This is a genomic window from Dyella sp. OK004, assembly GCF_900114495.1.
GTDB lineage: Bacteria > Pseudomonadota > Gammaproteobacteria > Xanthomonadales > Rhodanobacteraceae > Dyella_D.
The window spans coordinates 547,168-604,838 of record NZ_FOZI01000001.1 but is presented as its reverse complement, the minus strand read 5'-3'; the positions used below and the strand labels follow the sequence as shown (position 1 = coordinate 604,838).

Genomic DNA, 57,671 nt, shown 5'->3' with positions numbered 1-57,671 from the left:
CGTCCGCTTACCAGACTGCCGACCAGTATGTGGTCGAAGTCGCGCCGAAGAAGAAGGATCCCAACGTGGGTCCCAACGGCAAGCCGCTGCGCGGACAAGATCCGGTTTATAACGGCAATCGCGTCACCTTCAATTTCCAGGACATCCCGGTCCGTTCGGTGCTGCAGCTGATCGCCGACATGTCCGGTCAGAACCTGGTGGCCTCCGATACCGTGGGCGGTGCTATCACCCTGCGCCTTATCAATGTGCCGTGGGATCAGGCGCTGGACGTGGTGCTGCGCGCTAAGGGTCTGGACAAGCGCCGCAACGGCAACGTGATCTGGATCGCGCCGCAGGAAGAGCTGGCGAAGTACGAACAGAACGTGGCCGACGCGCGTATCAAGGCTGAAGACAGCGCGGAACTGGTCACTGATTACGTGCCGATCAGCTATGGCAAGGCGCAGGACATCGCCAAATTGCTGACCCAGGGCAGCATGGCAAGTGGTGGTGGCGGCGCTGGCGGTGGCACTCATGGCTTCCTGTCTGCGCGTGGCAGCGTCTCGTTCGACGAGCGCACCAACACCTTATTGATCAATGACAACCCGCAGAAAATCCGCGAATTGCGCGATTTGATCGCGGTGCTGGACAAGCCCGTGCAGCAGGTGCTGATCGAGTCGCGCATTGTGGTCGCCACCGACAGCTTTACTCGTGAATTGGGTGCCAAGTTTGGCCTGCAGGGTCGCGCCAACAACACACAGTTTCAGAACGCAGCCGCCGCTACTCCTAACCTGCAAGCGGGTCTTGGTGGCGGCAATGTCACCTCGATAGGCGGCACGGCCAACGGCAATGGTACGGCCAGCGGTATGAACGTGAATCTCCCCACCACTACGAAGGGTGGAAGTTTTGGCTTGGCCATTCTCGGTGCGAATTACGCGATCGATCTCGAACTGTCTGCAGCGCAAACCGAAGGTCGTGGTGAGGTGGTGTCCAGTCCGCGTGTGATTACAGCGAATCAGCAGGAAGCCGTGATTCGCCAGGGCCAGCAAATCGGCTATGTGACCTATCAGAACGGCGGTGCAACCGGCGGTGCTGCGCCAACCGCCTCGGTGCAGTTCAAGGACGCCGTGCTGGAACTGAAGGTAACGCCAACGATCACGGCTGATAACCGCGTCTATCTCGCGATCAACGTAAAGAAGGATGCCCTGGCCCAGTTCGTCGACACGCCGAATGGCAAGGTGCCGCAGATCGATACGCGTGAGATCAATACCTCGGTGCTGGTGGACAACGGCCAGACCGTAGTGCTCGGCGGCATCTATGAAATCACCAAGGCCAATTCCACCACCAAGGTTCCGGGTTTGGGTGACATCCCTGGAGTGGGAATACTCTTCCGCAAGACATCTCGCCAGAACGACAAGGCGGAGCTGCTGATCTTCGTGACACCGCGCATTTTGAGTGAAAGCCTGCGCTGATCGTCATGCAGGGCAAGATGAAAAGGGCGGCCTAGGCCGCCCTTTTTCTTTGCGCGGGAAAGGCTGTATGCCATCAGTTACGCGGCGCCAATGGCTGCAATGAGTAAACTTCCATGGAAAGTTGCGGTCTGTAGCCGCACGAAATACACCGGAAAACTCGATGGACATGCCCCAGCCTCATCCCGCCTCCCATCTGCAACAGGCATTCACCAAGCTGCGTGAGGAATTGCAGCGAAGCATCATCGGTCAGCCGCACCTGATCGACTGCCTGCTGGTGGCGCTGCTGGCCGATGGGCATCTGCTGGTCGAGGGCGCGCCGGGGCTGGCCAAGACGACCGCGGTGAAGGCGCTGGCCGCTTGCATCGAGGCGGATTTCCATCGCGTGCAGTTCACCCCAGATTTGCTGCCAGCCGATCTCACCGGTACCGATATCTTCCGTCCGCAATCCGGCAGTTTCGAGTTTGAGCGCGGTCCGCTGTTCCATAACATCGTGCTGGCCGACGAGATCAACCGCGCGCCGGCCAAGGTGCAGTCGGCACTGCTGGAGGCGATGGCGGAGCGGCAGATCACCGTCGGCCGCAGCACTTGGCGCCTGCCGGAACTGTTCATGGTGATGGCGACGCAGAATCCGATTGAGCAGGAGGGCACCTTCGCCCTGCCCGAAGCGCAGCTGGACCGCTTCGTCATGCACGTTACCATCGGCTATCCGGACGCATCGTCCGAACTGGCCATCCTGCAACTGGCACGAGAGCAGGCGCGCCGCAGCTTGCATCCGCAGCCGCCGGAACGCGCCACGCTGAGTCAGGCGGATGTATTCGCCGCGCGCGAGGCGGCGCTTTCGGTGCATATGGCGCCGGCGCTGGAGTCGTATCTCGCACAGATAGTGCTGGCGAGCCGCGACGCCGGCGCCTATGGCCCCGAACTGAAGCGCTGGATCGCCTGGGGTGCCAGCCCGCGCGGCACCATTGCGCTGGATCGCTGTTCGCGCGCGCATGCCTGGCTGACTGGGCGTGACTATGTGTTGCCGGAAGACGTCCATGCGATAGCGCACGAGGTGCTACGCCACCGCGTCCTGCTCAGCTACGAAGCGGAAGCGGAAGGTATACGCAGCGACCAAGTGGTCTCTCGCCTCCTGGATCTCGTGCCGCTGCCGTGAATGCCGTGTTGTCACCCCATGGCGATGGCGATGGCGACGGGCGCGTCAGCATCTCCTTGTCCGAGTTGCTAGCGCTGCGTGCGCGAGTGGCGCGCATCGCTTTGCCGAAACGCGAAAGCAGAGTGACGCCGGCCGGGCAGCAATCCAGCCGGCTCCACGGCCGCGGCATGGATTACGCGGAGTCTCGTGCTTATCAGCCCGGTGACGATGTGCGCCGGCTCGACTGGCGGCTTACTGCGCGCAGCGGCAAGCTGCATACCAAGTTATTCCAGGAAGAACGCGAAGGTCGCGTATTGGTGCTGCTGGATACGCACGCCAGCATGCGCTTTGGCACCCGCGCTCGCTTCAAATCGGTGCAGGCGGCGCGCGCCGCGGCGATGGCCGCCTGGCTGGCGGTGCGCGCAGGTGAACGCGTCGGTGCCATGGCCTTCGGTGAGCGCACGCACATGCTGCGGCCTCAAGGTGGCACACGCGGTGCCCTGGCGTTCTGCGGCGCGCTTGCCAATGGGGGCGCTGACGTTGAAGGGCGTAACGAGTCCTTGTCGGAGGCATTGTTGCGCGCCGGTCGATTGGTACGCAGCTCAAGCCGCGTACTGCTGATCAGCGACGGTCTCAGTTGCGACGAACTTGCACGCGGCCGCCTGCTCGATCTGCGCCGGCATGCCGATATCGGCGTGCTGATTGTCGGCGACGTACTCGAATTGGCCACCGCGCCAGCGGGGCGCTACCCGCTTGAACATGACGGTGTGCGCCGTGAAGTGGTGCTACAGGCAGAGCGTCAGCGCCGTGAATTTCAGCAGGCGCTGGGTGTTGGTCAGGCAAAGCTTGCGGCATTGGCGCAGGCGCTCGGCCTGCGTCAGCGCACCATTGATACGGTGGTCGATCCGCTCGATGCTGTAATCGGTTTGCTAGCTGGCGTAGGGCAGGGACGATGATGCCTGCCGCTCAGCTTCCCACACCGGCCGATGGCCCAGTGCTGCGCGATATCCACCTGCCGCCCGATCCGTCCTGGTGGCCGTTGGCACCCGGCTGGTGGGCCATTGCAGTGCTGATCGTGCTCGTCTTGTGTGTAGTTGCATGGATGAGCTGGCGCCGCCGACGCTGGCGCCGTCGCATCGATACCGTGATGGCGGACATCGATGCTTTGGAGCAACGCCACGCCCGGCAACCCGAGGCACTGGCCGCCGCTCTGCATCAATGGCTACGCCGCGCCGCGCGCACCTACGATACGCAGGCGATCCACCATCGCGGCGACAGCTGGCGCGATTGTCTGGCGCGAGTTCCGGTCGACGCTTCCACGCTGGATCGGCTGATGGCGCTGGAAACGGCGATGTACCGTCCAGCTGCCGATGCAGAGATGGACGGCGTTGCCGATGCCGTGCGTCGCTGGCTTTCGCTGGCATTGAAGCCTCGGGGAGTGCGCGCCCATGCCTGAGTTCGCCTGGCCCTGGATCGCGCTGGTTTTGCCGCTGCCCTGGCTGTTGCGTCGCTGGCTGCGTCCGGCTGCACCGGAGCAGGCATTGCACCTGCCACATCCCGGCCTGCACCTCGCTAGCGTGGCGGAGCAGACATCAACTGGTATACGCACCTGGCTACTGGTGCTTGCATGGTTGTGCCTAGTGGCTGCGGTGGCGCGGCCGCAATGGGTGGGGCCGCCGCAGGCGCAGCAGCGCAGCGGTCGCGCGATGATGCTGGCGGTGGATCTCTCCGGCAGCATGCGCACGGACGATATGGAGCTCGCCGGACAGCCGGTCAGCCGGTTCGGTGCCGTCGAGGCGATTGCCGGCGATTTCATTACCCGTCGCGCTGGCGACGAACTGGGGCTGATTTTGTTCGGTAGCCGCGCCTTCCTCGTGACGCCACTTACCTACGATCTGTCCGCGGTGAGTGCCCAGCTGCAGAGCGCAACTGTTGGCCTGGCCGGTACCGAAACCGCCATCGGCGATGCGGTGGCGGTAGCGGTGAAACGTCTCTCCGCGTTGCCGGAGCCGGCGCGTGTGCTGGTACTGCTTACTGACGGTGTGAACAACGCAGGCAGTATCGTGCCGCTGGATGCGGCGCGTGCGGCCAAGGCCGCCGGTGTGCGTGTTTACACCATCGGCATCGGTGCGACGGAAATGCGTGTGCCTGATCTATTTGGCACACGTACCGTCAATCCGTCCGCCGATCTGGACGAAGGCATGTTGCGCACCATGGCGACAGAAACCGGCGGCCGCTATTTCCGCGCTACCGATACGAATGAGCTGGCCTCGGCCTATCGCGCCATCGACGCGCTGGAACCGATGCCGCAGCAAGGGCCGGAGTTGCGGCCACGACACGAACTATTCCGCTGGCCCTTGCTGGCAGGTGCGTTGTGTCTCCTGCTTGCCATGCTTCCGCAAGCGCGTCGCCGCACGCAGGCGGCGAATGCATGAGTGAGTTCTGGAACCAGTTTCATTTCTTGCGGCCCTGGTGGCTGCTCGCCCTGCTGGCTGTTCCTGTGTTGTGGGCATTGGCAGCGCGCGGCAGTCAAGCGCAGCGCGAGTTGTCGCGACTGGTCGATCCCGAGTTGTTGCCGCATTTGCTGCAAGGAAGGGCCGGACATCGTCGTCTGCCGCCGCTGTTGCTCGCGTTGGGGTGGGCTCTATGCGCGCTGGCGCTGGCGGGTCCGACCTGGAGCCGCGTCGCGTCGCCGCTCTACGCCAATCGCGCAGCTCAGGTCATCGCCATCTCGTTGTCGCAGCACATGCTGTCGAAGGATGTCGCGCCGTCGCGCCTGGATCGCGCACGCTACAAGGCGCGCGATCTGCTGGCAGCCAATCGCGATGGCCTGAACGGACTTATTGCCTATGCGGGTGAGGCGTTCGTGGTTGCGCCGCTGACTTCCGATGCCAGCAGCCTTGACGATCTGCTCGATGCACTTTCGCCCGACACCATGCCCACCGACGGCAACGATGCGGCACAGGCCATTCAACGCGGCGTCGCGTTGATTCGCGACGCGAAGGCCGGTGGCGGTTCGGTGGTCCTGATGACCGATAGCGCTGATGCGGCTGCGGCGGCCGCAGCGCGCAAGGCGCGCGCCGAAGGTGTCAATGTGTCCGTACTCGCGGTAGGTACGACGCAAGGCGGGCCAGTGCCCATGGGCGACGGCGGACTGCTGCGTGGCGAGCACGGCGATGTAGTGCTCGCGCAACGCGATGACGCATCGCTTCAGGCGGTAGCCGAAGCCGGTGGCGGGCGCTTCGTGCCAATGAGCGACAACAACACCGACATCGAGGCGTTGCGTCCATCGGCGCGGGCGGCCGGTCAGGGTGCGCTGGCGAGCGGCCTTGTCAGCGACCAGTGGCAGGATCGCGGCCCCTGGTTGTTGTTGCCCTTGTTGCCCATCGTGGCACTGGCATTTCGTCGTGGCTGGTTGCTGTTGTTGGCGTTGATCCTGTTGCCGGCGTTGCCGGATACGGCGCAGGCCAGTACCTGGAGTGATCTGTGGCGACGTCCGGATCAGCAGGCGGCGCAGGCGTTGCGGCAAGGGCAGGCGAAACAGGCACAGCAATTGGCACACGATCCAGCGCTGCGCGGGGTGGCCGCCTATCGTGCTGGCGATTACAGCGCTGCCGCACAGGCGCTGCAGGATGCAGCGGGGCCAGATGCTGCCTACAACCTCGGCAATGCGCTGGCCAAGCAGGGCCACTATCAGGATGCACTGGCTGCCTACGATCGCGCATTGAAATCGAGCCCTGCGAACGAAGACGCCAAGGCCAACCGCAAGGCAGTGGAGGACTGGATGCGCAAACAGCCGCCACAGCCGCCAGAGAACAAGCAGGGCGGTAAAGACAAGTCGGCTAAGGACAAGTCAGACAAGGGCGACGATCAATCTTCGTCACAGCCCAAGAACGGCGAGCAGGGACAAAAGCCATCCTCGGGCGAGCAGGGTGAGGGACAGTCCGGTAAGCAGGGGCAGCCGTCCGATCAGTCGCATGATCCTTCCGGCAAGGGCAAGGATGAAGCGCAGCCGGCGGGCGCCTCGTCATCCGGCGCGGCCAAACCGATGTCGGCACAGGAGCAGGCGGAACAACAGGCACGCACCGAGCAGGCAAAACAAGCCTTGCAGCAGCAGATGGATCGCGCACTTCAGGCGCAAGGCAAAGCAGCAGACAAGAAGGACAGCAGTCACGAACTGGGTGCCGTCGCCGCCGACGGTCCGCAGGCCAAGCTGCCTGCCGATGTCCGTCGCGCCTTGCAGCGCGTACCTGACGATCCGGGTGCGCTGCTACGGCGCAAGTTCGAACTGGAATACCGGCAGCGCCATGGCGCCAGCGCCGGAGAGGGTGATTGATCGTGCTTGCTCGCCGCGTGTGCCGTTATGTGCTTCTTCTCCTGTGCTGCCTGCCTTGGTGGGTCTCGGCTGCTGAGGTGCAGGCAACACTGGATCGCAACAAGGTGGAACTCGGTGAAACGGTGACCTTGAATCTGCGCGTGGCTGGCGGCGGTGCCTTAAACGCGCCGGATCTGAGCGCGCTGTCCAACGACTTCGCCGTACTCGGCACCTCGAACAACACCAGCCTGAGCATCGTCAACGGCCGGCGCAGTGCGGAGCTCACCTTTGGCATTGCGCTGCGCCCGAAACACATCGGTCACCTGACCATTCCTGCGCTGAATTTCGCCGGTGGTACGACAGCGCCGTTGCCGCTGGAAGTCGTGGCGCCAGACAGCCAGGCCGCCGCTGCCGGGAACAAGGATGTGTTCGTCGACGCTTCGGCCGAACCGCAGCGTGCCTATGTCGGTGAGCAGATGACGTATGTGGTGCGCTTGTACTTCGCCACCAGCCTCAGCAATGGCGGGATGGACGAGCCGCAGGCGAACGGTGTGGAGCTGAGCAAGCTTGGTGACGACCTGAATTACCAGGCCGAGCGTGGTGGCCGCCGCTTCAACGTGATCGAGCGGCGCTATGCGCTGATTCCGCAACATGCCGGCCATATCGAAATCGCGCCCGTGTCGTTCCAGGGCGAGCTGATCGATATGGCCGATCCCAACAGCTTTTTCGGCAGCACACGGCCGGTATCCGCGGTCTCGCCGGCCGTCTCGATCGACGTGCGTCCGGTGCCCGACAACGCAGGCAAGACAGCGTGGCTGCCTGCGCGCGAACTCCAGCTCAACATGGAAGGTGGTCCGGCGCAGAACGACGTGCGTGTTGGTCAGTCGATCAACCTCACCATGAATCTGCAGGCCACTGGCCTTCCGTACGAGGCGCTGCCGGCACTCAGCCTGCCGTCGCTCGATGGCGCCACGGTTTATCCGGACAAGCCGGTCACCGGCACTCACGTCAGTGGCCCCTGGCTGATCGGGCGACGCCAGCAGTCGTTTGCCGTCGTGCCCAATCGGGCCGGCGAGCTGACCATTCCCGAGACCACCTTGACCTGGTGGAACGTGCAGACCGACAAGCCGGAAGTCGCGCGCATTCCGGCCCGCCACTACACCGTGCTGCCTGCGGTGGGCACAGCCTCGACGCAGGCGAACGCCGCATCGGTAACCAAGCCCGCCGACGAACCGTCGGCTGCGGCACCTGCCACACAGCACACGGTGCCGTGGCGCTGGATAGCTTTGGGCAGCGGCGGCTTGTGGCTTGTCAGTGTGTTTGGGTGGCTCAGCTGGCGCCGCCGCAAGCCTGTGCTCAAAGTGGCGCCGATAGCCGCCGCCGCACCGACGACCTTACGCGAGTTTCGTGCAGCCTTCCTGCTTGCGGCGCGTGGCGATGATGCCCCCGCCCAGGCGCATGCCTTGCTGGCCTGGGCGCGTGCGGAGCGACCAGGATTGGCGAATCTCGGCGCCCTGGCGGCGGCACTGTCGTCGGCATCGCAGCGCGAAGTGATCGATGCGCTGCAACGCAGGCTCTATGCCGGCGATGCAGAGCGTGCGCTAGGTGAGCGTCTGGCCGCCTCATTCCGCGATGGCTTCCAATGGCATGCATCGGGGAGTGAGCGGGCATCGTCTGTGTTGCCGCCGCTGTATCCGTTCAAGCTGGATTGAGCGCATGCCGCCAGATCGCGGCCATGCGCGTATCGAAACAGCACAGCTGCACTCGCATGTCGGTGTGTTCCTGCAGGGTTTCGCGTAGTGCGGCCAGCGCCACCGGGGCCGCGCGTTCGGGCGGATAGCCGTAAATACCGCAACTGATCGCCGGGAATGCCACGGTGCGCAAACCATGCGCAGCGGCCAGTTGCAGGCTTTGCCGGTAGCAGCTCGACAGCAAGGCGGGCTCACCGCGATCGCCGCCATGCCACACCGGCCCCACCGTATGGATGACATAGCGCGCTGGCAGCGCAAAGCCCCCGGTCATGCGCGCCTCGCCCACGGGGCAACGTATGCCCGGGCTGCTCTCCGGCAGCTGGCGGCAGGCCTCAAGCAAGCCCGGGCCGGCAGCGCGATGGATGGCGCCATCGACCCCGCCACCGCCCAGCAGGGTGGGGTTGGCGGCGTTCACAACGGCGTCCACGGCCAGTCGGGTAATGTCGGCGGTGATGATCTCGATAGGCATGGCGTGGTGTCGCGGTTTCTTGCGGCTTATGCTTGCCGATGGGGCGCTAGAGGGTTCAAAGGGTCATGACCAAAACAGAAGACATCTCGTTCGGCTATTTGCTCAACGACGTGACCCTGCTGTTCCGCAAGCATTTCGATCGGCGGGCCGTGAAGTTCGGCCTGACCCGCGCGCAATGGCGCGCGACCAAGGTGTTGTACCACCGCGAAGGGCTGCGCCAAACCGAGCTGGCCGAATTTCTGGAAATGGAGCCGATCGCGGTAGGGCGGGTGATCGATCGCCTGCAGTCCGCCGGCTTCGTCGAGCGACGTCCCGACCCGCGCGACCGCCGTGCCTGGCGCCTTTATGTCACCGAGCAGGCCCGCGACGTGATCGCCGACATGGAGCTGATCGGACGCGGCCTGCGTAAGGATGCCACCAAGGGCATCGAGTTGGCCGAAATGCAGCAGGCCATGGACGTGCTCAATCGCATCAAGGAAAACCTGCAGGCGCTGGACCAGCCGACGGACGGCGACGTGGTCTGATTGCGGCGGTGCGGTCTCGCCGGGGACCGACCAGTGCCATTAGTCCCTGTCATGGCCGTGAATTCTCGCGGCATAGTAGGGTCCATTTGTCCTGTGCGAAGGTGCGCGGACGGGGTCGCCGGGCGTTTGGAGAAGGAATGCGGGCATCCTTGCACCTCCTCGCGCCCCATGCCGGTGTTGCCGGCCGAATAGCCTGAAAGCGGAACCCCATGTCCTGGAAGAAATTGCTCCTGATCGTGCTGGTGTTGGCGCTGCTTGCGGCGGCAATGCTGGTATTCCGCAGCGGCCACGATGCCGCGTCGACGCCGAAGGCTGCTTCGTCGGCCAATGCCGAAGTGCCGGTGCAGGCCGCCACCGCGACCCGCGGCGACGTGGATCTCAGTCTGAAACTAGTAGGGCGTGCCGAAGCCTGGTCCACCGTCACCCTGCGTTCGCGCGTGTCGGGCCAGCTCGAATCGCTGGGGTTCACTCCCGGCGCGCAGGTGAAGAAGGGCGATCTGCTGGTGCAGATCGACACGCGCCTGCTCAAAGCCCAGCTGGATCAGGCGCGCGGCACCGTGGCGCGAGACCAGGCGCAATTACTGAAGGCGCAGGCGGATCAGCAGCGCTATAGCGACATGCTGGCCAAAGGCTTCGTCTCCAAGGCCGACTACGACACCTATCAGGCCAATCTCGGCGTAGCGAAGGCGGTGCTGCAAAGTGATATCGCCGCACAGGAGCTGGCCCAGACCCAGCTGGAATACGCGCGTATCGTGGCCCCGTTCGACGGCGTCATCGGTTCGCCGCTGGTGTGGCCCGGCGCGCAGGTCACCGCGGACAGCACCGACCTGCTGGTGCTCAACCAGATCCATCCGATCCGCGTGGCGTTCAATATTCCAGAGGACAGCCTCGCCGCCGTGCGCGCCTCGCGGGCGCGTGGCGATGTACCGGTGACAGCCACGATTCCCGGTGACAAGGGCAAACCGCTCAGTGGCGCTTTGGAATTCATCGACAACGCTGTGGATGCCACTACCGGCACCATCGTGCTGAAGGGCCGCTTCGACAACGCCGATGCGCGCCTCACGCCGGGCCAGTTCGTGCAGGTGATCCTGCCCACTGCGCGCATCGCCAACGCGGTCAGTGTGCCAGTGGAGGCACTGCAGAGTTCGTCCAGGGGTAGCTTCGTATTCGTGCTGGGTCACGACGGCAAGGTGGAACAGCGCTACATCACGCCCGGCCCAACGGCAGCCGGGCGAGCGGTAATCGACAAGGGCCTGGAAGCGGGCGAGCAGGTGGTGACGGAAGGCCAGATGCTGCTGATCGATGGCAGCCGCGCGCGCGTGAAGACGGGCGGCTGACGCAATGAATCTGCCCGAACTTTGTATCCGACGGCCGGTGATGACCACGCTGCTGATGGCGGCGTTGCTGGTATTCGGTATCGCGGCTTACCCGCGCCTGCCGGTGAACGAGCTACCGAACGTCGATTTCCCCACCATCAACATCAGCGCCAGTCTGCCCGGCGCCTCGCCGGAAACCATGGCGTCGGCGGTAGCGACACCGCTGGAAGCGCAGCTGTCGACCATCGCCGGCATCAGCTCGATGAGTTCGACCAGTGCGCTGGGCTCCACCAACATCACGCTGACCTTCGAGCTGGAGCGCAACATCGACGGCGCCGCGCAGGATGTGCAGTCCGCGATTTCCGCTGCGCTGCGTCAGCTGCCGAAAGAGATGACTACGCCGCCCACCTTTCGCAAGGTGAATCCGGCGGATGCTCCAATTCTGTTCCTCACCATGACCTCATCTACCCTGCCGCTATCGCAGGTAGACGAGTACGCCGAGACCGAACTCGCGCAGCGCCTGTCGATGGTGGACGGTGTGGCGCAGGTGAACGTGTACGGCTCGCAGAAATACGCGGTGCGCGTAAGCGTGAATCCGGAGCGGCTGGTCGGCAGCGGTGTCGGTATCGATGAGGTGCAGAGCGCCATCGCCAATGCCAACGTCAACCAGGCCACCGGTTCGCTGTACGGCAGCCGCCAGCAGTTGCCGATCCGTAGCGAAGGCCAGTTGATGCGCGCGGATGCGTACAACGACGTGGTGGTGGCCTATCGCAACGGTGCGCCGGTGCGTATTGCCGATCTCGGTCGGGCGTTTGACAGCGTGCAGAACGATCAGGCGGCCAGCTGGTACAACGGCGAGCGCGCGATCGTGCTGGCCATCCAGCGTCAGCCCGGTGCCAATACCGTGGAAACGGTCAACCGCATCAAGGCGCTGCTGCCGGGCTTTACGGCGGGGCTGCCTCCCTCAGTAAAGCTCAACACGTTGTACGACCGCTCGCTGTCCATTCGTGCCTCGGTGGACGACGTGCAGTTCACCCTGTTGTTGGCTGGCGTGCTAGTGGTGGCGGTGATCTATCTGTTCCTGGGCAATCTGTCGGCCACGCTGATTCCCGCGGTAGCCCTGCCGATCTCGGTGATCGGCACCTTCGGCGTGATGTTTGCGCTGGGTTACAGCCTGGACAATCTTTCGCTGCTGGCGTTGACACTCGCGGTGGGCTTCGTGGTGGACGACGCCATCGTGATGCTGGAAAACATCGTGCGGCATATGGAGGCAGGATTGCCTCCATATGAAGCGGCGTTGAAAGGCGCCAGCGAAATCGGCTTCACCATTTTCTCCATGACCTTGTCGCTGATCGCCGTGTTTATCCCGGTGATGTTCATGGGCGGTATTGTCGGACGCCTGTTCCACGAATTTGCGGTAACCATCAGCGTCTCCATCCTGATCTCCGGCATCGTGGCGATCACGCTCACGCCGATGCTGTGCAGCCGCTTCATCAAGGCTCACGACCATGAGAAAAAGAACTGGTTGATTGCCGGCTTCGATCGCGGCTTCGGCGCCGTGCAGCACGGCTATGCTACGAGTCTGCGCTGGTGCATGGATCGTCCGCGGGTGGTGCTGTTCGGTTTCGCGCTGAGCCTTGCGGCCACGGTGCTGCTGTTCTACATCGCGCCAAAGGATTTCATTCCCGCCGGCGATACCGGCCAGCTGCGCGTCACCACGGAAGGCCCGCAGGATGTTTCCTTCGACAGCATGGCGGCACGCCAGCAGAAGCTGGCGGAGATCGTCGCCACCGATCCGAATATCGCCGCCTATATGTCCAGCGTCGGCGCCGGTGGTCCGCGCAGCACGGTCAACAACGGCTCGCTGCTGCTACTGCTGAAGCCGGCGAGTGATCGCAAGCTCGATCCGGACGGCATCATCCAGGAGCTGCGCAAGAAGTTTGCGCAGGTACCGGGCATCCGCACCTATATCCAGAATCCGCCGTCGATCCAGATCGGTGGCCGCCAATCGAAGGCGCAGTACCAGTACACGCTGCAATCGATCGATCTGTCGCTGCTATACGACTGGAGCGGCCGGGTGACCCAGGCCTTCCAGCAGATTCCGGGTTTCCAGGACGTCACCAACGACCTTGACCTCAACAGTCCGGCGATCATGGTGGAGGTCAATCGCGAAAAGCTCGCGCCACTGGGCCTGACCATGGCGCAGGTGCAGTCCGCGCTGGGCTCGGCCTTCGGGCAGAACCAGATCTCCACTATCTACGGTGCGGCCACGCAGTACTGGGTGATCCTGCAGGTATCGCGTTCACTGCAGAGCGACCCCAATGTGCTTTCGCAGCTTTACGTCACCTCCAACAATGGCAAGCTGATACCGCTGGATACCGTGGCGACCTTCAAGCGCAAGCCGCAGGTGCTCACGGTGAATCATCAGGGCCAGCTGCCCGCAGTCACGGTCTCGTTCAATCTCGCGCCGGGCGTGAGCCTGAGCGAAGCGGTGACGCGCATTGATGCGGCCATGAGCAAGATGGGTCTGCCGGCCACCATCACCGGCAGCGTGCAGGGCACCGCGCAGGCGTTTCAGGATTCCATGCAGGGCATGGGGTTGCTGTTGCTGCTGGCGGTGTTCGTGATCTATCTGGTGCTCGGCATTCTGTACGAGAGCTTCATTCACCCACTCACGATTCTTTCCGGTCTGCCTGCCGCGGCGGTGGGCGCGTTGCTGACGCTGGTGTTGTTCCATGCATCGCTGGATCTGTTCGCTTTCGTCGGCATCGTGATGCTGATCGGTATTGTGAAGAAGAACGCGATCATGATGATCGACTTTGCGTTGGAGCGGCAGCGTGATGAGGGGATGGCGCCGGCAGTGGCGATCTATGAAGCGTGCCGTGTGCGTTTTCGGCCGATCATGATGACGACGATGGCGGCGTTTGCGGGTACGTTGCCGATTGCGTTGGGGATTGGTGCGGGTGCGGAGACGCGGCGGCCGTTGGGTCTGGCGGTGGTGGGTGGGTTGGCGGTGTCGCAGGTGTTGACGTTGTATTTGACGCCGGTGATTTATCTTTATTTGGATCGGTTGCAGCAGCGGTTTTCTAAGGGTGGGAAGGGGGCTTCTGCGGAGGCTCACGCAAGCTGACGCCTTTGCTCCCTCTCCCTTCGGGAGAGGGTTCGGTCTCGCGCCATTCCCTCCTACTTCGTCATTCCGGCGAAGGCCGGAATCCAGTGGCGTTGTCGCCTGGTTTTAGCGTCTGCGTGCTCTGGCTCGCCTGCCGCGGGCTTCCGAACCGCTGCCGCGGCTCGGGTCACTTTCTCTTTGCTGGCCCAAAGAGAAAGTAACCAAAGAGAAATGGCCTGAAGAGCAGGCGGTGTGCTCTGTAGCTGCGCTTTTTCCAGTGTCAGACGTCGGGATGGTTTTCTTTGGGCCTGATCGTTCAGCCCTCACCATCGCGCGGAGCTTCTGCCCCCTCCCCTGCTTGCGACGCGAAGCTAGTCCCGTGGGACAGGGGAGGGTTGGGGTGAGTGCTTGAGATAGCGCTTCAATCACTCGCAACAAAAAAGGCGGCCCATGGCCGCCTTTTTTGTTGGTGAGGTAAAACCGATCAGTCGCTCGCGCCGTCCTTCGCAAACGCGCCCGGTGCCGAACCGAAATCACCGTCGGCCTGTGCGGCCATGTACGAGAACGCTGCATAGACGGCTACGTTCTGCGCCAGTTCCTTCGGGTCGATTTTGTCGAGGGTGTCGTTGGCGGTGTGGTGGTAGTCGAAGTAGTCGGTGCCGTCCTGGGTAAGCGTCAACGCGGCCATGCCTTTGCCGTGCATCTGCGAGAGGTCGGAGCCGCCGCCACCCGGACGCTTGGCGTCGTAGGCGACGCCGATGGGTTCGATCACTTTGGCGATCTGTTCGATGGCGCCGACGGCGCTCGGCTTGACGCTGGCGGTCATGCGCCAGATTTTGCGGGCGCCGAAGTCGGATTCGGTGCCGAGCTGGTGCTTGCCGACGTCTGCCGCATGTTTGTCGGCGTAGGCACGGCCGCCCCACAGGCCCATTTCTTCGTTGGCGAAGGCGATGACGCGGATGGTGCGGTCGGGGCGCTGTGGCAGGTCGCGGATCATTTTGCCGGCGGCCATGGCGATGGCGACGCCTGCGCCATCGTCGATGGCACCGGTGCCCGGATCCCACGAGTCAAGGTGGCCGCCGATGGCGACGACCTGGTCGGGATGCTTCTTGCCGGTGATTTCGCCGATGACGTTGGCGCCGGTGTAGCTGCCGTTGAAGCCGACGTCGAGGTCGAGCTTCACCTTGACCGGCTTGCCATAGGCCAGCACGCGGTCGAGCTGGTCGGCGTCAGGGTTGGAGAGCGCGGCGGCGGGGATCGCATCCTTCGGATCGCGGAAGCCGGTGACGCCGGTGTGCGGTGTGCGGCTATGCGCGTCGGTGCCGGCGGAGCGCAGCAGGAAGCCGGCCGCGCCCATCTTGGCAGCGATCACCGGGCCGCCCACGCGCACGCCCGAACCGATGCCGTAATCGTGGCCGTCCTTGTGGCGCTCCATGTGCACGGTGACGTAGACGATCTTGCCCTTCACGCTGGCCGGGTCGGCTTTCTTCAACGCGTCGAGGCTGTCGAACTTCACCACTTCGGCGGTGAGGCCGTCCTTGGGCGTGCCGGCGGAGTAGCCCAGTGCGATCAGCGACAGCGACTGCGGGAACGGCGCGACGATTTCCGCGTGCTCGCTGCGGCGTTCCCACAGCGGGTAGGTCACGGTCTCGGTGTAGACCTTGTCGTAGCCCAGCTCCTTGAACTTGGCCACCGCCCAGTCGCGGGCGCGCTGGTCATTGGGGCCGCCGGCGATGCGGGCGCCGATTTCGGTGGTGAGCGATTCGACGATTTTATAGCCCGTGTTGTCGTCCATGGCTTTGTCGCGCAGCTGCTCGGCGGTCTTCACCGCGGCCTGCGGAATCACGGTGGCCTTGTCGGCGGCGCTGGCGAGGCCAGTAGCGAGAGCGAGACTGGCGGCAAGCAAAGTAAGAGGCAGACGGCGCATCGGGGACTCCTCGGGGGAAACCACGATTATGGCGCCGGGCCGTTCAGGCGCTTAGGCCAGAAGTCATGTTTATGTTTATGAGCAACAAAAAGGCCGGGCATCTGAGCATGCCCGGCCTTCTTGGCTGACGACTGCCTTACTTCTTCAGCAGATCGCGGATCTCGGTGAGCAGCACCTCGGTCGGCGGCGGCGCGGCGGGCGCGGCCTCCTGCTTGCGGGTGAGCCGGTTGATGGCCTTGACCACCATGAAGATGGCGAAGGTGATGATGATGAACTGGATCAGCACGTTGATGAAGGAGCCGTACTGAATCGCCACCTCGGCGATCTTGTGCTTCGGATCGCTGTCATCGCCGGGCTTGAGCACCCACTTCATGGCGGAGAAATCAATGCCGCCGGTGAGCATGCCGATAGGCGGCATGATGATCTGGTCGACCAAGGAGGTGACGATCTTGCCGAAGGCACCACCAATGACCACACCGACCGCCAGGTCGATGACGTTGCCGCGCATGGCGAATTCTTTGAACTCTTTAATCATGCTCATGCTGCTCTCCCTTTGTTTGCCCCGTATGGCGGGGCGACTGTAACGCAGCGCTCGCGCATACGAATAGCGCGCAAGCGCTGATCTAGACGGGGGGATTCAGGCAACCCGGCCATCCAGCGTGGCGATGCCTTCCAGCTCGGCATGAAAGCGGTCGCCGCGTTGCAGCGCGGCCACACCGGCGGGCGTGCCGGTAAAGATCAGGTCGCCGGCTTTCAGCTCGAACAGGGTAGAGAGGATGGCGATGATCTCCGCCACGCTATGCACCATGTCACCGAGCCGGGTCTGCTGGCGCACGCTGCCGTTGATGCTCAGGCTGAGCAAGGTGTTGGCGTTCGGCTGCGCTTCTGTCGCTGAGCGCAGGGCCGAGACCGGGGCGGAGTGATCGAAAGCTTTTGCGACGTCCCAGGGATGGCTCTTGGCTTTGGCTATCGCCTGCAGGTCGCGGCGGGTCAGGTCCAGGCCAACGCCGTAGCCCCAGATCAGCGAGGATGCGTGCTTGACCGGCACGTCGCGGCCGCCGGCACCCAACGCCACCACCATTTCCACTTCGTGATGCAGGTCGGCGGTGGCTTGCGGATAGGGCACATCGGCACCATCGGTTACCACGGCGTCGGCCGGCTTGCAGAAGAACAGCGGCGTGTCCTTGTCCACGGTGGAGCCCATTTCGCGGGCGTGCTCGGCGTAATTGCGGCCGATGCAGAACACGCGGCGCAGCGGAAAGCGTTGGTCGCTGCCGATGATCGGCAGGCTCGGAACGGCAGGGGTGGGGATCACATATGACATGGCGCGCAAGGTTAGCAGCAGGGTGAGTCGATAGGATGTCGTGGCAGGTATCGCCTGTGTGCTTTATCGATGTCGATTCCGGGGGTACAAGTTCGACGATAAGGAGACAGCTGCTATTCGAGTGGGCGTCCTGCCGCTCGTGTGACACCTGTCATCGCTAACGGTTGATGCGGTGCTCTGGCTGCCATGCTGCCCGTCCATCATCGTGTCGACCATCGTGCAACTGGCTGGAGCCAGGCGGGGAGTGGGTGTGAAGAACGCGGATCTTTTAAAGGAACTACGCATTGAACGCCACCAGCGCGAGGACCACGCGCAGGGACCGGGCCGTTGGCCCTGGATAGTGGCGGCGGTGCTGGTACTGCTGGTTTTACTCGGCGGCGGTGCCTGGCTGCTGCTCGGCCGCGCCAGCGCGGTCGAAGTGCAGACGGCCACGGCGATCGCGCCCAGTGCGAATACCGGTGCCGGCGCAGTGTTGCAGGCTACCGGCTATATCACGGCGCGCCGCCAGGCCACCGTCTCGGCACAGATCACCGGCACGCTGACCGAGGTGCTGATCGAGGAGGGCGATCACGTGGAGAAAGGGCAGGTACTGGCCCGCCTCGACGACAACGGTTATCGCGCCGGGCTGGATTCGGCCAAGGCCAATGCCCTGGCAGCGCATGCACAGATCCTGCAGCTGCAGGCGCAGCTGGACCAAGCACAGCACGACGCGGCGCGCCTGCGCACGCTGGTGGCCAGCGGCTTGGTGAGCAAGCAACAGGAAGAGCAGGCGCGCACGCTGGTGGCGAGCACCGCGGCGCAGCTCAATTCGCAGCGCAAGCTGGCGGCTGCGGCTGATGCGCAGACCACGCAGGCGCAGGTGAACTTCGACTACACCGTGGTGCACGCGCCGTTCACCGGCGTGATTACGCAGAAGGCGGCGCAGGTCGGCGAGATCATCTCGCCGCTGTCCGCTGGCGGCGGCTTCACCCGCACCGGCGTGGGCACCATCGTCGATATGGATTCGCTGGAAATCGACGTGGACGTCAACGAGGCTTACATCGGCCGCGTAAAAGCCAGCATGCCGGCCGAGGCCGTGCTCGACGCCTACCCTGATTGGAAGATCCCCGCCCACGTCATCGCCATCGTGCCGGCTGCCGACCGCGGCAAGGCCACGGTGAAAGTGCGCGTGGCGCTGGATCAGAAAGACCCGCGCATCGTGCCCGACATGGGTGTGCGCGTGTCATTCCTGGAGCAGGCCGCCAAGCAGGCAAGCGCGCAGCTGCCGAAAGGCGTGCTGGTGCCGGCCAATGCCATCGCGCAGCGCGATGGGCATGCGGCGGTGTTTGTGGTGAGCGACGAACGCGCGCATCAACGCGCAGTGGAGCCGTCGGCGCAGGCATTCGGCGATCTGCGTTTGCTACCCACGGCGGTACAGGCTGGCGAAACCGTGGTGGTCTCGCCCCCTGCAGCATTGAAAGACGGCACGCCTGTGAAGCAGGCCGGCAAGCCGTAAACATCAACGCACGACATTGACGGTCAACAAAGCATCAGGAGAGCAGGCATGGGTATGGGCACGCTGATTGAAGTCCGCGATCTTTCCAAGGTGTACGAGCGCGGCAAGCAGAAAGTGGAAGTACTGCATCACATCAACCTCGACATCGCCGAGGGCGATTTCCTCGCGCTGATGGGGCCGTCGGGTTCGGGCAAGACCACCTTGCTCAACCTGATCGGCGGGCTGGATTCGCCGAGCGGCGGCAGCATCACCGTCGGCGGCCAGCGCATCGACCAGCTTGGCGCGGGCGCGCTCGCCAAATGGCGTGCGTCCAACGTGGGCTTCGTGTTCCAGTTCTACAACCTGATGCCGATGCTGTCGGCGCAGCGCAATGTGGAACTGCCGCTTTTGCTGACCAAGCTTTCCGCCACGCAGCGCCGCAAGAATGCCAGCATCGCGCTGCAGCTGGTGGGCCTGGACGAACGCGGCACACACAAGCCGTCCGAACTCTCCGGCGGTCAGCAGCAGCGTGTAGCCATCGCGCGCGCCATCGTCTCCGACCCGACCTTGCTGGTCTGCGACGAGCCCACTGGCGACCTGGACCGTCAGTCGGCGGAAGACGTGCTCGGTTTGCTGCGCACGCTCAACCGCGAGCATGGCAAGACCATCGTGATGGTTACCCACGATCCCAAGGCGGCCGAGTACGCCAACCACACCCTGCATCTCGACAAGGGCACGCTGGTCGAGCAGGTCACGGCGTGAGGATGCAGCGATGAAATATCTTCATCTCATCTGGGCGGCGCTGTTCCGGCGCAAGACCCGTACCATTCTTACGCTGGTGTCGATCATTGCGGCGTTCCTGCTGTTCGGCTTGCTCGACGCAGTGCGCGTCTCGTTTGCCGAAGCCGGCCAATCGGCGAATGGCGCCGAACGTCTGCAGACCGGTGCACGGCTGTCCTTTATCCAGCCGTTGCCGCAGGGACTCGGTGCGCAGATCGCCGCCATCAACGGCGTCAAGGACGTGGCCTACGTCAACTGGTTCGGCGGCGCCTACCAGGATCCGCACAACCAGGTTTTTACCTTCGCGACGAGTCCGAACTATCTGGATCTCTACCCGGAGGTCGAGGTCGCGCCGGATCAGCGTCAGGCATACGACAAGAACCTCAACGGCATCCTGGCGGGTGAGGTCATTGTCAAGAAATACGGTTGGAAGGTCGGCGACAAGATTCCGCTGCAGTCGCAGATTTTCCCCAACAAGGACGGCAGCAAGAACTGGAACTTCGAGCTGGTCGGCGTGATGCATTCCAAGAATCAAAGCGCCTTCCAGAGTCAGATGATCCTGATGCACTGGAAGAACTTCGACGAGTCCACGCCTTACAACCGCGGCATGGTCGGTTGGTACGTCAGTCGTGTGACTGACATCAATCAAGCCGATCGCGTAGCCAAGAGCATCGATGCGCTGTCTGCCAATTCCGATCATGAGACAAAGACGCAGACCGAGCAGGCCGCGACCAGGAACTGGATCAAGCAGATGGCTGACGTCGGCCTGATCGTGACGTCGATCATGGGTGCGGTGTTCTTCACCCTGGTGCTGTTGACCGGCAATACGATGATGCAGGCTGTGCGCGAGCGCACCTCGGAACTGGCCGTGCTCAAGACCATTGGTTTTTCCAGCCATAGCGTGCTGGCCATGGTGTTGGCGGAATCCGTGCTGCTGCTCTTGCTCGGCGGGGTGATTGGCCTGGGGCTGGTGAGTTTGCTTGCGCCTATCCTGACATCGTCGAGCGGCGGCATGATCACTCACGCCGAAGTCGGTCCCAAGAGCTGGGCACTGGGCATCGGGCTGGCCATCGCGATCGGATTGATTATCGGCGGCCTCCCCGCGTGGCGTGCGATGCGCCTGAATATCGTCGACGCATTGGCCGGGCGCTGAGGAGCGATGCCATGAAATTTTTGATCGGTCTTTTTACCTTCCTGGTCGTTGTCGCGGGCGTGGCTTTGTTCCTCTGGCTGCCCTGGCAGGGTCTGCTGGTGTTGCTGGTGGCGCTGGCCCTGTGGCTGTTGCTGAGCCGGCGCGGCCGGCAGACGGCGTCGATCACCGCCGTTGGCGTCAGCACCATGGCGCAGCGTCTGGGATCTTCCGCGGTCATCGTCATCGGCATCGCCGGTGTGGTCGGGGTCCTGGTGGCGATGTTCGCGATGGCCGAGGGCTATCGCGAAACCCTGCGCCGTACCGGCTCCGAAGACACCGCGATCGTGATGCGCGGCGCTTCCTCGGCAGAGGTCTCCTCCGTACTGGATCACGACAACACCGTAGTTATTGCGCAGGCACCCGGCATCGCCAAGGACGATAAAGGCAAGCCGATTGCCTCGCCGGAGCTGGTCGTCGCCGCCAATCTGCCGATGAAGGGCGGCAATCCGGAAGAGGATTTCGGTAGCGTGCAATTGCGCGGCATCGGCGACGAGGCCTGGCAGCTTCGTCCCAACGCGAAGATCATCGCCGGGCGCAAGTTCGAACCGGGCAAGTACGAGCTGGTCGCCGGCAAGGGCGCGCAGCGTCAGTTTGCCGGGCTGGAGCCGGGGAAAGAGATCAAGCTGGGCAACCAGAAGTGGACTGTTACGGGCATCTTCGCTTCCAACGACGCCATGGATTCCGAGTTGTGGGGCGACGCTGGCGTGATCGGCCCAGCCTATCGGCGCGGCTCCAGCGTGACGACGGTGTTCGCACGCCTCACCGGACCTGCTGCTTTCGATCAGTTCAAGGCAGCGCTGACGTCGGATCCGCGTCTGCAGGTTGATGTAACGACCACGCTGGACTACTTCAGCAAACAGTCCGAAGGCACCTCCAAGGCGATCACCGTCATCGGCATCGTGGTTGGCGCGATCATGGCCATCGGTGCGGTGTTCGGCGCGCTCAATACGATGTTCGCGGCGATCGCTGCACGGGCACGCGAAATCGCCACCTTGCGGGCGATTGGCTTCCGCGGGCTGCCGGTGGTTATGGCGGTCATGCTGGAGACCATGCTGCTTGCTCTGATCGGTGGTGCGCTTGGCGGTGCGATAGCCTGGTTGATCTTCAACGGCTATACCGCGTCGACACTGGCGGCTGGCACGACGGGCCAGCTGACGTTCGAGTTCAGGGTGACGCCGGCGCTGCTTTGGGTCGGTCTTAAGTGGGCATTGGCTATCGGCTTTATTGGTGGCATATACCCAGCGCTGCGCGCTGCGCGATTGCCGGTGACCACGGCATTGCGCGAGTTGTGATCGAGAAAGGGGCTGCTGCAAAGCGGCCCCTTTTTTTTGTAGGAGCGCACCCTGTGCGCGATGCACACCGATGAACACATCGCTTCGTCCGGTTATCGCGCACAGGGTGCGCTCCTACGTTCAATGCATCACTGATGTGCTGTTGCTATGGATGCGGTTGCTTCTGTTTTTGCTCGGCCAAGCGCCAGCGATAGCAGCGTATTGAGCACCAGGGCCGCGATGTTGCAGCCAAGCCCCAACGCAAAGGCGTGCGCATAGGCGTCCACGCCAGTGTGTTCGCCCAGCGCGCTGTAGAAGACGCCGCCGATGATCGCCACGCCGAGTGCGGCGCTGATCTGCAGCGAGGTGATCACCATGCCGGAGGCGAGGCCCGCATGATGGGTATCCACGCCGCTGATCACTACCTTCATCAAGGATGGCAGTCCGATGCCGAAACCCAGTCCGGCAATCACCAGCCCCGGGATCAACAGAGCATCGGGAAGCGCATGCGTTACTGAGGCCACTACGATGCCGAAGCCCCATGCCTGAGCCGCGCAGGAAAGCGGCAGGGCGCGATGACCCAGCCGGTCCATCAGCGGTGCGGCGCTCATCGAGCCCACGAAATAGCCGAGCGTGAAGGGCAGGGTGGCAAGTCCGGTTTGCAGCGCGTTCCGCTGCAGGCCGCTCTGCATATACACCGCGTAAGTCAGAAAGAACGCGGACGTCAGGTAGAAGCCCAGAGTGATGAGGATGCCGAGGGAGAAGTCGCCATGGCGAAACAGCTGTACGTCGATCAGTGGTGTGCCGCCACGTCGTGCGACTCGCGCTTCGAAGCGGAAGAAGATGGCAAACGTCAGCAAGGATGCCGCCAGCATCAGGTAGGTCCACACCGGCCAATGTTGTTCGCGCCCTTCCACCAACGGATACACCAGCAGACCCAACGCGAGCGAAAGCAGGCCGACGCCGCCGAGATCCAGGCGCATCGCCTGCGTGGCACGTGATTCGCGCAACAGCAAGGCGCCACCGATCAGCGCCGCGATACCCACTGGCAGATTGACCAGGAAGATTAATTGCCAGCTCAAGCCCCACCAGTGCGTCGAGATCAGTACGCCGCCCAGCAGCTGGCCGAGCGTGGCGGCCAGGCCAAAGGTGGCGGCATACAGGGCTAGTGCGCGTGGTTGCTCGGCGGAGGGAAACATGACGCGGATCGAAGCCAGCACCTGCGGTGCGAGCGCCGCAGCCGTCACGCCCTGCAACATGCGGCCGGCGAGCAAGGCTTGAGGTGACCACGCCAGACCGCACAGCAGCGAGGCCAGAGTGAACCCTGTGATGCCAAGCAGAAACATGCGCCGGCGACCGAACAAATCACCTAGACGACCGCCGGTGATCAGGAACACCGCATAGATCGCCGAGTAGGCGGAAATCACAAATTGCAGTTGTGCCGCGCTGGTGTGCAATGCCGTGCGGATGGACGGCAGCGCCACGTTCACGATGAAGAAATCCAGCGGCGGCAGGAAAGCGCCGGTCAACAAAACAGGCAAAGCCAGCCAGCGCCGCGGATCGCCCGCGGCGTCATGTGTGCTCATGGTTTTCTCCGGTGATCGGCAACCAGGCCGTTTCGGCCGGTGCCCGTTCAAAGTGATGGCGGAGATGCTAGTCCCGGCCTAAGATAAGAAAAACTCATGGTCGGATATTTCAGTCATGAATGTTGAAAATGGTTATCTCGCCCGGCCGCTGGATCTGGATGCCGTGCAGGCCTTTGTGCTGGTGGCCGATCTGAACAGCTTCACCCGCGCCGCCGAAGCGCTGGACACCACCCAATCCGCGGTCAGCCTGAAGCTGAAACGGCTGGAGGATCGCCTCGGCCGGCGTCTGCTCGAGCGCACGCCGCGGCGCGTGCGGCTATCGACGGAAGGCGCGGAATTTCTCGGCGCGGCGCGCGAATTGCTGGATGCGCACGAGCGCGCGGTGAATGGTCATGTCGGCACGCGGATGAGTCTGCGCATCGGCATCAGCGATCAAGCGGCGGGTACCGATCTGCCGCTTCTGCTGGCCAAGGTGGGCGCTTATGACCGCTCGCTGCGAATCGAGGTGCGCATCGGCCCTTCCTATGGTTTGGTCAGCGCCTTCGATCGCGGTGAAGTGGATGCGGCCTTTGTATGTCGCGATGGCGCACGCACCGATGGCGAACGCCTGTTTGTGGAGCCGTATGCCTGGTATGCCGTGCCCGATTGGGAGCAGCGGGCGGATGAGCCGCTGCGCATTGCTTCCCTGGCGGCGCCGTGCACGGTGCGTGCAGGCGCGCTGAAAACGCTGGACGACGCTCATATTCCGTGGACCGAAGTTTTCGTAGGCGGTGGCTTACCCGCCGTGGTCGCCGCCGCTTCCGCGGGACTTGCCGTGGCGCCGCTGCCGCGACGCGTTTGTCCGCCCAACCTGGTTGATATCGGTGATCGTCTGGGCTTGCCGCGCCTGCCGATGACCGAGGTGGTGCTCTACAACCGCGCTACCGATACGCGCACGCGAGAAGCGGTGAGAGTGCTTGCTGCTGCATTGCGCGCGGCGACGGGTGGTTAGGCAGGTTGTGTCTGGTTATCGCGCACAGGGTGCGCTCCTACACCACCTATAGGAGCGTACCTTGTGTGCGAACCACGCCATCAAGGCATCACCGGCGGCACATACGTCAGCGTCAACCCAAGCAGCCACAGCAGGCCAAGCACCAGCGGCACGTGCACCACCAGCTGCATGAAGGTGAAGCCGACCACGTCGCGCGCTTTCAACCCCAGCACGCCAAGCAGGGGCAGCATCCAGAACGGATTGATCAGGTTCGGCAGCGCCTCGGCGGCGTTGTACACCTGTACTGCCCAGCCGAGATGCACGTGCAGATCGTTCGCAGCCTGCATTACATAGGGCGCCTCCACCAGCCACTTGCCGCCGCCAGAGGGTACGAAAAAGCCGAGTACGGCAGAGTAGATACCCATCACCAGTGAGAAGGTATCGGTCGAAGCGATATGCACGAACAGACCCGACAGCCGATGGGCCAGCGTTTCGTCGGCAAAGCCGGGTGCATGCGTGAGCAGTGCGGCGATGCCGCCGTACAACGGAAACTGGATCAATACGCCGGCTGTGCTCGGCACTGCGCGTGCCACGGCGTTGAGAAAGCTACGCGGCCGCCAGTGCAGCAACAAGCCCACGGTGAGGAATAGAAAGTTGTAGGTGTTGAGATTGGCGATCGCCGTCACCGCCGGCTTGGTGGCGAACTCGTAGCCCAGCCAGCCAAGACCGAGCAGGCCGATCAGTACTGATAGCAGTGGGCTGTATTCGAGCCACTCGCCGGGCCGCGTGCGCGGCGGCAGCGGAGGTGTGGCGCTTTCAGTGACGCCAAAGTCCTGCGCCGTGCGTGCACTTGCATCCGAGGGTGCGGTGAACCAGCAGATCAGAAGCGATACGGCGATCAGTACGGTGGTTAGCACGACTGACTGCCACAAGAAAATCGTCTGGCTGAAAGGCAGCACGCCAGTGATATTGAGCAACCCGGGCGGCATGCTTTTCGGGTTGGCCTGCAACTGCGCGGCCGATGAGGAAAGACCCATCGCCCACACCGCACCCAGACCCAGGTAGGCCGCCGCGCCGGCAGCGCGATAATCCATGCGCAAGTCGTCGCGACGCGCGAGCGAGCGCACCAGCAATCCGCCGAATACCAGCGAGAAGCCCCACGACAGCAGCGACGCCAGCATGCTGATCAGACCCACGTAGCAAATCGCACCGCGCCCGGTGCGCGGCACCCGCGCCAGCAGGTCTATAAAGCGCGCCACTACGGGTGCGGTGGCAACTACGTAGCCGCCGATCACCACGAAAGCCATCTGCATGGTGAAGGGGATCAGGCTCCAGAAGCCGTCGCCGAAGGCATTGACCGTCACCGTGGGTGTTGCGCCGAAGCCCAGTGCCGCAGCCGCCACCACCATGACACCCAGGGCAGCGAACACCCAGGCATCCGGGAACCAGCGCTCAGCCCACGCTGAGCTGCGTAGGGCCGCACGTGCCAGTGCGCCTTCTTTCGCGGTTTGCATAGCCAGTCTCCCCAAATGAGCAGATGGTCAGCCTATGGGGAAACGTGGGCAATACGATCTTGGTCGCAGGTATGTTGCTTAGATCAAGAACAGCTTGGTCCGTGCCTTGATAGCGCCAAATGCTGGCTTAAAGAAGCCTGCTACGCCTTTGCCCGCTGCTTGAACATGGTGATGATGCCCACGCCGACCAGAATGACCGCCATGCCGGCCAGATCGTACGGTGCGACATGCTCACCGGCAAACAGCACGCCGAACAACACAGCTACCGGCGGATTGACGTAGGCATAGCTGGTCGCCACGGCCGGCCGTGCATGTTTCAGCACATAAAGGTAGGCGCTGAAGGCGACAAGCGAACCGAAGACCACCAGATAGCCCGTTGCCAACGTGGCGCGCAGCGTCGGTTGCGCCGGGAAGTGTTCGCCGGTGCCAAAGCCCACCAACAACAGGGCGACGCTGGCGCAAAGCATTTGCGCGGCGGTATTCATCGGACCCGCGGGCATCTCCTGGCGCTTGCTCCAGATCGAGCCGAAGGCCCAACTGCCGGCCGCCACGATCAGCGCCAGCGCACCCAGGCGCGATGCCGACAGTCCGGTGCCGAGGTTCAGTACGACGACGCCGGCGAAGCCAATCAGCAGGCCGATGCTTTCGCGCCGGCTCGGCCATTGCCCGTACATGCCCGAGAATAAGGCGGCGAACAGCGGCATGCTGGCGACCGCGACGGCAGAGATGCCGGAACTTACACTCTGCTCCGCGAAACACACCAGGCCGTTACCGAAGCCGAGCAGGAGAGTGCCGGTGATCGCCGCGTTACGCCATTGAAGCGGTGTTGGTCTGGCCACGCCGCGCAGTCGCAGGAAGCCGAACAGCAGCACGCCGGCGCAGAGGAAGCGCATGCCCGCGAGCAGAAACGGCGGGTAGCTTTCCAGCGCGTAGCGGATACCCAGGTAGGTCGAGCCCCAGATGATGTACAGCGCAAACAGCGCGAGCGGAATCAATACGCGCGAATCGGCGACGGGGGCTGGCACCGCGCTGGTGGCGGGTGTAGGGGACGAGTCAGTCATGAGCGAGGACGGGGAAGTAGACATCGCGGCGCGGATGCTCGAACTAGTCTAACGGTTAGCCAAGATAATTCGTGGCGAAGCGCGGCAGTAGTGAGCTCTTTGCAAGACAGGCTTGAGATGCGATCAAGGCGGCGCGCTCCCAGCACGCGGGTACGCGTCCTTCCATCAGTCTTTTGGATGCCGCGCTATCGGAGCCAGGAGTCGCGACGCAACAACCGCAGGCGGCGGCAACCCAAAGTCGGCCTGGCGGTGTATCCGCTATGTTGTGCTGGTATGTAACCGCACCGCGAGCCGGATGCCGTCAGGCTGATAACAGGAACGGACGAGCGCGCTCCGGGCAGCGCTTAGTGAGCAGCCGGGCCGGTTTGGCGCAGCACCACGAACTCGCCTTCCAATACTTCCGGCTTGTGCGTGCCTGCCGCGTTACGCTTCGCGCCACGGCCGCGCGTCCACTGACGCACTGCCAATAGCAAACCGCCACCGACCAACAGCACGCTGACCACCACCAGCCCGAACACCAGCAGTACGCCTATCAAGGCCACGCCCACCAACAGGGACAGGGCACGGACCAGCGGGTGGCGGGAACGACGCGGAGAAGGCAGCACGAAACGCATGTGTTAAAAATCCGTGTGGTAAAATCAATGACTTACGTGCGTAACGATGGGGCTTTCGGGCCGGAGAGACAAGTGCCGATGGATACAGCGAACCCGATACAGCCCCTTTGCCGGCTGGACGATATTCCCGATGGCGAAGCCATTGCCGTAGACGCCTCCCTGCCCGAGGGCGAGGAAAGTCTCATCCTTGTCCGCAAGGGTGAGGCCGCGCATGCCTATCTCAATATCTGTCCGCACGCCGGGCGCAGGCTGGATTGGGCGCCGGGGAAATTCCTGTTGAAGGACGGCATCCTGATTTGCGCTGCGCATGGCGCGAGCTTCCAGATCGGGGATGGTTTGTGTGTGGGCGGACCGTGTCGCGGCGATCGTCTGCGTGCGGTGGATGTAGCCATCGTGGATGGTGAAGTGCGCCTCGCCTGATCGTGTCGGGCCGTCAGCGGAACATCAGGTTGATCACCACCAGGGTGATCACCAGCACGATGGCGGTCAGCGGCAGGCCGACGCGCAGGAAGTCCTTGCCGCGATAGCCGCCGGGGCCAGCCACCATCATCAAGGCCGGGTGGCCCGAGCTGAGCAGGAAGGTGTTGGACGAGGACACCGCAACGATCAGCGCGTACGCCGATGGGTTGCCGCCGGTAGCTACGGCCACGCTGATGGCGATGGGCACCATCATCACGGTCGCACCGACGTTCGACATCACCTGCGAGAACAACAGGGTCAGCACCGCCAGGCACAACTGCAGCAGCCATGGCGAGGCGCTGCCGAGATGCTGCAGTACTTCCTGTGCGACCCACGCGGCGGTGCCGGTGGCGTCCATCGACCAGCCCAGTGGAATCAGGCAGGCGGTGACGAAGATGGTCTTCCAGTTGATCGCTCTGTATGCCTCATCCATGTTCAGCACACCAGTAAGCAACATGCCGATGGCACCAGTCATCATGGCTACCGACAGGTCGAGGTGGGTGAACAGGGCCAGGCACTTGGCCAGTACGAAGAAGCCGACGGCCTGCCAGATCTTGCCGGGGCGCTGCTCTTCTTTCGGGATGTCGGTGACAACCACCAGGTCCTTGTCTTCCGTAGCCAGTCCCAGATCGCGCCAACTACTGTGCAACACCAGCGTGTCGCCTGCGCGCAGGCTGACCGAACGCACGTCGTCGCGAAATACCTGATCGCCGCGATTCACCGCCAGCACCGAAATGCCATAGCGTTTGCGCAGTCGCAGCTCGCCCACGCTCTGCTTGATGAAGCGTGAACTCGGTGGAATCACCGCCTCGGAAATACCCGCGCGGGTCGGATTGAACAGCTCGCCCAATTGCCGCATGCGTGGCGAGAGTCTGCACAGCTGGTTGTTGGCGAACTGGTTGAGCTGTTCGCGCGGACCCAGCACGCCGAGCACGGAGCCGACCCAGATCACGTGATCCACCGGCGGTGCCATGCGCGATTCGGTGCCGCTCTTGATCGCCAGGATCAGCGGTGCGCCGTACAACTGCTCCACTTCGCCGATGCTCATGCCAACCAGCGGGCTTTCCGCGGTGACGGTCAGCTCAGCGGTTTCGCCGACGATGCCGTAGGTCTCGGCAAAGTAGCTCTCGGTGCGGCCCGGCGTGACCTTCAGTCGCTCATCCTCGCGCTCCGGCAGCAGCTTGCGCGAGAAGAGGTAGAAGAACAGCACGCCCGTCAGCGCCAGCACCAGACCGACCGGGGTCACGCTGAAGAGGCCGAACTTCGGGATCGTATGCGCGCCTGCCGGCAGGTTGGCATTCGCGCTGGCGATCAAGTCGTTGAGCACGATCAGCGGCGAGTTCGCGATCAGCGTGGTGTTGGTCGCGGTAAGAATGCAAAACGCCATCGGCAACAGCAGCCGCGATATCGGCACGCCGGTGCGCGCGGCCAGGCGGCTGGTCACCGGGATCATCAGCGCAGCCAGCGCCTGGCTGGGAATCACCGCACTGAACAGGCTGGTGACCAGGTTGATCACTACACCTAGGCGCGACTCGACGCCGCGCGCCATGCGCATCACGAAATTAGCGGTGAGGCCGAGCACGCCGGCGCGGTCCAGTCCCGCGCCCATGATCATGATCGCGATGATGGCGATAACCGCGTTACCGGCGAAGCCGTTGAACACGCGTTCGGAGGGAATCAGCCCGGTGAGGCCGATCACCACCACCACCAGCAAGGCCACCATGTCGGCGCGGATCCACTCCAGCACCAGCATCAGCATGGTGAAGCCCACCAGCCCGAGTACCAGGATCATTTCGGGGGTGAGCGAGAGTCCCACTAGCTGGCGCCCTTGAGAGCCAGCGGACCACGGTGGATGCGATTGTGCAGTGGGTGCTTCACGCTGCGACGGCTCGTCCCTGTTTAAGGGGCGAGTATAAGCGTGGCGACGTGATAGCTGGTGAATCGATGCCTACGCTGTGAGGCATCTCGCGCTTATACCTTGCGGTAAAGCAGATCCCACACACCATGCCCCAGCTTCAGCCCGCGACGCTCGAAGTGGGTCTCGATGCGCCACTCCGGCTTCTCGGCGTACTGGCCTGGGCCAAGCTGATTGCGCCAGTCCGGTGCGGCTTCCATCACTTCAAGCATGTACTCGGCGTACGGTTGCCAGTCGGTGGCGAGATGCAGCAGGCCATCGGGTGCCATGCGCGAAGCGAGCAGGGCGACGAATTCGGGCTGGATGATGCGGCGCTTGTTGTGGCGTTTCTTGTGCCAGGGATCGGGGAACCAGATGCGTGCCTCAGCCAGCGTGCCGGGAGCGATCTCATGCTCCAGTACTTCGACGGCATCGTGCTTGTAGAGGCGCACATTGCTCGCGTTGCGGGCGGCGAGCGCATTCATCAGGCGGCCGACGCCGGGGCCATGCACTTCGATGCCGAGATAGTCGCGCGCCTGGTCGTGCTCACTGGCCCAGGCCAGCGCCTCGCCATTGCCGAAACCGATCTCCATCACCAGCGGCGCCTGGCGGCCAAAGCGCGCGGCGTAATCCTGTGGCGTGTCGGCATAGTCGATGCCAAAGCGAGCCCAGTACTCGTCGAATGCTCGCTGTTGCGCGGGTGTCATGCGTCCTTCGCGCAGCACGAAGCTACGGATGCGGCGCATGTACTCGGGCTTGCTGGCGTCGTCGTGGGTCATGGGAGCTCGAGGCGTGTAACTCCCCCCCTGCTAGCAGGGGGGGGAGGGGTGAGTACTTGAGACAGCGTTGGGAGAGAGGTTTTCGCAAGCGCCTACCCCCTCCCAGGCTCCCCCTGTCCCACGGGACTAGCTTCGCGTCGCGAGCAGGGGGAAGAGCAGAGCTTCAACCAATCGTGCCGTCGATCGGGCTGGATGCCGAGGCAAAGCGCTTGCGCGGAATGCGCCCGGCCCGGAACGCCGCGCGGCCGGCCTGGATCGCCAGCTTCATCGCATGCGCCATCAGCACCGGATCCTTGGCGCCAGCGATGGCGGTATTCATCAGCACGCCGTCGCAGCCCAGCTCCATCGCGATCGCTGCGTCCGAAGCGGTGCCCACGCCAGCGTCGACGATGATCGGCACCTTGGCGTTCTCGATGATCTCGAGCAGGTTGTAGCGGTTCTGGATACCCAGGCCCGAGCCGATCGGCGCGGCCAGCGGCATCACCGCTACGCAGCCGATCTCTTCAAGGCGCTTGGCCAGGATCGGGTCGTCGCTGGTGTAGACCATCACGTCGAAACCATCGGCGACCAGGGTCTCGGCGGCCTTGAGGGTTTCCACTACGTCGGGGAACAGCGTGCGCTGGTCGCCCAGCACTTCCAGCTTCACCAGTTTGTGGCCGTCTAACAGTTCGCGCGCCAGCTTGCAGGTGCGCACGGCGTCGACCGCGTTGTAGCAGCCGGCGGTGTTGGGCAGCAGGGTGAATTCTTCCGGCGGCAGCGCATCGAGCAGGTTGGGCTGGCTGGCGTCCTGGCCGATATTCACCCGGCGGATCGCCACCGTGACGATCTCGGCGCCGGCGGCCTGCGAGGCGCGGCGGGTCTCATCGAAATCTTTGTATTTGCCGGTGCCAGTGAGCAGGCGCGAGCCATAGCTCTGGCCGGCGATGATCAACGGGTCGGTGGTATCGAAAGTCTTGGTATTCATGGCGTGATCTTGGGGCAGGGCGACGAGGGGCGCGGCTGGGTTCAGCCGCCGCCGATGGCGTGGACGATCTCGATCTGGTCGCCTTCGGCCAGCACCCATTCGATGTGCATGCTGCGGGGGACGATCTCGCGGTTCACTTCCACGGCTACGCGGCGGTCGCCGTAACCGGCTTCCTGCAGCAATTGGGCGACCGTGGTTCCGTTGGCGCAGTCACGTGGGCTGCCATTGAGCGTGATTTGCATCCGCCTATTGTAGCCGCTAAGGCTGGGAATGCCGGTTTCGCGCAGAAAAAAGGCCCGGCGCAGGGCCGGGCCTTGGTCTCAGTTGTGTTGTTCGTCCTTGTTGTGGGGACGGTGTTCATCGCGATTCGGCGGTGGGTTGTTATGCGGCTGCTCGCGAGGTTGCGGGTTGTTCTGCGGCATGGGTTGTGGACGCGGCGGCGGTGGCGGCGGCTGGTAGGCGCGGGGTTGGGGTTGGGGCTGCGGTTCGCGCATGCGCGGCATCGGCGGCTCCACTCGCTGCGGGGCCTGTTCCACGCGCGGCTGCGGTTCGGGGCGCTGCTGCTGAGCCTGATAGGCCGGACGCGGCGCCGGGCGGTCGATGCGCTGGTTCTCAATAGGGGCAGCATTGCCCATATCCCGACCGCGAGGCTGCGGCACTGGCTCGTTGCGCGGCACGGCGGGAGCGGGCCGGCTCCTGTCGGGCATGTTCTGCCCGGGAATGTTTTCCAACTGCGGGTTGCGGGCCTGCGGATTGTCCTGTGCGTGGTTGTAATGCGGCACGTCGGGCAGGGTGCCCCGCGGCTGGGCCTGGGCGGCCTGTTGCGCCGCACGGGCACGATTTTCCTGCGCATTGGGGATATAACTCACGCCCGGTCGCGGTGCCTGGTTCTGTGGCGGCGGAGTGCGGTCGCCACGATTCGGCACGGCTTCGCGCCCGGCTACGTCCTGGTTGGCATTCGGGTGAGCAAAGCGTGCCGAAGGCAGTTCGTTCGGGCGCATGCTCGGACGGTTGCCGGCGGCGTCTTCGGCGCGGCGCAGGTCTGCTGCGTTGGCGGCGGGCGGCAGTGCGGCCGTGTTGGGCATCTGACGATTACCCACTGGCGGCAGGCGTGCTGGCACCGTGGCTACATTGCCGGGCGCCGGTGCAGCGTTGCCTAGTGCGGGACGTCCGGGATTTGGCTGCGTATTGAGCAAGCGCACGTTGGTGGGTGCGGCAACGGCCGTCGGACGCTCGAAGCGGTTGGGGCGTGCATTATCCGGTCCGCCCAACGGGCGCGTCGCGGCGCTGGGGGGCGGCGCGCGACGGGCCACCACCTCACGCTGGAAGCCAGCCGCCGGCAGCGGCCTCGCCTGCGGGTTGCGCGGCGGTGCAAAGCTGGCCTGATTCGGACGGATGGCGATGCCTCGCGGCAGCACCGGCGCCGCAGCCAGCTGGTGCGGATCGACGTGCATCAGGTTGCGCTGCACATTCTTCGCCGAAGCGAAATTCTGTCCAGATACCGCAGTCAGGCCGCGGGGCGCGTCGCGGTTCGCATAGGCCATGCGCGGCTGCGGTTGCCCGTTGCGGAAATAGTTGTACTGGTTGTTGATGTTGTTGATGACCGTGGTGCGGTTATAGGTGTTGTGGACGTTGATATTGGTGACGTTGACGTTGGTGTAGTAGTTGCGGCTGGCGCGGTACCACGGGTTGTAGACCTCGCGCGGTCCCAGCGGGAACCAGCCCACCGGCGCACCGCCGCCGATGCCGATCGACACGCTCCAGTTGTTGCCGCCGACGAAGGCGACCAGCGCTGGCGCATATACCGGACGCACCGCGATCGGCCCTGGCACCCAGCCCCAGGCGTCGCGCACATAGGCCCAACGGCCGTAGTGGTAAGGCGCGAAGCCCCACGGCGAGTCGTCCACCCAGGTCCAGCCCCACGGCGCCACATAGGCCCAGTGGCCGGTGCGGTAGGGCGCCCAGTCGACCGCGACGTGAGAGGGGTACCAGACGGCGCCGTAGTCGGGGTCGTCGCGCCAGTCGCCGTTGTTGTCCAGATCCTGGTAACCCACCACTTCTTCCGATACGTAGCGGCGGCTGGGTGACTGCTCGTAGCGCTGATCGCGCTGATAGCTCCAGTCATCGAAAGCATCGCCGCGGCTACCGATATCGTTGAGCGTCACGTTATTGAGAGAGGAGTCGGCAAACTCATAGCGCGTACCGGCATCTACTTGGCGCTGTGCGTTGTTCTCGCCATAAACCATGGCGTGACCGCGGAACGCGGTGACTTCCGTGGTGCGGCCGTCACGGTCGACGTCCACGCGGAAGGTGCCGGGCTGATTGACCACCAGGGCCACGGTGGGTGTGTCGATTTCGTAACTCTGCCCCTGGCCCAGATTGCGCACGGCGAGATTGAGCGAGCCCTGAGTCAGTTCGACTTGGGCCACCTGGTCATTGAGATCGAGAAAACCGAAATCGCTGCCTTCCGCCATGCGCAGGCTGCCGCCGCCCAGTTCCAGTTCGGCCCGGGCGCCCGGGCCGGTGGAAAGACGGTCGCCGGTGGTCAGCGGGCGATTGACGCTGGCGTCGCTCCACTCCTTGGCGCCGGCGGGAAGCAGGCCAAGATCGCCGGACATATAGGAAAGACGTGCAACACGCGAAGGCGGGTCGCCGGCGCCGTTATCGGTCTGTTGTGCCTGCGCCAAGCCGGCCGCGCAGAACAGCAGCGAAGTGGCCAGCAGCGGCAGGGCGCGCAGAGTGCGGGAAGAGATACGCATGACGTGCTCCATGGACGCGATGCATTTGACAAGGTTCGCCCGGAGAAACGTGCGTGGGGTGCCGGGCGCTGACGGCCCGATTATGCGCATGCGATTTTCCGTACAGCGCATGCTGACCCGCTGCGCCGGCGGCATGATTCAGCCAGCCGCCATGTCCGGTTCACCACGCATTAGGTCGCGCCTCAGCGGCGGCAAAGCATTGCCGCCGGCAGGGGATGGTTCCAAACCCCGCAGGTCCCGGGTTACCATCCGCCGACGTTGCGGGTGTAGCTCAATGGTAGAGCTGTAGCTTCCCAAGCTACTGACGAGGGTTCGATTCCCTTCACCCGCTCCAACTCCGCTCCGTTCCCCACTGAGCTCTTCCTTCCCCCGAAACCCTGCGTGCGCTGACGATGGCGGATGTGATTACCCCGTGTCTTATGACTTTGGGTTGGCGGGAACGTTTGGCGTTGCCCGAACTCGGCATCGCCACGCTCAAGGCCAAGCTCGATACCGGTGCGCGCAGCAGCTCGCTGCACGTGGACACACTGGAAAGCTTCGAGCGCGATGGCGCCACCTGGTTGCGTTTCACCGTCAGCACCGGCCGCAAGCATCACCTGAGTGTGCAATGCGAAGCGCCAGCGCTGGATCGCCGCGTGGTGACCGATACTGGTGGCCGGCGCACCCAGCGCTGGTTCATCCGCAGCGAGGTGTCGCTGGCCGGCCAGCGTTTCAGCGTCGACATCAATCTGACCGACCGCCGCCATATGCTGTTTCCCATGCTGCTTGGCCGTACGGCCCTGCTGGGACGCTTCGCGGTGGACCCGGCACTCTCCTATACCCAGCCGCGTGCGTTGCATGCAGCCACGGATGCCCCATGAAGATAGCCATTCTTTCCCGCAACACTCGGTTGTATTCCACCCAGCGGTTGGTGGAGGTGGCGCGTGAGCGCGGCCACGTCGTCCGTGTGCTCGATCCGTTGCGCTGCTATGTGCGCATAGCACCGGGTGATGTGGCGATCCGCTACAAGGGCAAGCCGCTGCGCGACATCGACGCGGTGATCCCCCGCATCGGCACCACCAGCACCTTTTATGGCACCGCCGTGTTGCGTCAGCTGGAAATGATGGGGGTGTACACGCCCAATCCGTCCGATGCGGTGCTGCGCGCGCGTGACAAGCTGCGCGCCTTGCAGATCCTGGCCGCGCAGGGGCTGGACATGCCGGTCACGGTGTTTGGCGACAACCCGGACGACACCTCAGACGTGCTGGCCATGCTCGGCGACCCGCCGCACGTGATCAAACTCAACGAAGGCAGCCAGGGCACCGGCGTAGTGCTGGCCGAAAAGCGCAGCGCCTCGCAGAGCGTGATCGAAGCCTTCCGCGGTCTCTACGCCAACTTCCTGGTGCAGGAGTTCATCGGCGAAGCCAACGGCAGCGATCTGCGCTGTTTCGTGGTGGGTGGCAAGGTGGTCGCCGCCATGCAGCGCGATGCCAGCCCGGGTGAGTTCCGCGCCAACCTGCATCGCGGCGGCACCGCGTCGGCCGCCGTACTCAGCACCGAAGAAAAGCAGATCGCCGTGCGCGCCGCCAAGGCGCTAGGGCTGGGCATCGCCGGTGTCGATCTGCTTCGTTCCAAACGTGGACCGCTGATTCTGGAAGTGAATGCCTCGCCTGGCCTCGAAGGCATCGAGGCGGCTACCGGCGTGGACGTATCCGCCCACATCATCAAGCACCTGGAACAGCACGCGAAAAAGTGACGCGGTAGTCGTGCGTCGTACGGGTGCTGAACGGTTAACAGCGAAGTGAGTACGGGTTAACTCCACCGTAACTCCGCCCACCCTATAAAGACCCCACTGCAATTTGCTCGGCACTTCAACCGCTAAGGTCTAGTGACAGCAGATTACGGTATCGGGGCAGTAGCTTGGGCCCGGGTGCAGCGGCTTCGCCGCGTGCCCGGGCCTTTTTCTTTGCCGGCATTCAGCTAGCCGTTCGCCCGGCGCCACCTACCGCGATGCAAGCTTGTTAAGCTTGTCGCCATGGCCGGCTGGGTGCCGGCGGCGACACGGAGTGGCGTATGCGCGTACTAGTGATCGAAGACAACAGCGATATCGCTACCAATATCGGTGATTACCTGGAAGATCGCGGCCACGTGGTCGATTTCGCCGGTGACGGCGTGACCGGGCTGCACCTTGCGGTAGTTCACGATTTCGATGTGATCGTGCTGGATCTCACTTTGCCCGGCATGGACGGCCTGGACGTAGCGCGCAAGCTGCGTCACGAGGCGCACAAGCAGACTCCGGTGCTGATGCTGACCGCGCGCGACGCGCTGGAGCAGAAGCTCACCGGCTTCGAATCTGGCGCCGACGACTACATGACCAAGCCATTCGCCCTGCAGGAACTGGCAGCGCGTCTGGAAGTGCTGGCGCGCCGTGGCAAGGGTCCGCAGAGCCGCGTGCTGAAAGTGGCCGATCTCACCTACAACCTGGACACCTTGACCGTCTCCCGTGAAGGCAAGTCGATCCAGCTCAACCCGATCGGCCTGAAGTTGCTGCAGGCTCTGATGGAAGCCAGCCCCTCGGTCGTCACACGACAGGATCTGGAGCAGCGCGTATGGGGTGAGGAATTGCCCGACAGCGACAGCCTGCGCGTGCACATCCATGGCTTGCGTGCGGCGATCGACAAACCTTTTGACAAGCCGCTGATCCATACGCGGCACGGTATCGGATATCGCATGGTCGAGCCGGATGCGGTCCAGGCGTAAGCTTCGTTTTCGTCTGGTCCTGAGCTTCGCGCTGTTCGGTTTCGGCCTCAGCGCGTTGTTCGCCGTAGCCTCGTTGGATATTCGTTCGAGGGTAGAAGATCAGCTCATATCCTCGTCCCTGCAGCAGGACATCGACCAGTCGGTCGATCAAGCTATCAACCATCCCGATGAGCCGCCGCACTCGCGCATGATGGAGGCGTGGGTCAAGAGCGAGCGCACGCTCTACAAGATGCCGTTGTCCTGGCAGAACCTGGACACGGGTGTGCACGATGTTTTCGAGGCAGGCGACGACGGCAAGACCCATCACTACAAGCTGGCGGTGCGACGCAAGGACGGCGTCATCGGCTTCCTGCGCTACGACGTCTCGCGGGATGACCTGGGCAAGCAGCAACTGCTGCTCGCCGTTGTCGGTGCAGTCTTCCTGTTCGGCCTGCTGTCGCTTGCACTTGGCCTCTGGCTGTCACGCAAGGTGCTCAAGCCGGTGACGCAACTGGCGGAGCGCCTGCGTCACTTCCGCAAGAATGGCAAGGCCGAACCGCTGGCACCGCATTTCGCCGACGACGAAGTCGGCGAGCTGGCACTGGCGCTGGACGAATACTCCACCCGCCTCACCGCCATGGTCGAGCGCGATCGGGAGTTCAACTCCGATGTAAGCCATGAATTGCGCACGCCGCTGGCAGTGATCGCCAGCACCACGGAATTGCTGCAAGGCTCGCCCGATCTCACCGACAAGCTGCGTGAGCGCCTCAAGCGCATCGAGCGCGCTTCGCGCCAGGCCACCGAGATGATCGAGGCATTGCTGCTGCTGTCGCGTGCGGAGCGCCGCGGCCCTACGCGCGGCGAAACCACCGATGTCGCCAAGGTCGCGTCGGACGTCATCGAAAGCCAGCGTCCGCAGATGCGCGACAAGCCGCTAGAGGTTGAGCTCATCGTGCACGGGCCGCTGAGCGTCAACGCACCCGCGTCCGTGCTGTCAGTAGCGCTCACCAACCTGATCGGTAATGCCATCAAGTACACGCTCGAAGGCACGGTGACGGTGAAGGTGGAAAAGGATCGCATCGACATCATCGACACCGGCCCCGGCATCAAGCCGGAAGATGCCGAGCGCCTATTCCAGCGTGGCGTGCGCGGCGAAGGCGCGGGCGGCAGCGGTGCGGGTCTTGGCCTGGCGATTGTGCGCCGCCTATGCGAACTCTATGGTTGGGACGTATCCATGCGTCCGCGCGCCGACACCAATGGCGCCGTTGCTAGCATCGTATTTCAATAATGTTTCGCCCGATGCGATACGCCGGGCGTATGTGTCTTTGAAATGCATTAATCGCTTGACAGGCATTTCATGTTCGATCTGTTAATGCGTTGAGATAATGTATTTCTTGACGTGAATTTCATGCTAATGAAAATCGCGTGTATTGATTTGATTCGTCATTGACGAATATTTCGCCATTAATTTCGCATTTCGAGAAACAAATACTGCTGCGTTGCACAAAGTGTGATTCGACGCACATTTGCCCCAATGGACAAGCTCCGGGCCTGGCATAGACACTCGCTATCGAGAGCGGTTAGGGCCTTTGTTCTGGCGTATCTCCATTTACGCAAGGCGGAATCCCCGTTCCGTTGTCGAGTAGCTATCCAGCGACCAGTCTTGGCTAATGCCGACGGTTGAACGGCAGCGGCGCGGGCGGCTGCGTGCATCAAGAAAACAGTAACAGGCAGGATTTTGAAACTTGGCCGATATCGGCCAGGGCGGCTTCGTTCGGCCGCAGTTATGAGCGCGATTCCCGGCCAAAGCAAATCCACGGTCCGGGCAAATACAGCCGGTAGTAGCGGTTGTTTTTCGCGGCGCAGCGGATGCGTGCGGCGATGGCGGCTGCAGGGGGTAATGCGATGAATGACGAACGTGACAATACTCTGCCTTTGACGATCGCCCAGCGCGGCCTATGGGTGAACAACAAAATCGGCGCCGGCGGCGCCATCATGAATATCGCCGAGGCCGTGGAAATCTGCGGGCCGGTCGAGCCTGGGCTGTTCCGCCAAGCGCTGCATAGCCTCGTCGACGAAGCCGAGATGATGCGCACGAACATCGTCGAGCGCGACGGCAAGCCGAGACAGGTGATCCGTCCGGTTTATCCGGGCGACTTCCCATTCTTCGACATGAGCGGTGAGGCCGATCCGCGCGCCGCCGCCGAAGCATGGATGCAAGATGAGTTTTCGCAGAATCCGGACCTGGCGCAGGACCCGCTGTGGGCTAGCGTCCTGTTCAAGCTGGCCGACGATTGCCACATCTGGTACCAGCGTGCGCATCACATCGTGCTGGATGGCTACGGTGGAGGACTTCTGGCGCGGCGCCTAGCAGAGCTGTACACGGCGCTGGTGGAAGGACGCGAGCCTGCGCCGTGCGAGTTCAGTCCCGCAGCGACTGCCGTCGAGATGGAAGCCGCGTACCGCAACTCGGACCGCTTCCGCCGCGACCGCGAGTACTGGATGGAGCAACTGGCCGGACTGCCTGAGGCAGTCACCCTGTCGCGTCGCCACCAGCGTCCAGGCCTGGGCGACCGCCTGTGTCGCAGCACGGGTTACCTGTCGCCGGAGGCTACGAGGCGGCTCAGAGAGCTGGGCAAGACAACAAGCGCGAGCCTGCCGCAGGTTTTGATCGGCCTGGTAGCGGCGTACTACCACCGCGTCACCGGCGCCGACGACCTGGTTTTCGGCATGCCTGTGTCGGCACGGCTCAACGCCGCAACGCGTCAGGCGCCGGGGATGTTCGCCAATGTGGTGGCGATCCGCCTGCAGTTCGCGCCGGACATGACGGCCGCCCAGCTATTCGAACAAGTGTCGCGCGTGGTGCGTCAGGCGCTGCGCCATCAACAGTACCGCTACGAAGACTTGCGCCGCGATCTTGCGCAGGTCGGCCAGGGGCGCAGCGTGGCCTGGTTGGGGATCAATATCGAGCCTTTCGACTACCAGCTCGATTTCGCCGGCGCCGGCACGGTATCGCACAACTTGTCGAACAGTTCGGCGGAAGACCTGATGGTGTTCGTCTATGACCGCGGCACTGATTCCGGCCTGCGGTTTGACCTGGACGCCAATCCGCTGCTGTACGACATGGAAGAGCTGGATGAGCACCGCCGGCGCCTGTGCCGCCTGATCGAAGGCGTGCTGGCTGATCCATCCTTGCCTTTGCAACAGATCGATCTGCTGGGCGAGGACGAGCGGCATCGCCTGTTGGTAGCGTGGAATGACACGGCCGGGCCGGTCGAGCCGCACAGCTTGCCGGCGCGGGTCGCGCGGCAGGCTGTGCTGACGCCCGACGCGCCCGCGGTGATCTTTGGCGACATCGTGTTGAGCTATCGCGAACTGCGCCAGCACAGCCTGCGCCAGGCACAACAGTTGATCGCCGATGGCATCGAGCCCGGCGACATCGTTGCAGTGGCGCTGCCGCGCAGCGAGCAGCTGTTGGTCGTGCTGCTGGCCGTCATGCACGCCGGCGCGGCCTATTTGCCGATCGACCCGGACGGCCCGGCCGAGCGCATCGCCATGGTGCTGGACGATGCCGCGCCGATCGCCTTGATCGCTACTGGCGAGATCCATGAACGCCTGACCATGGGGGGCATGGCACGGCTGTTGCCGGAGCAATTCGACACAGTCGCGTTGGAACAGCGGGACGAACTGGATTTCAGCCAGCTCGATGGTGTCGCCTATGTGCTCTACACCTCCGGTTCGACTGGCCGCCCCAAGGGTGTGGAGGTGACGCACGGCAATCTGGCCAACTTTCTGCAGGGCATGATGCAACAGCTCAAGCCCGCGGTCAGCGACCGCTTCCTCGCTGTTACTACGGTGATCTTCGACATCGCGGGACTCGAGCTGTATTTGCCGCTCATGGTGGGTGCCTGTGTAGTGATGGCAGGCAGCGGCGCTGCACAGCAGCCGCTGGAACTGGCGCGGCTGATCCAGCGCAGCGGCGTCACGCATGTGCAGGCTACGCCCTCGCTATGGCGCATCTTGCTGGCCAGTCCGGAAACCCGCCTGGCACATGTGCACGCGCTGGTCGGCGGCGAGGCCCTCGGCGCGGAGCTCGCCGCACGGCTCAAGGCTGCTGCGGCGCGGGTGACTCAGTTCTACGGTCCCACCGAAACGACAGTGTGGTCTACGGCCTACGAACTGGAGGAGATCGGTTCCGGCACACCACCGATCGGACGCCCTATCCTCAACACTCGCCTGTACGTTGTCGATGCCGCACGGCGGCCGGTGGTAACGGGCGCCGTCGGCGAGCTGTGCATCGGCGGGGCCGGGGTGGCCAAGGGCTATCTGCGTCGCCCGCAGCTGACCGAAGAACGCTTTCCGCTCGATCCCTTCGCTGTTGACGGCAGCCGCATGTATTGCACAGGCGATCTGGTGCGTTGGCGCGACGACGGGCTGCTCGAATTCATCGGACGCGCCGACACCCAGGTGAAGATTCGTGGTCATCGCGTCGAACTGGGTGAGATCGAAAACTTGCTGGCCCAGCACTCTGCGATCGCGGCGGCGGCGGTGACTGCACCGCGCGACGCCCATGGCACCGTGGTGCTGGCCGCCTATGTCGTGCCACGCGAAGCTTCTAATCTGAATATTGATCAGCTCCGCGTGTTTCTGGGCCGCTGGCTGCCGGAGCATATGCTGCCGGGCAGTTTCACCGTACTGGACGCTATGCCGCTGACACCCAACGGTAAGCTCGATCGTCGCGCGCTGCCGACGCCAGACCGTGTCGCCCGTACCACATTCGTTGAGCCGGGCACGCCAGTCGAGCACAAATTGGCCGGGTTGTGGCAACGCCTGTTGCGTGTCGAGCGGGTGGGCCTGCACGACAATTTCTTCGAACTTGGCGGAGACTCGCTGACCGCCGTCGAGATGGTGGCGAGCTTCCCCGAGGAGTTCGGCATGGAGCTGCCCTTGGGCAGCCTGTTCGAAGCCTCCACCGTGGCCAGTCTGGCGGTCTTCGTCGAGCGGCTCAGCGGCGGGCACAACGATCCACTGGGTGAGATGCTGGTGTTGCGCGCGCCGCCCAAATTGCGCGAGGTCAGCAAAGCGCAGCCGCGGCCGTTGTTCTGTATCCACCCCATGATAGGTCTCAGCCTGGGCTTCTCCAGCCTGTTGCGCCACCTCGATCCCGCCGTGCCGGTGTATGGCCTGCAGTCACGCGGTCTGCGCGGAGACATGCGTTTGCCGGGCAGCATCGAGGAGGTGGCGGCGGATTACCTGGCGCAGATCCAGCGCATCCAGCCGCAAGGGCCGTACCGTCTGGTTGGGCGTTCGCTGGGCGGCCTGATCGGCCACGCCATGGCTGAGCAATTGCTGGCGATGGGTGAGAGAGTGGAGCTGCTGGCCATGATCGACAGCTACCTGTTTGCCGCAGGCGAGCGCTCTCGGCCGCGCGAAGAGGCCAAGGAGGTGCGTGCTGCTCTGAGTTTCCTCGGCTTGCATGAGCACGTGCGCGAGAACGCGCCGCAGACCCTCAAGGAGCTGGCCGCTCTGCTACTGCACAGCTACAACGCCCGTTCGATCCCGCTCGTGCAGGAAGTCATCAAGAGCCATCCGCAATTTATCGAGCACTTGTTCGCGGTAATGCGCAACAACCTGGAACTGGCGCGGCAATACGCGCCGCACAGGGTGGATCTGGATCTGCTCTATTTCCACGCGACCGAGAGCGAAGGCGACCTGGATGGCATCCTCGATCATCGCCCCTCGGCGTGGCGCGCCTTCATCGGACGGCGTATCGAAGTGCGCGAGCTGGCATGCCACCACGAGGCGGTATTGGATCCCGCGCCGGCGGCACAGATCGGGACGGTCTTGCGGCACCGTCTGTCCGACATCCTGGATGAGCGCCTGCCGGTACTGCCGTCAGCGCAGCAGGACCTCGCTGCGGTGTATGCCTGAGCGGGCCGGCCATGCATAAACCCATCGTGATCTTCACTATCGGCACTCAGGGTGATGTGCGGCCCTGCGTGGCATTGGGACAAGGGCTACGTCGCGCGGGCTATCCGGTGCGTATCGCGACCAGCAGCAACTTCGCCGCGCTGGTGCGTGAGGCGGGTCTGGAATTCTTCCCATTGACCGCCGATTTCCAGGCCATGCTGGAGGCCGACCGCAGCATCGCCGATCAGGGTCTGAACCTGCGTGCGATGGCGCGCATCTTTCGCGAACGCTACGCGCAATGGGCCGTGCACTGGGTCGACGAAGGACTGGCGGCGAGCGAGAACGCCGGCCTGCTGATCGGGGTGAGCAATAGCACCTTGCTGGCCAAGGCGCTGTCCGAACGATGCGGAGTGCCGTTCGCGATCGCCCGGCTGCAGCCGCTGACCCCTTCGCGTTTATTGCCGCCCATGGTGCTGAGTGGTTCGCGCGAACGCTTGCCCGGCGCGCTCAGCCTTGCAGCACATCACTTGCTGTATCTGCTGGTGTGGCATGTGATGCATCCGGCGATCAACGACATCGTGCGGCCGCGGCTGGGCCTGCCTCGCTATCCCTGGCACGGTCCTTATCTCGGGCGCATGGCGCTGGACGCGAAGGTGATCAACGGCTTCAGTCGGCACGTACTGGCGCGGCCGGCAGATTGGCCTGACAGCTCCCAGGTCACCGGCTACTGGTTTTTCGATCCGCCGGCATGGACCCCGCCGGCCGACCTCGGCGACTTCCTCGCCGCAGGGCCGAAGCCGGTCTATATCGGCTTCGGCAGCATGGTCAGCAATCAGGCTGCGGCGTTCACCCGCATCGTGCTGGAAGGGGTGCGCAAGAGCGGCCGGCGTGCGGTGCTCGCGGCCGGCTGGGGTGGACTGGAGATCGCCGAAGGAGCGCTGGACGAACAGATCTTTGGGCTGCGTCAGGCGCCGCACGATTGGCTCTTCCCGCGCATGGCCGGCGCCATGCATCACGGCGGCGCGGGCACTACGGCCGCGGCAGTGCGTGCGGGTATTCCTTCAGCCGTCGTGCCGTTCTACGGCGATCAGCCGTTCTGGGCGCGCTGCTTGCAGCGCCGTGGCGTGGCGCCGCCTGCACTGGACCGCGAGCATCTTGATGCGAATGTCCTGGCGACAGCGCTGGCCGCGATGCAGCAGCCATCCATGATGCAGGAAGCAGAGGCGCTGGGTCGGGCGGTACGTGCCGAAGACGGCGTGGGCGAGGCTCTGCGTCATCTGCGGCGCTGGGGCCTGCTCGGCGAACCCGATGTCGTTGAAGTGTCCCAAGGAAAGGAACGGAGCGTGGCATGACGGCAAAGCGTCCCTTCGCGTTGTTTGAGCGAGGCATGTATCTCGACGGCCAGCGGCCGGTGGCATTTGTGCTGCCGGCAACGCTTGCGGGCACGCTGGACGAGGCGCACCTGCGCGTTGCCCTGGACCGAGTGCAGGCCAGACACGCCGTGTTGCAATGCCTGGTAGAGCAGGGCTCCGACGGCCGCCCATGGTTCGTGCAGCAAGCAACGCCACCGCCCATTGCCGTACGCATTGTCGAGCGACAGAGCGACGACGATTGGCAGGAGCAAGCGCGCTTCGAATGCGAGCGCTTGTTCGACGGCCGGCTCGAACCGTTGGTCCGGCTGGTGTGGTTACGTGGCGATGGACGCAGCGACGTGCTGCTGAGTTGCCATCACTGCATTTGCGACGGCCTTTCGGCCGTGGGGCTGCTGCAGGACATCCTGACCGTTTGCGGTCGCCCCGAGGCCAAACTCGGGCGCCGCTTCGCGCTGTATAGCGGTGCAGACGTGGTGCCGCCTGAGGCGCAGGGCGACCGTTGGCTGCAACGGCGCGCACGCTGGAAGGCCGCACTTTTCACATGGTTGATCCGCTTACAACGTATCGGTCCGCCATTGAGCTACGGTCCGGTGTATACCCTGCGCTGGTCGATCGAGCCCGCGACGGTGCAGGCTTTGGTCCGGCGCAGCAAGGATGAAGGCGTCGGCATGTTCGCCGCCTTGTGCACCGCCTTCATGCTGGCCTGCTGGTCGGTGCGCGGCGTTCGCGGCGTGGACAAATTCGTTGCGCCGGTCGACGCGCGCCGCTACTTGCCGGCGCTGCAAGGCGGTGCGCTGTTCACCATGGCACCGACCGTGCGGCTGTCGTTTGGCAGCCGCAAAGCCAAGGCCGGCAGCGCCGACTTCTGGACTCTGGCGCGCGCGTTGCACGAAGACATGCGCCGCAAGATCGATCGCCTGGCGCCAACGGTCTATGAGCAACTGCTCGGCCTTGAGCAGCTACACCCGCTGTTCGATCGCTTGGTTGCCTATTCGCGCTCGCGGCGAAGTGGTCGTAGCGTTTCGCTGTCCTATCTGGGACGTCTGGATGCCCCGGCGCAGAACTACGGCAGTTTCCGCCTGGAAGCCATTCATGCCCCCTCGGCCTTGCTGGAGCCGACTCCGGCGAACCTGATCACCATCGCTGGTTTCGCAGAGGGGCTGGATATCGCCTTCATCTCGGACGAGAGCTCGCTGTCGCGCACACAAGCGGAGCAGATCCGCCAATTAGCAATGGAACTGCTGCAGGCCGCCGCGACGTTGCCGGCGTCGATCGCTTCTGGCACGGGCGCCGCCATCCCCTTGCCCGCGGAGAGCCTATGAAAAGCTACGGCCTGATCTTCGTGCTCTACCACCCCACCGAAGCGTTTCTGCGCAATCTGGACAAAGCGGTGGTGGCGCAGAACCTGATCGTCGTGGACAACTCGCCGCAGCCCAACCCGGCGCTTTACGAAGTGCTGCGGCAGCAGGGCACGACGGTGCTGCACAACGCCAATCGTGGCGGGCTCGCCGGAGCCTACAACCGCGGCGCCGAAATTCTGCTCGAACGCGGCTGCGAGGTGATCTTCCTGCTCGATCAGGATTCGGACATCGGTGAGAATTTTTTCGGCGCGATGATGCAGGCCTGCGAACGCATGGAACGCGAGGCATTCATCCTCGGCCCGAAGATCTACGAGATCAACCTCGAAAAGTTCATGGTGGTGTTGCCGCCCGGGCGACGCTGGCCCAAGCCATTAAAGATGAGCGAGCCGACGGAGGGACTGTTCGAAACTCTGTTCGTGATTTCCTCTGGCTCGGCGATTTCTGCACAGGCCTATCGCCGCCTGGGTGCGTTCCGCGAGGACTATTTCATTGAGTACATCGACATCGAGTACGGGCTGCGCGCCAACAGTCAGGACATCCCGGTCTATATGAATGCGGCGGTAACGATGCGCCAGACCACCGGCGATATCGAGCGCCACGGTCGCATGTTCACCACCAATCATCCGGCCTGGCGGCGCTACTACGGCGCGCGCAATGGCGTTGTCACCCTGCGTTTGTACCGGGCGCACTGGGCGCTGCATTGGCTGGGTGGCCTGCTGGCGCTGCACCAGTCGCTCAACGTCCTGCTGTTCGAGCCGCAAAAACTTCGCAAGGTGCTGGCAGTAGCCTGCGGCTATATCGATGGACGCCTGGGGAGACTGGGCACGTTCGAAAGCCTGCATCCGCACATCGCCGCGTTCTGCAAAAAAATGCCGGCGCGGGGTGGATCGCTCGCCGGCGGCCCTTCGGTCGCCGCGGAATAGGGGCCATGAAGCGAAAGCTCACCACGATCGAACGCCTGATCGACGGCAACCTCACGTATCGGCTCGTCATCACCGGTACGCTGCCGGTGGAGCGCCTGCGCACCTCGCTGGACCGTGTACAGCGCAAGCATCCGGCACTACGCATGCTGATGCGCGAAGAGCGCGACGGGTTGTACTACGAACTGGATGTGGCCGGTCCGGTGCCATTGCGCACGGCAACATGCACGACGGAACAGGATGTCGCTCGCGAAATCGAGCGCGAAGAGTCCGCTGCCTTCACCCTCGACGAGCCGCAGCTGCGCGTGGCCTGGCTGCGCACAGATCACGGTGGGCTGTTGCTGATCACGGCGGCGCATCGTATCTGCGATGGCATGAGCGTTTTGATCGTGGCGAAGGAATTGCTGAGCGGATTGCATCGCGAGCAGCCGTTGTTGCCTTATGCGCCGGTCAGTCCCCTGGACATCGCCGGCAAGTCACGCAGCTCAGCCGAACGCAAGCGCCGCCTGGTCGCTGCAGCGATCAATGGTCTGGTCAGCTTGGTCCCGCCTTCGCGCCAGGCGCTGCGCCGTGATCCGGTGCGGCGGGAATGGCACGCGGATGCGGCGCTCACTTCCATCTTGAAGCACCGCTGCAGACGTGAGCAGGTGTCGATGCATGCGGCGTTGCTGGCTATCCTCGATCAAGCCTTGCAGGCGGCGCTGGGCAAGCGGGTGCCCACGCGCATCGACAGCCCAGTTGATGCGCGGCGCGGCAGGTTGTCCCTGCTCAAGGACGACACGCTGTTCTTCGGTGGTGGTAGCTTCAAGATCGCGGTCGGCCGCGAGCGCGGCGCCGATCTATGGGCGCGGGCGCGGGACATCTATCGGGAGATGGGCGAGAAGATCGAGCAGGAGCTGCAGGACATTCCCGACAAGTACCGCTTCTGCGAGATGCTCAAGCCGCCCTCAGACGGCAAGGTCCGCTCCATCGTGCGGCTCGGCGATGCGTTGAGCCGCAACGGCAACTGGAACCAGTTTTCCTTTTCCAACCTGGGATCGATCGAGCTGCTGGAACCGGACGCGCCGTTCCATCTGGAGGAATTCAGCCTGTCCGTGCGCTCCTTCGGCGTGCGCGTCCTCGGCATCCTGGCCTTTTCGTTGCACGGTCGGCTGCGCTTCGTCTACGTTGGCGAGGAGCAGTGCATGAGCCTGGATGAGGTTGATGCACTGGAGCGTGTCTTCATGGAGCTGTTGCGTGAGCAGGTCACGCGTGGCGAGCGGGCGGTCGAGCCTGCGGGGATGCTGGAGGTAGCAAGCGAGTAGATGGACCGCTGTGCTCACGGTCCACCTCCCCTGCGAGCAGGGGAGGGAGTGTCGTGCGATGACGTGACGGAGCTGCTTACAGCGGCTCCAGCCAGCCCCACTGATCGTTGGTCTTGCCGTTGAACAAGCCGAAGAACAGTTCCTGCATGCGACGCGTGACGCGCCCAGCCTTGCCGGCGCCAACTTGTTTGCCATCCACGGAGCGGATCGGGGTGATCTCGGCAGCGGTGCCGCACATCAGCAGCTCATCAGCGAGATACAGGAATTCACGCGGGATATCGCGCTCGATCACTTCAATGCCGTCTTCGCGCGCCAGCGTGATCAGCGTGTGGCGGGTGATACCGGTGAGGATCGAGGCGCTGGCCGGCGTGGTGTGCAGTACGCCGTCGAACACCAGGAACAGGTTCTCGCCCGCGCCTTCGCTGAGCAGGCCGGTGGAGGCCAGCGCAATACCTTCGCCGAAACCGAGGCGACGCGCCTCACGTGCGATCAGCTGGCCGGAGAGATAGTTGCCACCGGCTTTGGCGCCCGCCGGAATGGTGTTGGGTGCAAAGCGCTGCCAGCTCGACACGCAGGCGTCGATGCCGCTTTCCAGTGCCTCCGGCCCGAGATAAGGGCCCATCGGCCAAGCCGCCACAGCCACATCGATCGGTGTTTCCGCCGAGAGGCCGAAACCGCCCAGACCGCGGTAAGCCACCGGGCGCAGGTACGCGGCGCCAAGGCCGTTCTTCTTGATTACGTCGCGACAGGCGGTAGCGATCTCGTCCTGCGTATGTGGCAGCACCATGTCGTAGATCTTGGCCGACTGGTACAGGCGCTTGAGATGGTCGGTGAGGCGGAAGATGGCGGCACCGTCCGGAGTGGCATAGCTACGGATGCCTTCGAACACCGACGAGCCGTAGTGCAGCGCATGCGACATCACATGCGTGGTGGCTTCGCGCCAGGGCTTGATCTGGCCGTTCTGCCAGATCCATTCGGGATACTGCTGCGCCATGTCGGTTCTCCGGAAAAATGAGCGACATGATAGCCGCTGCCGCGGTAGCGGGCCTTTCGGCCAGCTTCCGCAGGGTCACTCGGCGTTACGCAGCCACAGGCAGCCGGATTGGCGAACGATGGCAAAACGGGTCTCGTGCGGCACGCCGCTGCCGTCGCTGGCAGCGGTGCGCACCACCAACCGGTGTTCGGCTGGTGCGGGCGGCGGCGGAGGCTGGGCGCTGCTGCTGCCAGCCATCGGTGTTGTATCAAGGTTGTACAGATCGTTGGCGGGCGCCGGGGCCGGCGGTTGCCCGGCCCGGTCCTCGCCGAAATCCAGCAGCGGCCGCTGCATCAACGCGGTCAGGGTGCGGATATCCGCCACCGCGGCATTACGCCCATAGCCGCCCCACAACATCAGCCCCGCCAGGCGATTGGGATCGCGAGTGGCGAAGGCGTCGGTGACGCTCTGGCGCAGCTCAGCAACGTTGGAAGCACACAGAATCGGCGGTGGCTCGCTGGCGGGCGTGGTCGTAGCGCTTGGCGTCGTGGGGGGCCGGGGTGCCGGCTGCACCGGCGTTGCATTCAACGCGGTGCATTGCTGGTCAGTGAAAAGCGGATGGCCATCGGCACTGATGCATCGATGGATGCCGGCCTGGGCAAAGCTGGTGGCGGGATGCAGTGACACGCATAGCAACAGCGAGACAACGAAGAAGGGAAGGCGCATGCCGGCAGCATACGCTGGCCGCACGGCGTCAGCCGTGCAGCCGATCCAGAATCGCCTGCGTCGCCTTGGCGCGATTGAGCGTGTAGAAGTGCAGCCCCGGCGCGCCGCCTTCCAGCAGGCGGCGGCACAGTTGAGCAACCACGTCGGCGGCGAGCTCGCGGATCGATTCGACATCGTCCCCGTGCGCTTGCATGCGCTTGGCAATCCAGCGCGGAATCTCGGCACCGCAGGCGTCGGAGAAGCGCTTGAGCTGACTGAAATTGGAGATCGGCATGATGCCCGGCACGATCGGTACCTTCACGCCCAGTCGCCGCACGTCGTCCACGAAACGGAAATACGCATCGGCGTTGAAGAAGTACTGGGTGATCGCACCATTGGCGCCTGCATCCACCTTGGCCTTGAAATGGCGCAGGTCGACCAGCGCGTCATCGGCCTGTGGGTGGGTTTCCGGATACGCCGCCACCTCGATATGGAAGTGATCGCCGCTGTGCTTGCGGATAAAGCTGACCAGTTCCGAGGCGTAGTGGAAATCGCCCGGCGAGGCCATGCCTGAAGGCAGATCGCCGCGCAGTGCGACAAGACGGCGATAACCGGCCGCGCGATAGCTATCCAGCAGGTCGGCAATCTCCGAGCGCGTGCCGCCCATGCAGGATAGGTGCGGCGCCACGTCCAAACCGTGTTCGCGATGCAGGCGGGCCACGGTTTCGCCGGTATAGCTCAGAGTGGAGCCACCCGCGCCGAAGGTGACGGACACGTAGTCAGGCTTGCGCGATTTCAGCGACTTGGCGGCGCGGTCCAGCTGGTCGCGTTGTTCTTCGGTCTTGGGCGGAAAGAATTCGAAGCTGATCGATGGCATTGCACGGATCCGACGGGCAGTGTGCGGAGTATATATCTCTCTCTCGCGATAAAGCGATATATGTCCCGTCTTGAGGACTGTAGGAGCGCACCCTGCGCGCGATTCCCGTGCTCACTGGTCTCGCTCCGATCGCGCGCAAGGTGCGCTCCTACCGGCGCCGTTTCAGCTGTTGTGAAATCACCTGTCCCGCGAACCGCAGACCCGGCTGCGGGTCGTCCAGTCGGAACGAGTGGAAATGGGCGCTCGCCCATTGCCCCAGGATTTTGATCATCGGTCCGCGCGCCGCCGACGGCTGGGCCCGCACCGTGCTGAGGTCGCGATAAAGATCCACACAGCCCGCGCCGACCGGATAGCCGGCAGGGGCCCGGGTCACCGGCAGGCCCAGCGCATCCTGGTAAGCCATCTCGCAGACATTCACGCCGCAGCGCGCGGCGAACTCCACGTACGTCCACGCGCGTGTATTCACCTCCAGGATGCGGAACACCCCGTCGCGCGCGTCGCGCTTGAACTCAGCGCTGAAGATGCCGCGGTACTGCAGGCTGGCCAGCAATGCTGTCATGTACTCGATGGGCGCCTGCACCTGATCCAGTGGAATGCTGTGGCAGTAGGAGCTATTACCGAAATCCGGCGGCGAGATGCGGATGCGTTGCCGCGCGAACAAACCAGTCAGCACGCCCTCGCGGTCGCGGAAGCCATCGACAAAATAGTGATCGGCTGGCGTGCCGGGTACGTACTCCTGCGCCATCAGAGTGAAGCCCTGCGTGTGCAGGCGCTGCCAGTTCTCGCGAAGATCTTCCCGGCGTTTGACCCAGACACCTTTGACGCCAGTAACTTCGCTGAACTGCTGCGAGTTCACTGGCTTGATGAAGACGCGATCCAGCGACTCGAACGGAATTGCCTCGATATCGGCGACCGAATCAATGCGGTAGGTGCGCGGCTTGGGAATACCCAGTGTGTCGAGGTGGGCTGAAAAACGCGCTTTGTCCTGCAGGATTTCCTGGGTTTCGCGTGAGCTGGTGCTCAGCGAAAAGCGCGCACCGAGATCGCTTTGCGGCAGATCGGTCAGCCATAGCGCGGCGTCGTCGGCGCCCGGAATCAACACGGCCTGGTCGAGCGGCATATGGCGCAGCGCTTCGTAAGCCTGCGATCCCAGCGTCCCATCCCACGGCGCGGATCCCGGTGTGGGACGGAACCAGCGCGAATGCGTCGTCAGATCACCGGCAGGGCAGGCGACGTAGGTAGGAATGCCGGCGATATGCAGGCAACGCAAAATGCCCAGCGCTGTGGCGCCGCGGCCCAGCACGATCGCCGGCACTCGATATTGACGGAGCTCCCCCATAGGCACCATCCGCTTGCGCGACGAAACATGATGGCGTCGTCGTTTGGACGGCCATGCTAGCACTGCATTCCGGGGCGGATACCGGGCAAGTTCATAGCGTAAGAAAGAGCGGCGTAAGAGCCGCCCTGCTGGAGGGGTGTTGCAAGGGTTCACCCCCTCCCGGCCTCCCCCTGTCCCACGGGACTAGCTTTGCGTCGCAAGCAGGGGGAGGAGCTAAACGCTTGCGACGCCATGCTCCCTCCCCTGCCTGCAGGGGAGGGTTGGGGAGGGGTAAGCCCTTGCGACACCTCTACCAACAAAAAAGCGCGCGGCTGATGCCGCGCGCTTCGCTTTGCTACATGCCCTGACGGCAGCCGATCAGTAGCGGTAATGGTCCGGCTTGTACGGACCTTCCACCGGCACACCGATGTAAGCGGCCTGTTCCGGCGTCAGCTTGGTCAGCTTCACGCCGATCTGCTCCAGGTGCAGGCGGGCGACTTCCTCGTCCAGCTTCTTCGGCAGGCGATACACGGTCTTCTCGTACTTGTCCTTGTTCGCCCACAGGTCGAGCTGGGCCAGCGTCTGGTTGGAGAAGCTGTTGGACATCACGAAGCTCGGGTGGCCATGCGCGCAACCCAGGTTCACCAGGCGACCTTCGGCCAGCATGTAGATGCTATTGCCGGTGGGGAAGGTGTAACGGTCGACCTGCGGCTTGATGGTCTCGCGGGTCACGCCCTTGGCGGTGTTGAGGCGATCGATCTGGATCTCGTTATCGAAGTGACCGATGTTGCAGACCAGGGCGTTGTTCTTCATCGCCGCCATATGCTCCAGCGTGATGATGTCCTTGTTGCCGGTGGTGGTGACATAGATGTCACCCAAGCCAAGGGTGTCTTCGATGGTGGTGACCTGGAAACCTTCCATCGCCGCCTGCAGGGCGTTGATCGGGTCGATCTCGGTGACGATCACGCGCGCGCCGAAGCCCTTCAGCGAGTGCGCGCAACCCTTGCCCACATCGCCGTAACCGCAGACCACGGCCACCTTGCCAGCGACCATCAGGTCGGTGGCGCGCTTGATGCCGTCAGCCAGCGACTCGCGGCAGCCGTACAGGTTGTCGAACTTCGACTTGGTGACCGAGTCGTTGACGTTGATCGCGGGCACCAGCAGCTTGCCGGCTTCCATCATCTGGTACAGGCGATGCACGCCGGTGGTGGTCTCTTCGGACACGCCCTTCCATTCGGCGGCGATCTTCTTGAACCAGCCCGGACGTTCGGCGTGCACGCGCTTGAGCAGATCCTTGATCACCTGCTCTTCGTGGTTGCCGCTGGGGGTGTTGACCCAGTTGTCGCCATCTTCCAGTTCAACGCCCTTGTGGATGAACAAGGTAGCGTCGCCGCCGTCGTCGACGATCAGCTGCGGGCCGAGGCCACCCGGGTGGCTCAGCATGTCCAGCGTGCATTCCCAGTACTCCTCCAGCGACTCGCCCTTCCAGGCGAACACCGGCAGGTCACCGGCGGCCAATGCGGCGGCCACGTCGTCCTGGGTGGAGAAGATGTTGCACGAGGCCCAGCGCACCGAGGCGCCGAGCGCGCGCAGCGTCTCGGCCAGCACGGCGGTTTCCTTGGTGACGTGCAACGAGCCGGACAGGCGCACGCCCTTCAGCGGCTGGTCCTTGGCGTAGCGGGCGCGGATCTGCATCAGACCCGGCATTTCCTCTTCGGCCATGCGGATACGGCGGCGGCCGAGTTCGGCGAGAGACATATCGCGGACTTTGAAGTCCTGCGTGGCGGAATCTTTGGTGACTGCGTTCATGGCGTAGCTCCGGTGATCGCGACGGGTATGTCGCATCGTTGACCGGGCGCCGTTACAAAGGCTATCCGCCGAGCCTGGCCGTGGCTAAACCGTCCACGGTCGCAGCGCCCCTCGGCGACAGCCGCAGATTATAGCGTCAGTCCCGTCCGGGTTCTCGGGGGGGATTTGATGGCCCGTACTGGCGGACATGACTGATGGCCTAGGGTCTGGCACCCGCGGCACCGCTAAGGTCGCAAATTCCTTCGGCTACGGTGCTGCCTCGACATGGATAGAACCCTCCCACGCCGCGTTCTTGCCGGCCTCCTGCTCGTGGCGCTGCCGCTGGCGCTGCACTCGCCGGTGTCGTACTCGCAGGCCGCACCAGTCGCTGCCACGGCGGCGCCAACCAGCGGGTATCAGTTGCCGCCCAAGCCGCTGCAGGCGCTGGTCGACGCGCCCCGCCCGCCGCAGCTGTCGATCAGCCCGCATCGCGATCTGCTCGCGCTGACGCAAGCGCCAGCGTTGCCCGGCATCGATGTAGTCGCCCAGCCGGAATTGAAGTTGGCCGGCTTGCGCATCAATCCGCGCACCTATGCTGAAAGCCGCTTCTTGTTTGGCAGCGACCTGTGGTTGATGGATATCGCCAGCGGCAAGGAGATCCGTTTGCAGGGCCTACCGCAGTCGTTGTCCATCGCCACTTCCAGCTGGTCGCCGGACCAGCGTTACCTCGCCTTCAATCAGGTCGACGCCAAGTCGGGCAGCAATGAGCTGTGGCTGGTGGACGTGGCCGCGCACAGCGCGCGCCGACTCACCACGCTCCCGCTGAACACCGTGGCGGGTCGCGGCTATGTCTGGATGCCGGACAGCCAGCAATTGCTGGTGCAGCTACGCCCCGAAGGGCAGGGCGCAGCGCCGGCCTCCAGCGACATTCCTGCCGGCCCCAACGTGCAGGAGACTCAGGCTGGCGGTGGTGTCAAAGCGATCCGCACTTACCAGGACATGCTGCGCAACGAGGACGACGCACGTGTGTTCGAGCACTACCTGCGCTCGCAATCGGCCCTGGTCGACCTGCAAGGCAAAGTAACCCGCGTGGGCGAGCCGGCGCTGATCCTGTCGGTCGACGCATCGCCGGATGGCCGCTATCTGCTGCGCGAGCGCGTCGCGCGTCCATTCTCCTATCTGGTGCCGGTCACCGAATTCCCCCGCCATATCGAGGTACTCGATCTCAGCGGCAAGCTGGTCAAAGAGATCGCCAATCAGCCGCTGATCGAAGGCCTGCCCACCGGCAACGATGCCGTGCGCACCGGCGTGCGCGACATCGAGTGGCGCAGCGACGCGCCGGCCACTCTGGTATGGGCCGAAGCGCAGGACGGCGGCGACCCCGCGCGCAAAGCCGACATCCGCGACGCCGTGCTGATGCAGCCCGCTCCGTTCGATCAGGCACCCGTTACCTTGGCGAAGCTGGCCACGCGCTACGCGGGCACTTATTGGGGCAATGGCAATCTGGCTTTGATCAATGAGTTCTGGTGGAAGACGCGCCAGGTGAAAGAGTGGCGCGTGGCACCCGATCATCCGGAACAGGCGCCCAAACTGGTGCGCGAAGGCTCTTCGGAAGATCGCTACAAGAACCCCGGCAAGCCGGTCACCGTCAAGGACGAACACGGCGAGTCGCGCTTGCTGATCGCGGCCGATGGCGAAAGCATCTTCCGGCTCGGCGAAGGCGCCTCGCCGGAGGGCAATCGTCCCTTCGTGGACAAGGTCAATCTGCGCGATGGGCAGGCCGCCCGCCTGTTCCATTCGCAGGCACCGTATTACGAAGCGCCGCAGGTGGTGCTGGATACCGAAGGGCAGCGTCTGCTTACCTCGCGCGAGTCGCCCGAGGAGCCGACCAACTTTTTTGTTCGCGATATGAGCGCCAAGGTTTCGACGCCGCGCGCACTCACGCATTTCCCGCATCCCACGCCGCAGTTCAAAGGCGTGAAAAAGGAACAGATCCGCTACAAGCGCAAGGACGGTGTGGAGCTCACCGCCACGCTGTATCTGCCGCCCAACTACGATCCGAAGAAAGACGGCCCGCGTCCGATGCTGATGTGGGCCTATCCCACCGAGTTCAAATCAGCCGAGGCGGCCAGCCAGGTCACCGATTCGCCGTACCGCTTCAACCGCATCGGCTTCTGGGGACCGCAGGCCTTCCTTGCGATGGGCTACACCGTGCTCGACAACTTCGCGGTGCCGATCGTGGGCGAGGGCAACAAGGAGCCGAACGACACCTACATCCCGCAGTTGGTGGCGAGTGCGGAAGCGGCAGTGGATGAGGTCGTGCGCCGTGGCGTCGCCGATCGCAATCGCATTGCGGTCGGCGGCCACTCCTACGGCGCTTTCATGACCGCCAACCTGCTTGCGCACACGCGCCTGTTCAAGGCCGGCATCGCACGCAGCGGCGCCTATAACCGCACCCTCACCCCGTTCGGCTTTCAGTCCGAAGAGCGCAACTACTGGCAGGCGGAGGACGTGTACAACACGATGTCGCCGTTCAACTATGCCGACCACATCAAGGACGCGCTGCTGATGATCCACGGCGAGCAGGACAACAACTCCGGCACCTTCCCGATCCAGAGCGAACGTCTCTATGCGGCGATCAAAGGCCTGGGCGGTACCGCCCGACTGGTGCTGCTGCCGAACGAAGCGCATGCCTACCGCGCACGCGAATCGATCATGGAAATGCTGGCCGAATCGAATCAATGGCTGGAACGCTATGTGAAGCCGGCGAAGCCGGCGGGTGATGCCGGCAAGTGAGTCCCCTGGGGCACCCCGTTCCCTTTTGTAGAAGCCCATCCCCGGATCAAGTCCGGGGCAGGCTCTGTGGGCGACCGGCGCTGCGAAGGTAGGCGCGGTTCGCGCACAGGGGGCGCTCCTACAGGGGCGGGAGGCGTTTGTGGCAGTGCACAAAAGCCCGGAATCTTGGAGTAGTCTTGGCCGTCCAGACATCCAATCCGTGGCATCGATGAGCCAACAACGCAGTCCTGAGTTCGCCCCGCACGACACCCCACTGCGCGAAGACGTACGCCGACTCGGCACCCTGGTCGGCAACATGCTGGCCGAACAGGTCTCGCCGGATTTCTTCGATGAAGTCGAACGCATCCGCACCGCCGCCATCGCGCGCCGCCACGAAGGCGCGCCGCTCACCTTGCTGGCGGGCTTGCTGACCGGACAGGACACGCAGCGCGCCGAAGCACTGGCTCGCGCCTTCGCCACGTATTTCCAGGCCGTCAACATCGCCGAGCGCGTGCACCGCATACGCCGCCGCCGTGACTATCAGCGCACTGACGGCGCGCCGCAGCCGGAATCACTGCTGGACGTGCTGGCGCGATTGAAAGAGCAGGGCGTCGGCGCCGCTGAACTGCTTGAATGGCTGGCGCGGTTGCGCGTGGAGCCGGTGTTCACCGCGCATCCCACCGAGGCGATGCGCCGCTCGCTGCTGGAGAAAGAACAGGCGATCGTGCGCGCGCTGATCGACAACTTCGATCCCAGCCGTACGCCGCAGGAGCGCAAGGAGGACGACGACCGCATCTTTATGGCGCTGTCTTCCGGCTGGCAGACGGCGGAGGCTTCGCCGATCCGCCCCAGCGTGCAGGACGAGCATCATCATGTCGGGTTCTATCTGGCCAACCCGATCTATCGCATCGTGCCCGCGCTCTACGAGTCGCTGGCCGATGCCTTGCAGGAAGTCTACGGCGTGGCCGTGGCGCTGCCGCGCCTACTCGCCTTCGCCACCTGGGTAGGCGGCGA

The 57,671-nt window shown here is 63.9% G+C and carries 45 protein-coding genes, 1 tRNA gene and 1 riboswitch (2 of these 47 only partly in view); of the genes, 28 read left to right on the top strand and 18 right to left on the bottom strand.

The window, feature by feature from the left end; translation table 11 throughout:
• The 7 genes from BM338_RS02590 to BM338_RS02560 form a co-directional block, all read left to right on the top strand.
• Window positions 1–1,448, top strand: partial view of a type IV pilus secretin PilQ gene (locus BM338_RS02590; protein WP_090449200.1) — the 3' portion only. It extends 724 nt beyond the left edge of the window; the window shows 1,448 of its 2,172 coding nt (coding positions 725–2,172); its start codon lies off the left edge, out of view; its stop codon occupies window positions 1,446–1,448.
• Window positions 1,449–1,608: 160 nt separating this feature from the next.
• Window positions 1,609–2,604, top strand: coding sequence for an AAA family ATPase (locus BM338_RS02585; RefSeq protein WP_090449199.1), 996 nt, complete (start codon window positions 1,609–1,611; stop codon window positions 2,602–2,604).
• Window positions 2,601–3,539: a DUF58 domain-containing protein gene (locus BM338_RS02580; protein WP_090449198.1), complete on the top strand. Its 939-nt coding sequence runs from the start codon at window positions 2,601–2,603 to the stop codon at window positions 3,537–3,539. Before BM338_RS02585 ends, BM338_RS02580 begins: the two co-directional genes overlap by 4 nt.
• The gene (locus BM338_RS02575; protein ID WP_090449197.1) at window positions 3,536–4,039 is read left to right on the top strand and encodes a DUF4381 domain-containing protein; all 504 of its coding nucleotides are present in this window, start codon (window positions 3,536–3,538) and stop codon (window positions 4,037–4,039) included. Before BM338_RS02580 ends, BM338_RS02575 begins: the two co-directional genes overlap by 4 nt.
• Window positions 4,032–5,018 (top strand): VWA domain-containing protein, encoded by a 987-nt coding sequence (locus tag BM338_RS02570; RefSeq protein ID WP_090449196.1) that lies wholly within the window; start codon window positions 4,032–4,034, stop codon window positions 5,016–5,018. The genes BM338_RS02575 and BM338_RS02570 overlap by 8 nt, the downstream gene beginning before the upstream one ends.
• On the top strand, window positions 5,015–6,919 hold the full coding sequence (locus BM338_RS02565) for a VWA domain-containing protein (RefSeq protein ID WP_090449195.1): 1,905 nt from the start codon (window positions 5,015–5,017) through the stop codon (window positions 6,917–6,919). Before BM338_RS02570 ends, BM338_RS02565 begins: the two co-directional genes overlap by 4 nt.
• A 2-nt stretch (window positions 6,920–6,921) precedes the next feature.
• The gene (locus BM338_RS02560) at window positions 6,922–8,610 is read left to right on the top strand and encodes a BatD family protein (protein ID WP_255367212.1); all 1,689 of its coding nucleotides are present in this window, start codon (window positions 6,922–6,924) and stop codon (window positions 8,608–8,610) included.
• On the opposite strand, the gene BM338_RS02555 is transcribed toward BM338_RS02560, so the two are convergent.
• Window positions 8,597–9,118: an O-acetyl-ADP-ribose deacetylase gene (locus tag BM338_RS02555; protein WP_090449194.1), complete on the bottom strand. Its 522-nt coding sequence runs from the start codon at window positions 9,116–9,118 to the stop codon at window positions 8,597–8,599. The genes BM338_RS02560 and BM338_RS02555 overlap by 14 nt on opposite strands.
• A 65-nt stretch (window positions 9,119–9,183) precedes the next feature.
• Between BM338_RS02555 and BM338_RS02550 the strand changes: the two genes are divergently transcribed.
• From BM338_RS02550 to BM338_RS02540, 3 genes are all read left to right on the top strand, one after another.
• Window positions 9,184–9,642, top strand: a complete 459-nt coding sequence (locus tag BM338_RS02550; RefSeq protein ID WP_090449193.1) for a MarR family winged helix-turn-helix transcriptional regulator — start codon at window positions 9,184–9,186, stop codon at window positions 9,640–9,642.
• A 209-nt stretch (window positions 9,643–9,851) separates the two neighbouring features.
• Entirely contained in the window at window positions 9,852–10,979 is a 1,128-nt protein-coding gene (locus BM338_RS02545) for an efflux RND transporter periplasmic adaptor subunit (protein WP_090449192.1), read from the top strand.
• A gap of 4 nt (window positions 10,980–10,983) precedes the next feature.
• On the top strand, window positions 10,984–14,088 hold the full coding sequence (locus BM338_RS02540; protein WP_090449191.1) for an efflux RND transporter permease subunit: 3,105 nt from the start codon (window positions 10,984–10,986) through the stop codon (window positions 14,086–14,088).
• A 463-nt stretch (window positions 14,089–14,551) separates the two neighbouring features.
• Here the strand turns inward: BM338_RS02540 and BM338_RS02535 are convergent, their stop codons facing one another.
• The 3 genes from BM338_RS02535 to BM338_RS02525 all read right to left on the bottom strand — a co-directional run bounded on the left by BM338_RS02535 (window position 14,552) and on the right by BM338_RS02525 (window position 17,318).
• A complete protein-coding gene (locus tag BM338_RS02535) occupies window positions 14,552–15,994 on the bottom strand; it encodes a M20/M25/M40 family metallo-hydrolase (RefSeq protein WP_090449190.1) in 1,443 nt (480 codons plus the stop codon).
• A gap of 136 nt (window positions 15,995–16,130) precedes the next feature.
• Window positions 16,131–16,535: a large-conductance mechanosensitive channel protein MscL gene (gene mscL / locus BM338_RS02530; protein ID WP_090449189.1), complete on the bottom strand. Its 405-nt coding sequence runs from the start codon at window positions 16,533–16,535 to the stop codon at window positions 16,131–16,133.
• A gap of 96 nt (window positions 16,536–16,631) precedes the next feature.
• A complete protein-coding gene (locus tag BM338_RS02525) occupies window positions 16,632–17,318 on the bottom strand; it encodes a fumarylacetoacetate hydrolase family protein (protein ID WP_090449188.1) in 687 nt (228 codons plus the stop codon).
• A 250-nt stretch (window positions 17,319–17,568) separates the two neighbouring features.
• Here BM338_RS02525 and BM338_RS02520 point away from each other — a divergent pair, with 250 nt between their 5' ends.
• Genes BM338_RS02520 through BM338_RS02505 form a run of 4 tightly spaced genes read left to right on the top strand, consistent with a single transcriptional unit; the run spans window position 17,569 to window position 22,056 of the window.
• Complete coding sequence (locus BM338_RS02520) at window positions 17,569–18,813, top strand: efflux RND transporter periplasmic adaptor subunit (RefSeq protein WP_090450075.1); 1,245 nt, start codon at window positions 17,569–17,571, stop codon at window positions 18,811–18,813.
• A gap of 54 nt (window positions 18,814–18,867) precedes the next feature.
• Complete coding sequence (locus tag BM338_RS02515) at window positions 18,868–19,554, top strand: ABC transporter ATP-binding protein (RefSeq protein ID WP_090450074.1); 687 nt, start codon at window positions 18,868–18,870, stop codon at window positions 19,552–19,554.
• A 10-nt stretch (window positions 19,555–19,564) separates the two neighbouring features.
• Window positions 19,565–20,725 (top strand): ABC transporter permease, encoded by a 1,161-nt coding sequence (locus tag BM338_RS02510; protein WP_090449187.1) that lies wholly within the window; start codon window positions 19,565–19,567, stop codon window positions 20,723–20,725.
• Window positions 20,726–20,736: 11 nt separating this feature from the next.
• Complete coding sequence (locus tag BM338_RS02505) at window positions 20,737–22,056, top strand: ABC transporter permease (RefSeq protein ID WP_090449186.1); 1,320 nt, start codon at window positions 20,737–20,739, stop codon at window positions 22,054–22,056.
• Window positions 22,057–22,184: 128 nt separating this feature from the next.
• On the opposite strand, the gene BM338_RS02500 is transcribed toward BM338_RS02505, so the two are convergent.
• Window positions 22,185–23,621: an MFS transporter gene (locus BM338_RS02500; RefSeq protein ID WP_090449185.1), complete on the bottom strand. Its 1,437-nt coding sequence runs from the start codon at window positions 23,619–23,621 to the stop codon at window positions 22,185–22,187.
• Between the two features lie 115 nt (window positions 23,622–23,736).
• Here BM338_RS02500 and BM338_RS02495 point away from each other — a divergent pair, with 115 nt between their 5' ends.
• A complete protein-coding gene (locus tag BM338_RS02495) occupies window positions 23,737–24,612 on the top strand; it encodes a LysR family transcriptional regulator (RefSeq protein ID WP_090449184.1) in 876 nt (291 codons plus the stop codon).
• 80 nt (window positions 24,613–24,692) lie between these two features.
• Here BM338_RS02495 and BM338_RS02490 read toward each other — a convergent pair whose 3' ends face one another.
• The 3 genes from BM338_RS02490 to BM338_RS02480 all read right to left on the bottom strand — a co-directional run bounded on the left by BM338_RS02490 (window position 24,693) and on the right by BM338_RS02480 (window position 27,780).
• On the bottom strand, window positions 24,693–26,105 hold the full coding sequence (locus tag BM338_RS02490; RefSeq protein ID WP_177229205.1) for a short-chain fatty acid transporter: 1,413 nt from the start codon (window positions 26,103–26,105) through the stop codon (window positions 24,693–24,695).
• A gap of 140 nt (window positions 26,106–26,245) precedes the next feature.
• Window positions 26,246–27,166: a drug/metabolite exporter YedA gene (yedA, locus tag BM338_RS02485; protein ID WP_090449183.1), complete on the bottom strand. Its 921-nt coding sequence runs from the start codon at window positions 27,164–27,166 to the stop codon at window positions 26,246–26,248.
• A 344-nt stretch (window positions 27,167–27,510) separates the two neighbouring features.
• Window positions 27,511–27,780 (bottom strand): hypothetical protein, encoded by a 270-nt coding sequence (locus BM338_RS02480; protein WP_090449182.1) that lies wholly within the window; start codon window positions 27,778–27,780, stop codon window positions 27,511–27,513.
• A 78-nt stretch (window positions 27,781–27,858) separates the two neighbouring features.
• Between BM338_RS02480 and BM338_RS02475 the strand changes: the two genes are divergently transcribed.
• Window positions 27,859–28,200, top strand: coding sequence for a Rieske (2Fe-2S) protein (locus BM338_RS02475; RefSeq protein ID WP_090449181.1), 342 nt, complete (start codon window positions 27,859–27,861; stop codon window positions 28,198–28,200).
• Between the two features lie 13 nt (window positions 28,201–28,213).
• Here BM338_RS02475 and BM338_RS02470 read toward each other — a convergent pair whose 3' ends face one another.
• The 5 genes from BM338_RS02470 to BM338_RS02450 all read right to left on the bottom strand — a co-directional run bounded on the left by BM338_RS02470 (window position 28,214) and on the right by BM338_RS02450 (window position 34,635).
• Complete coding sequence (locus tag BM338_RS02470; protein ID WP_090449180.1) at window positions 28,214–30,031, bottom strand: SLC13 family permease; 1,818 nt, start codon at window positions 30,029–30,031, stop codon at window positions 28,214–28,216.
• A 179-nt stretch (window positions 30,032–30,210) separates the two neighbouring features.
• Window positions 30,211–30,912, bottom strand: a complete 702-nt coding sequence (trmB, locus tag BM338_RS02465) for a tRNA (guanosine(46)-N7)-methyltransferase TrmB (RefSeq protein ID WP_090449179.1) — start codon at window positions 30,910–30,912, stop codon at window positions 30,211–30,213.
• A gap of 163 nt (window positions 30,913–31,075) precedes the next feature.
• The gene (locus BM338_RS02460) at window positions 31,076–31,876 is read right to left on the bottom strand and encodes a thiazole synthase (protein WP_090449178.1); all 801 of its coding nucleotides are present in this window, start codon (window positions 31,874–31,876) and stop codon (window positions 31,076–31,078) included.
• A gap of 41 nt (window positions 31,877–31,917) precedes the next feature.
• Entirely contained in the window at window positions 31,918–32,118 is a 201-nt protein-coding gene (thiS, locus tag BM338_RS02455) for a sulfur carrier protein ThiS (protein WP_090449177.1), read from the bottom strand.
• A gap of 78 nt (window positions 32,119–32,196) precedes the next feature.
• A complete protein-coding gene (locus tag BM338_RS02450; protein WP_255367170.1) occupies window positions 32,197–34,635 on the bottom strand; it encodes a DUF6600 domain-containing protein in 2,439 nt (812 codons plus the stop codon).
• Between the two features lie 260 nt (window positions 34,636–34,895).
• Here BM338_RS02450 and BM338_RS02445 point away from each other — a divergent pair.
• The 10 genes from BM338_RS02445 to BM338_RS02400 all read left to right on the top strand — a co-directional run bounded on the left by BM338_RS02445 (window position 34,896) and on the right by BM338_RS02400 (window position 48,221).
• Window positions 34,896–34,969, top strand: a tRNA-Gly gene (locus BM338_RS02445).
• A 58-nt stretch (window positions 34,970–35,027) separates the two neighbouring features.
• Window positions 35,028–35,495 carry an ATP-dependent zinc protease family protein gene (locus tag BM338_RS02440; protein WP_090449175.1) on the top strand — a complete coding sequence of 156 codons (468 nt, stop codon included), beginning with the start codon at window positions 35,028–35,030 and terminating at the stop codon, window positions 35,493–35,495.
• Window positions 35,492–36,370: a 30S ribosomal protein S6--L-glutamate ligase gene (rimK, locus tag BM338_RS02435; RefSeq protein ID WP_090449174.1), complete on the top strand. Its 879-nt coding sequence runs from the start codon at window positions 35,492–35,494 to the stop codon at window positions 36,368–36,370. Before BM338_RS02440 ends, rimK begins: the two co-directional genes overlap by 4 nt.
• A gap of 317 nt (window positions 36,371–36,687) precedes the next feature.
• The gene (locus BM338_RS02430; RefSeq protein ID WP_090449173.1) at window positions 36,688–37,374 is read left to right on the top strand and encodes a response regulator transcription factor; all 687 of its coding nucleotides are present in this window, start codon (window positions 36,688–36,690) and stop codon (window positions 37,372–37,374) included.
• Window positions 37,358–38,641: a sensor histidine kinase gene (locus BM338_RS02425; protein ID WP_090449172.1), complete on the top strand. Its 1,284-nt coding sequence runs from the start codon at window positions 37,358–37,360 to the stop codon at window positions 38,639–38,641. The genes BM338_RS02430 and BM338_RS02425 overlap by 17 nt, the downstream gene beginning before the upstream one ends.
• Window positions 38,642–39,258: 617 nt before the next feature.
• Window positions 39,259–43,284 (top strand): non-ribosomal peptide synthetase, encoded by a 4,026-nt coding sequence (locus tag BM338_RS02420; RefSeq protein WP_177229204.1) that lies wholly within the window; start codon window positions 39,259–39,261, stop codon window positions 43,282–43,284.
• Between the two features lie 11 nt (window positions 43,285–43,295).
• Complete coding sequence (locus BM338_RS02415; protein WP_090449170.1) at window positions 43,296–44,615, top strand: glycosyltransferase; 1,320 nt, start codon at window positions 43,296–43,298, stop codon at window positions 44,613–44,615.
• Entirely contained in the window at window positions 44,612–45,958 is a 1,347-nt protein-coding gene (locus BM338_RS02410) for a condensation domain-containing protein (RefSeq protein WP_090449169.1), read from the top strand. The genes BM338_RS02415 and BM338_RS02410 overlap by 4 nt, the downstream gene beginning before the upstream one ends.
• Entirely contained in the window at window positions 45,955–46,920 is a 966-nt protein-coding gene (locus tag BM338_RS02405) for a glycosyltransferase family 2 protein (protein ID WP_090449168.1), read from the top strand. The genes BM338_RS02410 and BM338_RS02405 overlap by 4 nt, the downstream gene beginning before the upstream one ends.
• Window positions 46,921–46,925: 5 nt before the next feature.
• On the top strand, window positions 46,926–48,221 hold the full coding sequence (locus tag BM338_RS02400) for a condensation domain-containing protein (protein ID WP_090449167.1): 1,296 nt from the start codon (window positions 46,926–46,928) through the stop codon (window positions 48,219–48,221).
• A 76-nt stretch (window positions 48,222–48,297) separates the two neighbouring features.
• On the opposite strand, the gene BM338_RS02395 is transcribed toward BM338_RS02400, so the two are convergent.
• From BM338_RS02395 to ahcY, 5 genes are all read right to left on the bottom strand, one after another.
• A complete protein-coding gene (locus tag BM338_RS02395) occupies window positions 48,298–49,215 on the bottom strand; it encodes a branched-chain amino acid transaminase (protein ID WP_090449166.1) in 918 nt (305 codons plus the stop codon).
• A 75-nt stretch (window positions 49,216–49,290) separates the two neighbouring features.
• Window positions 49,291–49,944 carry a DUF4124 domain-containing protein gene (locus BM338_RS02390; protein ID WP_255367169.1) on the bottom strand — a complete coding sequence of 218 codons (654 nt, stop codon included), beginning with the start codon at window positions 49,942–49,944 and terminating at the stop codon, window positions 49,291–49,293.
• 4 nt (window positions 49,945–49,948) lie between these two features.
• Window positions 49,949–50,776, bottom strand: coding sequence for a methylenetetrahydrofolate reductase [NAD(P)H] (gene metF, locus BM338_RS02385; protein ID WP_090449164.1), 828 nt, complete (start codon window positions 50,774–50,776; stop codon window positions 49,949–49,951).
• Between the two features lie 148 nt (window positions 50,777–50,924).
• Complete coding sequence (locus BM338_RS02380) at window positions 50,925–52,115, bottom strand: carboxylate--amine ligase (protein WP_143109225.1); 1,191 nt, start codon at window positions 52,113–52,115, stop codon at window positions 50,925–50,927.
• A gap of 357 nt (window positions 52,116–52,472) precedes the next feature.
• Window positions 52,473–53,903, bottom strand: a complete 1,431-nt coding sequence (gene ahcY, locus BM338_RS02375) for an adenosylhomocysteinase (RefSeq protein WP_090449162.1) — start codon at window positions 53,901–53,903, stop codon at window positions 52,473–52,475.
• Between the two features lie 37 nt (window positions 53,904–53,940).
• Window positions 53,941–54,022: riboswitch (S-adenosyl-L-homocysteine riboswitch) on the bottom strand.
• Window positions 54,023–54,167: 145 nt separating this feature from the next.
• Here ahcY and BM338_RS02370 point away from each other — a divergent pair.
• Window positions 54,168–56,678: a S9 family peptidase gene (locus BM338_RS02370; protein ID WP_090449161.1), complete on the top strand. Its 2,511-nt coding sequence runs from the start codon at window positions 54,168–54,170 to the stop codon at window positions 56,676–56,678.
• Between the two features lie 208 nt (window positions 56,679–56,886).
• Window positions 56,887–57,671, top strand: partial view of a phosphoenolpyruvate carboxylase gene (ppc, locus tag BM338_RS02365; RefSeq protein WP_090449160.1) — the 5' end (the start) only. It continues 1,921 nt past the right edge of the window; 785 of the gene's 2,706 nt are visible here — the first part of the coding sequence; its start codon is at window positions 56,887–56,889; its stop codon lies beyond the right edge, outside the window.

Coding starts and splice junctions, on each gene's coding strand:
- BM338_RS02585 (WP_090449199.1), top strand. CDS start 1,609: ATGGACATGCCCCAGCCTCATCCCGCCTCCCATCTGCAACAGGCATTC.
- BM338_RS02575 (WP_090449197.1), top strand. CDS start 3,536: ATGATGCCTGCCGCTCAGCTTCCCACACCGGCCGATGGCCCAGTGCTG.
- BM338_RS02570 (WP_090449196.1), top strand. CDS start 4,032: ATGCCTGAGTTCGCCTGGCCCTGGATCGCGCTGGTTTTGCCGCTGCCC.
- BM338_RS02565 (WP_090449195.1), top strand. CDS start 5,015: ATGAGTGAGTTCTGGAACCAGTTTCATTTCTTGCGGCCCTGGTGGCTG.
- BM338_RS02555 (WP_090449194.1), bottom strand. CDS start 9,118: ATGCCTATCGAGATCATCACCGCCGACATTACCCGACTGGCCGTGGAC.
- BM338_RS02550 (WP_090449193.1), top strand. CDS start 9,184: ATGACCAAAACAGAAGACATCTCGTTCGGCTATTTGCTCAACGACGTG.
- BM338_RS02545 (WP_090449192.1), top strand. CDS start 9,852: ATGTCCTGGAAGAAATTGCTCCTGATCGTGCTGGTGTTGGCGCTGCTT.
- BM338_RS02540 (WP_090449191.1), top strand. CDS start 10,984: ATGAATCTGCCCGAACTTTGTATCCGACGGCCGGTGATGACCACGCTG.
- BM338_RS02535 (WP_090449190.1), bottom strand. CDS start 15,994: ATGCGCCGTCTGCCTCTTACTTTGCTTGCCGCCAGTCTCGCTCTCGCT.
- mscL (WP_090449189.1), bottom strand. CDS start 16,535: ATGAGCATGATTAAAGAGTTCAAAGAATTCGCCATGCGCGGCAACGTC.
- BM338_RS02525 (WP_090449188.1), bottom strand. CDS start 17,318: ATGTCATATGTGATCCCCACCCCTGCCGTTCCGAGCCTGCCGATCATC.
- BM338_RS02515 (WP_090450074.1), top strand. CDS start 18,868: ATGGGCACGCTGATTGAAGTCCGCGATCTTTCCAAGGTGTACGAGCGC.
- BM338_RS02510 (WP_090449187.1), top strand. CDS start 19,565: ATGAAATATCTTCATCTCATCTGGGCGGCGCTGTTCCGGCGCAAGACC.
- BM338_RS02505 (WP_090449186.1), top strand. CDS start 20,737: ATGAAATTTTTGATCGGTCTTTTTACCTTCCTGGTCGTTGTCGCGGGC.
- BM338_RS02500 (WP_090449185.1), bottom strand. CDS start 23,621: ATGAGCACACATGACGCCGCGGGCGATCCGCGGCGCTGGCTGGCTTTG.
- BM338_RS02495 (WP_090449184.1), top strand. CDS start 23,737: ATGAATGTTGAAAATGGTTATCTCGCCCGGCCGCTGGATCTGGATGCC.
- BM338_RS02490 (WP_177229205.1), bottom strand. CDS start 26,105: ATGCAAACCGCGAAAGAAGGCGCACTGGCACGTGCGGCCCTACGCAGC.
- yedA (WP_090449183.1), bottom strand. CDS start 27,166: ATGACTGACTCGTCCCCTACACCCGCCACCAGCGCGGTGCCAGCCCCC.
- BM338_RS02480 (WP_090449182.1), bottom strand. CDS start 27,780: ATGCGTTTCGTGCTGCCTTCTCCGCGTCGTTCCCGCCACCCGCTGGTC.
- BM338_RS02475 (WP_090449181.1), top strand. CDS start 27,859: ATGGATACAGCGAACCCGATACAGCCCCTTTGCCGGCTGGACGATATT.
- BM338_RS02470 (WP_090449180.1), bottom strand. CDS start 30,031: ATGATCCTGGTACTCGGGCTGGTGGGCTTCACCATGCTGATGCTGGTG.
- trmB (WP_090449179.1), bottom strand. CDS start 30,912: ATGACCCACGACGACGCCAGCAAGCCCGAGTACATGCGCCGCATCCGT.
- BM338_RS02460 (WP_090449178.1), bottom strand. CDS start 31,876: ATGAATACCAAGACTTTCGATACCACCGACCCGTTGATCATCGCCGGC.
- thiS (WP_090449177.1), bottom strand. CDS start 32,118: ATGCAAATCACGCTCAATGGCAGCCCACGTGACTGCGCCAACGGAACC.
- BM338_RS02450 (WP_255367170.1), bottom strand. CDS start 34,635: ATGCGTATCTCTTCCCGCACTCTGCGCGCCCTGCCGCTGCTGGCCACT.
- BM338_RS02440 (WP_090449175.1), top strand. CDS start 35,028: ATGGCGGATGTGATTACCCCGTGTCTTATGACTTTGGGTTGGCGGGAA.
- rimK (WP_090449174.1), top strand. CDS start 35,492: ATGAAGATAGCCATTCTTTCCCGCAACACTCGGTTGTATTCCACCCAG.
- BM338_RS02430 (WP_090449173.1), top strand. CDS start 36,688: ATGCGCGTACTAGTGATCGAAGACAACAGCGATATCGCTACCAATATC.
- BM338_RS02425 (WP_090449172.1), top strand. CDS start 37,358: ATGCGGTCCAGGCGTAAGCTTCGTTTTCGTCTGGTCCTGAGCTTCGCG.
- BM338_RS02420 (WP_177229204.1), top strand. CDS start 39,259: ATGAATGACGAACGTGACAATACTCTGCCTTTGACGATCGCCCAGCGC.
- BM338_RS02415 (WP_090449170.1), top strand. CDS start 43,296: ATGCATAAACCCATCGTGATCTTCACTATCGGCACTCAGGGTGATGTG.
- BM338_RS02410 (WP_090449169.1), top strand. CDS start 44,612: ATGACGGCAAAGCGTCCCTTCGCGTTGTTTGAGCGAGGCATGTATCTC.
- BM338_RS02405 (WP_090449168.1), top strand. CDS start 45,955: ATGAAAAGCTACGGCCTGATCTTCGTGCTCTACCACCCCACCGAAGCG.
- BM338_RS02400 (WP_090449167.1), top strand. CDS start 46,926: ATGAAGCGAAAGCTCACCACGATCGAACGCCTGATCGACGGCAACCTC.
- BM338_RS02395 (WP_090449166.1), bottom strand. CDS start 49,215: ATGGCGCAGCAGTATCCCGAATGGATCTGGCAGAACGGCCAGATCAAG.
- metF (WP_090449164.1), bottom strand. CDS start 50,776: ATGCCATCGATCAGCTTCGAATTCTTTCCGCCCAAGACCGAAGAACAA.
- BM338_RS02380 (WP_143109225.1), bottom strand. CDS start 52,115: ATGGGGGAGCTCCGTCAATATCGAGTGCCGGCGATCGTGCTGGGCCGC.
- ahcY (WP_090449162.1), bottom strand. CDS start 53,903: ATGAACGCAGTCACCAAAGATTCCGCCACGCAGGACTTCAAAGTCCGC.
- BM338_RS02370 (WP_090449161.1), top strand. CDS start 54,168: ATGGATAGAACCCTCCCACGCCGCGTTCTTGCCGGCCTCCTGCTCGTG.